At 46.3% G+C, this 57,671-nt stretch carries 40 protein-coding genes (2 of these 40 running past the window's edge); 26 read left to right on the top strand and 14 right to left on the bottom strand.

The window, feature by feature from the left end:
• Window positions 1-94, top strand: the 3' end of a protein-coding gene (locus IEY13_RS09420) for a glycoside hydrolase family 97 protein (RefSeq protein WP_188951726.1). 2,024 nt of this gene lie to the left of the window's left edge; only the last 94 of its 2,118 coding nucleotides appear in the window; its start codon lies off the left edge, out of view; the stop codon is at window positions 92-94.
• Window positions 95-182: 88 nt separating this feature from the next.
• Here the strand turns inward: IEY13_RS09420 and IEY13_RS09415 are convergent, their stop codons facing one another.
• The 3 genes from IEY13_RS09415 to IEY13_RS09405 all read right to left on the bottom strand — a co-directional run bounded on the left by IEY13_RS09415 (window position 183) and on the right by IEY13_RS09405 (window position 2,900).
• A complete protein-coding gene (locus tag IEY13_RS09415; protein ID WP_188951725.1) occupies window positions 183-824 on the bottom strand; it encodes a hypothetical protein in 642 nt (213 codons plus the stop codon).
• A 74-nt stretch (window positions 825-898) separates the two neighbouring features.
• Window positions 899-1,594, bottom strand: coding sequence for a response regulator transcription factor (locus IEY13_RS09410; RefSeq protein ID WP_188951724.1), 696 nt, complete (start codon window positions 1,592-1,594; stop codon window positions 899-901).
• Entirely contained in the window at window positions 1,581-2,900 is a 1,320-nt protein-coding gene (locus IEY13_RS09405; protein WP_188951723.1) for a sensor histidine kinase, read from the bottom strand. The genes IEY13_RS09410 and IEY13_RS09405 overlap by 14 nt, the downstream gene beginning before the upstream one ends.
• A gap of 352 nt (window positions 2,901-3,252) precedes the next feature.
• Here IEY13_RS09405 and IEY13_RS09400 point away from each other — a divergent pair, with 352 nt between their 5' ends.
• On the top strand, window positions 3,253-11,394 hold the full coding sequence (locus tag IEY13_RS09400; protein WP_188951722.1) for a T9SS type B sorting domain-containing protein: 8,142 nt from the start codon (window positions 3,253-3,255) through the stop codon (window positions 11,392-11,394).
• A gap of 58 nt (window positions 11,395-11,452) precedes the next feature.
• Window positions 11,453-14,854: a PKD domain-containing protein gene (locus tag IEY13_RS09395; protein ID WP_188951721.1), complete on the top strand. Its 3,402-nt coding sequence runs from the start codon at window positions 11,453-11,455 to the stop codon at window positions 14,852-14,854.
• A 31-nt stretch (window positions 14,855-14,885) separates the two neighbouring features.
• Here IEY13_RS09395 and IEY13_RS09390 read toward each other — a convergent pair whose 3' ends face one another.
• From IEY13_RS09390 to IEY13_RS09370, 5 genes are all read right to left on the bottom strand, one after another.
• Window positions 14,886-15,227, bottom strand: a complete 342-nt coding sequence (locus tag IEY13_RS09390; RefSeq protein WP_188951720.1) for a hypothetical protein — start codon at window positions 15,225-15,227, stop codon at window positions 14,886-14,888.
• Window positions 15,228-15,419: 192 nt separating this feature from the next.
• Window positions 15,420-16,775, bottom strand: a complete 1,356-nt coding sequence (locus IEY13_RS09385) for a DUF3943 domain-containing protein (RefSeq protein WP_188951719.1) — start codon at window positions 16,773-16,775, stop codon at window positions 15,420-15,422.
• On the bottom strand, window positions 16,775-17,821 hold the full coding sequence (locus IEY13_RS09380; protein WP_188951718.1) for a DUF4421 domain-containing protein: 1,047 nt from the start codon (window positions 17,819-17,821) through the stop codon (window positions 16,775-16,777). The genes IEY13_RS09385 and IEY13_RS09380 overlap by 1 nt, the downstream gene beginning before the upstream one ends.
• The gene (locus IEY13_RS09375) at window positions 17,803-18,213 is read right to left on the bottom strand and encodes a hypothetical protein (RefSeq protein WP_188951717.1); all 411 of its coding nucleotides are present in this window, start codon (window positions 18,211-18,213) and stop codon (window positions 17,803-17,805) included. The genes IEY13_RS09380 and IEY13_RS09375 overlap by 19 nt, the downstream gene beginning before the upstream one ends.
• 15 nt (window positions 18,214-18,228) lie before the next feature.
• The gene (locus IEY13_RS09370; RefSeq protein ID WP_188951716.1) at window positions 18,229-19,056 is read right to left on the bottom strand and encodes a hypothetical protein; all 828 of its coding nucleotides are present in this window, start codon (window positions 19,054-19,056) and stop codon (window positions 18,229-18,231) included.
• Window positions 19,057-19,225: 169 nt separating this feature from the next.
• Here IEY13_RS09370 and IEY13_RS09365 point away from each other — a divergent pair, with 169 nt between their 5' ends.
• The 9 genes from IEY13_RS09365 (at window position 19,226) to IEY13_RS09325 (ending at window position 31,075) form a co-directional block, all read left to right on the top strand.
• Window positions 19,226-21,724 carry a mechanosensitive ion channel family protein gene (locus IEY13_RS09365; RefSeq protein ID WP_188951715.1) on the top strand — a complete coding sequence of 833 codons (2,499 nt, stop codon included), beginning with the start codon at window positions 19,226-19,228 and terminating at the stop codon, window positions 21,722-21,724.
• A 125-nt stretch (window positions 21,725-21,849) separates the two neighbouring features.
• A complete protein-coding gene (locus IEY13_RS09360) occupies window positions 21,850-23,982 on the top strand; it encodes a hypothetical protein (protein WP_188951714.1) in 2,133 nt (710 codons plus the stop codon).
• Window positions 23,983-23,994: 12 nt separating this feature from the next.
• Entirely contained in the window at window positions 23,995-25,617 is a 1,623-nt protein-coding gene (locus tag IEY13_RS09355) for a tetratricopeptide repeat protein (RefSeq protein WP_188951713.1), read from the top strand.
• Window positions 25,618-25,627: 10 nt separating this feature from the next.
• Window positions 25,628-27,259, top strand: coding sequence for a tetratricopeptide repeat protein (locus IEY13_RS09350; protein WP_188951712.1), 1,632 nt, complete (start codon window positions 25,628-25,630; stop codon window positions 27,257-27,259).
• A gap of 26 nt (window positions 27,260-27,285) precedes the next feature.
• Window positions 27,286-28,932: a tetratricopeptide repeat protein gene (locus IEY13_RS09345; protein ID WP_188951711.1), complete on the top strand. Its 1,647-nt coding sequence runs from the start codon at window positions 27,286-27,288 to the stop codon at window positions 28,930-28,932.
• 131 nt (window positions 28,933-29,063) lie between these two features.
• Complete coding sequence (locus tag IEY13_RS09340) at window positions 29,064-29,291, top strand: hypothetical protein (protein ID WP_188951710.1); 228 nt, start codon at window positions 29,064-29,066, stop codon at window positions 29,289-29,291.
• Entirely contained in the window at window positions 29,276-29,665 is a 390-nt protein-coding gene (locus tag IEY13_RS09335; RefSeq protein WP_188951709.1) for a type II toxin-antitoxin system VapC family toxin, read from the top strand. The genes IEY13_RS09340 and IEY13_RS09335 overlap by 16 nt, the downstream gene beginning before the upstream one ends.
• 85 nt (window positions 29,666-29,750) lie before the next feature.
• The gene (locus tag IEY13_RS09330; RefSeq protein WP_188951708.1) at window positions 29,751-30,548 is read left to right on the top strand and encodes a lysozyme inhibitor LprI family protein; all 798 of its coding nucleotides are present in this window, start codon (window positions 29,751-29,753) and stop codon (window positions 30,546-30,548) included.
• A 26-nt stretch (window positions 30,549-30,574) separates the two neighbouring features.
• Entirely contained in the window at window positions 30,575-31,075 is a 501-nt protein-coding gene (locus IEY13_RS09325) for a cupin domain-containing protein (protein ID WP_188951707.1), read from the top strand.
• 3 nt (window positions 31,076-31,078) lie between these two features.
• Here IEY13_RS09325 and IEY13_RS09320 read toward each other — a convergent pair whose 3' ends face one another.
• Window positions 31,079-31,714, bottom strand: a complete 636-nt coding sequence (locus IEY13_RS09320) for a hypothetical protein (protein ID WP_188951706.1) — start codon at window positions 31,712-31,714, stop codon at window positions 31,079-31,081.
• A gap of 79 nt (window positions 31,715-31,793) precedes the next feature.
• On the opposite strand from IEY13_RS09320, the gene IEY13_RS09315 reads away from it, so the two are divergent.
• Window positions 31,794-32,138: a hypothetical protein gene (locus tag IEY13_RS09315; protein ID WP_188951705.1), complete on the top strand. Its 345-nt coding sequence runs from the start codon at window positions 31,794-31,796 to the stop codon at window positions 32,136-32,138.
• Between the two features lie 153 nt (window positions 32,139-32,291).
• On the opposite strand, the gene IEY13_RS09310 is transcribed toward IEY13_RS09315, so the two are convergent.
• The 3 genes from IEY13_RS09310 to IEY13_RS09300 all read right to left on the bottom strand — a co-directional run bounded on the left by IEY13_RS09310 (window position 32,292) and on the right by IEY13_RS09300 (window position 33,880).
• Window positions 32,292-32,927, bottom strand: coding sequence for a hypothetical protein (locus tag IEY13_RS09310; RefSeq protein ID WP_188951704.1), 636 nt, complete (start codon window positions 32,925-32,927; stop codon window positions 32,292-32,294).
• A gap of 187 nt (window positions 32,928-33,114) precedes the next feature.
• Entirely contained in the window at window positions 33,115-33,489 is a 375-nt protein-coding gene (locus IEY13_RS09305; protein WP_188951703.1) for a hypothetical protein, read from the bottom strand.
• A gap of 73 nt (window positions 33,490-33,562) precedes the next feature.
• Window positions 33,563-33,880: a DUF5763 domain-containing protein gene (locus tag IEY13_RS09300; protein ID WP_188951702.1), complete on the bottom strand. Its 318-nt coding sequence runs from the start codon at window positions 33,878-33,880 to the stop codon at window positions 33,563-33,565.
• A 205-nt stretch (window positions 33,881-34,085) separates the two neighbouring features.
• Here IEY13_RS09300 and IEY13_RS09295 point away from each other — a divergent pair, with 205 nt between their 5' ends.
• The 8 genes from IEY13_RS09295 (at window position 34,086) to IEY13_RS09260 (ending at window position 42,556) form a co-directional block, all read left to right on the top strand.
• The gene (locus tag IEY13_RS09295; protein WP_188951701.1) at window positions 34,086-34,595 is read left to right on the top strand and encodes a hypothetical protein; all 510 of its coding nucleotides are present in this window, start codon (window positions 34,086-34,088) and stop codon (window positions 34,593-34,595) included.
• A complete protein-coding gene (locus tag IEY13_RS09290) occupies window positions 34,592-35,827 on the top strand; it encodes a DUF4407 domain-containing protein (RefSeq protein ID WP_188951700.1) in 1,236 nt (411 codons plus the stop codon). The genes IEY13_RS09295 and IEY13_RS09290 overlap by 4 nt, the downstream gene beginning before the upstream one ends.
• Window positions 35,820-37,166 carry a DUF4407 domain-containing protein gene (locus IEY13_RS09285; RefSeq protein ID WP_188951699.1) on the top strand — a complete coding sequence of 449 codons (1,347 nt, stop codon included), beginning with the start codon at window positions 35,820-35,822 and terminating at the stop codon, window positions 37,164-37,166. The genes IEY13_RS09290 and IEY13_RS09285 overlap by 8 nt, the downstream gene beginning before the upstream one ends.
• Window positions 37,167-37,249: 83 nt before the next feature.
• On the top strand, window positions 37,250-38,959 hold the full coding sequence (locus tag IEY13_RS09280) for a hypothetical protein (protein ID WP_188951698.1): 1,710 nt from the start codon (window positions 37,250-37,252) through the stop codon (window positions 38,957-38,959).
• Between the two features lie 9 nt (window positions 38,960-38,968).
• On the top strand, window positions 38,969-39,472 hold the full coding sequence (locus tag IEY13_RS09275) for a hypothetical protein (RefSeq protein WP_188951697.1): 504 nt from the start codon (window positions 38,969-38,971) through the stop codon (window positions 39,470-39,472).
• Window positions 39,473-39,525: 53 nt separating this feature from the next.
• Window positions 39,526-40,338, top strand: coding sequence for a hypothetical protein (locus tag IEY13_RS09270; RefSeq protein WP_188951696.1), 813 nt, complete (start codon window positions 39,526-39,528; stop codon window positions 40,336-40,338).
• Complete coding sequence (locus IEY13_RS09265) at window positions 40,301-41,443, top strand: hypothetical protein (RefSeq protein WP_188951695.1); 1,143 nt, start codon at window positions 40,301-40,303, stop codon at window positions 41,441-41,443. The genes IEY13_RS09270 and IEY13_RS09265 overlap by 38 nt, the downstream gene beginning before the upstream one ends.
• A gap of 30 nt (window positions 41,444-41,473) precedes the next feature.
• On the top strand, window positions 41,474-42,556 hold the full coding sequence (locus IEY13_RS09260) for a type I restriction endonuclease (RefSeq protein WP_188951694.1): 1,083 nt from the start codon (window positions 41,474-41,476) through the stop codon (window positions 42,554-42,556).
• 52 nt (window positions 42,557-42,608) lie between these two features.
• Here IEY13_RS09260 and IEY13_RS09255 read toward each other — a convergent pair whose 3' ends face one another.
• The gene (locus IEY13_RS09255) at window positions 42,609-43,802 is read right to left on the bottom strand and encodes a hypothetical protein (protein ID WP_188951693.1); all 1,194 of its coding nucleotides are present in this window, start codon (window positions 43,800-43,802) and stop codon (window positions 42,609-42,611) included.
• Window positions 43,803-43,965: 163 nt separating this feature from the next.
• Between IEY13_RS09255 and IEY13_RS09250 the strand changes: the two genes are divergently transcribed.
• The 5 genes from IEY13_RS09250 (at window position 43,966) to IEY13_RS09230 (ending at window position 57,047) form a co-directional block, all read left to right on the top strand.
• On the top strand, window positions 43,966-46,998 hold the full coding sequence (locus tag IEY13_RS09250; RefSeq protein WP_188951692.1) for a PKD domain-containing protein: 3,033 nt from the start codon (window positions 43,966-43,968) through the stop codon (window positions 46,996-46,998).
• 103 nt (window positions 46,999-47,101) lie between these two features.
• Window positions 47,102-51,118: a T9SS type B sorting domain-containing protein gene (locus IEY13_RS09245; RefSeq protein WP_188951691.1), complete on the top strand. Its 4,017-nt coding sequence runs from the start codon at window positions 47,102-47,104 to the stop codon at window positions 51,116-51,118.
• An 18-nt stretch (window positions 51,119-51,136) separates the two neighbouring features.
• Entirely contained in the window at window positions 51,137-52,150 is a 1,014-nt protein-coding gene (locus IEY13_RS09240) for a PorP/SprF family type IX secretion system membrane protein (RefSeq protein WP_188951690.1), read from the top strand.
• A gap of 32 nt (window positions 52,151-52,182) precedes the next feature.
• Window positions 52,183-53,952, top strand: coding sequence for an OmpA family protein (locus tag IEY13_RS09235; RefSeq protein WP_188951689.1), 1,770 nt, complete (start codon window positions 52,183-52,185; stop codon window positions 53,950-53,952).
• Window positions 53,953-54,038: 86 nt separating this feature from the next.
• Complete coding sequence (locus IEY13_RS09230) at window positions 54,039-57,047, top strand: PKD domain-containing protein (protein WP_188951688.1); 3,009 nt, start codon at window positions 54,039-54,041, stop codon at window positions 57,045-57,047.
• A 10-nt stretch (window positions 57,048-57,057) separates the two neighbouring features.
• Here IEY13_RS09230 and IEY13_RS09225 read toward each other — a convergent pair whose 3' ends face one another.
• Window positions 57,058-57,671 carry the final stretch of an HlyD family secretion protein gene (locus IEY13_RS09225; RefSeq protein ID WP_188951687.1) on the bottom strand. It continues 697 nt past the right edge of the window, so 614 of the gene's 1,311 nt are visible here — the last part of the coding sequence; its start codon lies beyond the right edge, outside the window; the stop codon is at window positions 57,058-57,060.

The following is a 57,671-nucleotide window of genomic DNA, read 5'->3' as shown; positions in this document are numbered from 1 at the left end:
TCATATCCGTAAGGAGAAGGTAACGGCGCAAACACAACTGCGTATACAACTGGCAGCAGGTGGGGGAGCGGCAGTAAGCATCCGGCCTTTATAAGGGGTTTATACATTGCATTACATAAAAGGGGCTGTATCATCTGTTTCAGATACAGCCCCTTTATATATATGATTAGCGATTGGTGTTATTACTGCTCTACTGCCAGCTGTACATTGGGCAGGCGGCCATTTACCGATTTTAAACGGCCCGCTTTTTCCGGATAAAAATTATCGTAATAATCCAGCTGCACGCTACCGGTAGTTTTTAGTTTGCCGCTTTTAGCAGCGTTGAACGAATCGTAATAATCCAGGTTCAGGCTGCTGACCGATTTTAGTTTGCCTGTTTTTTCTGCCTGAAAATTATCATAGTAATCCAGCACTATACTGCCTACCGATTTTAGTTTGCCGTTCTTTTGCCCGTCGAAGTTGTCGTAATAAGTTATCTCTACGTTGCCTATCTTTTTCAGTTTACCCATCAGCGCGCCTTTAAATGCATCGTAGTACTCAATAATAATATCGTTTACAGATTTTAGTTTGCCGGCTTCCCATTCGTGAAAGCTGCCGTAATAATCCAGTTCTACAACAGCAGTGTTGCCTGCATCCAGCTGGTATTCCAGGCCACCTTTACTGTCAATAAAAAAGGTAATATCACCGGTAGTAAACGAAAAGGCGTTAAGCGTTTCACCCCGGCGGCTGAGTGCTATTTTCATACCGGTAAAGGTTTGGGCCCGGGTGGTACTGTAACAGCACATAACAAGTGCTGCCAGTAATACAGGTTTGTAGTTGATCATGATTGGTTGCTTTTTCAGCGTTTTACTGAATAAAGGCAAATATTGTGCAGCAGCTTCAAACGCTTTGTTAAACATTATATAATCAGCTTATAGCCCCTGCCTCTCACGTTTACAATAGCAATACTGCTGTCGTATTTCAGGTACTTACGCAGTTTGGTTATGTACACATCCATGGTGCGTGCATGAAAAATGTTGTCTTCACCCCATATCTGCAGCAGGGCAGTTCTGCGGTCCAGCAACTGATTCTGTTGCTGAAACAGCATCTGTAAAAGATCTGCTTCCCGTTGCGATAAGTAAAATACTTCTCCGTTATGTATCAGCTGCATGCGGGTATAATCAAACTGATAGCTACCCATAACGGTTACCTCCGCTTTTTGAAGGGCAGGTAATTCGCCGGGTGTATATACCCTGCGCAGCAGTATCTGCAGGCGCATAATCAGCTCTTCCATACTGAAGGGCTTTTTTATATAATCATCGGCTCCCGCCTTTAACCCGTTCAGTACATCTTCTGTTTGGGTTTTAGCGGTAAGAAAGATAATGGGTATGCGTGTATCAATAGCCCGTATATCTGTTACCAGCGATATGCCGTCTTTTTTAGGCAGCATTATATCTGCAATACAGGCATCCGGCTGCCATTGTTTGTACAGGCTCCAGGCCTGCACGCCGTTAGAAGCTACTGTAACGGAAAAACCGGCACCTTCCAGTGTTTCCTTCAGTATCATGGCCAGTACCTGTTCATCTTCTACCAGCAGCAGTTTAATGGTTTTCATAAAAAGGAAATTCAATAGAAAATAAAGTACCCTGCCCGGGCTTGCTGCTTACCCTTATGGTGGCTTTGGCCTGGTCTGCCAGTTGCTTAACATAGTTCAGGCCCAGCCCAAAACCCTTTACATCGTGCAGGTTGCCGGTAGGTACGCGGTAAAAACGGTCAAAAAGATAAGGAATGTATTGTTTTTCTATACCTATGCCGTTATCCTGTACCTGTAAACGCCAGCCTTTGCCTGCGGGAATAGCAGATACGGATATGTCTACAGGTTTATGGGAATATTTAATGGCATTATCTGCCAGGTTTATTAATATGGTTTCAATAGTGCTCACCGGAATGGGCAGCGTAGTCTGTTCTAAACGGTATTTCAGCGTCATATTTACTTCCGGGTTGCCCGAAAAACGGAACAGTACCTGCTCTAACAGTTTATACAGGTTTGCTTTTTCAACTGCCGGGCCAGCTTTGTTTTCCATGGAAGCTATAGTAAGCATGCGATCTATATTGGCATCCAGCTGATCCAGTACACTGCGGTTGGCCCGCAGATAACGGAGCGCTTTCTCTTTATCATCAATATGTCCAAACTCATCCAGTGCCTCGTGGGTAGAACGTAATATAGACACAGGGGTACGCAGCTCGTGTGTAATGTTACTGATGAAGTTGTTTTTCATGGCATCCAGCCGTAGCTGCCGCCGCAGGTTGTAAAACATATAATACAGGCAGCAGCCGGTTAATATGATTAATATGCCGGAGAAGATAACCGATGGCAGTATTTTTTTGAACACGTGTATGTTTTTGCCGGAAAATGTGGCAACAATCAATGGCGAGTAAGCACGATGTTCTTCAGGAGCTGTTATAGTAGAAGGCCCCAGATATTTAATAGTTTCGTCCAATTCTATCCGGGTCAGGATAAAATCCAGCCGTATGTCAGATTTTTTCAGTTCTTCTTTAAATATTTCTCGTATTACAGGCAAGTCTCTCTGAAAATTGGTGTTGGCCCTGAATAATTTTCCTCCCAGCAGCATATGGCTATCATACGTGCGTTTATCTGGTTTAATAATGTTACCGTTATCATCATACGTTAAGCTGTCAATATGTACGTATACAATATCCTTTTCCGTAAAACCTTTTGGAATGCTGGTTCTGTCTGATACATACTTATTAATAGACATGAAAAGCGCGATAGACGCATCGGAAGTAAAAGTGGATCTGGCAGAAACAAAAACGTTCCATAGCCAGTATAGCTGAAAGGCTGTAATCAGTGTAGCGGTAATCAGGGCCGAAACAAACGCCAGCCTCAGTTTTTTCCTCATAACACTCAAATATACTTCCGGCACTGCTGAAAAGCGGGTAATTAACAGTGATTAACACTGACGCCGGAGAAAAAAGCTTTTAGCACAATTATATAGTGGTAAACATTCATATTTTACTTTCTTAGCAGTTTGTGGTATTTTTTTGACCTGAAAAGTGCTTTATTTGTCTGCGGAACGAAAATTTTCCTGTGAGTTGCCGCCTGGGCAAAGATGGACAAGACTTAACTGCATAATTACATAAACATATTTTCGATTGAATAACTGTATGCCCGGTAAGGCCCATGCTTACTGCGTAATACTGTTGTATATATCTATAGGCTGATTTATACCATACAAACCTAACTGTGCCGCAATGAGGAAGATTTTTGCTTCATCTCTTTGTAAGAGAACCCTATTGTCTGTATGTACCCTGGCAATAACGCATTTTGTACATGCCCAATGTTCGGGTGTGCCTGCTGTGCATGGCACTTTTGTTATTGATAACCGTGTGCCTACCAATGTGACTACAGGTACCTTTCACAGTTTTAACGATGCGTATAACCATATAAAATGTGGTATTGACGGGCCGGTAGTGTTTAATGTGGCGGCAGGTTCGGCAGTATATACTGAACAGCTGATAATGGATGCAGTTGCCGGTACTTCTGCGGTTAATACCATCACCTTTAACGGTAATAACAATGTAATCAGTTATACGGCTACCGATGCTACGCAACGTGCGGTAATACGGTTGTACGGAACTGACTTTACGCGGTTTCATCAGCTGACGATTAAGGCCGGCGGTACGGGCGATAGTGAGTATGGCTATGCGGTGCAGCTGGGTAATGATGCGGATGATAATATATTTTCAGGTTGTAGCATGGAGGTATCGCAATCTTCACCACTGGATAGTTACACCGGTGTGCTGATTGCCGGTGGCAATGATATATGGGATATGGGCGATGCCGGTTGCGACCGCAATCAGCTGCTGAACAATACCATTACCGGCGGTAATATGGGCATTGCCATTACCAGTACAGCAACAGATGCCAATACCGCTAATATTATTAAAGGCAATACCATTCGTGATTTCTATAACTATGGTGTGTACGCGGGCACCGGTAACAATGTGCTGGTAGATAGTAACAACATCAGCCGCCCGGCCAGAACCGATGTGGCGGATGGATATGGCGTATATGTTACCGGCACACAAACGGGCAGCACTGTTTCCCGCAACCGGGTGCATCATCTGTTTGCAGGCATGGCCGCAGGTAGTGATGGGTTATCTGCCTATGGTGTTTATTACGACTTTGCAGAGCTGAATGGTGATAACCGTGTGGCCAATAACCTTTTCTACGGTTTTGACTGTGCGGGTAATGCTTACGGTGTGTATAACAACTTTACCGGTAACCTGTTAATTGCACACAACACCATTGCGCTGGATGGGGCTTCTGCCAGTGGCGGTAACCTGGCCGCGGGTATTTATCTGCTATCTGTGTTAACAGATGTTACCGTGGTAAATAACATTGTGGCAGTATCACGTTCAGGTGGAGGTAAAAAATATGCGCTTTATCAGAGTAACCGCAGCGATGGTATAGTAACGGGATATAACGATTATTATATAATGCCTGCTGCTGTAAATGCTTTTACCGGCTACTACGCCGGGGCAGATGTGGCCACGCTGGCAGATTGGAAAACAGCTTCCGGTAACGATGCACGTTCGCTGGCAGCAGATCCGCTGTTTACAGATGCGGTAGCTGGCAACTTTTTGCCGGTAAGCGCAGCGCTGGATAACAAAGGGTTCTTTTTAAAAGTAAACACAGATATTACCGGTGCGGCGCGCAGCAGTACTACGCCCGATATGGGTGCATATGAGTTTGTACCTGTTGCCTGCCCGGCTACGTTAACAGCGGGTAATACGCAGGTATATGGTGCGCCGGCCTGTGCAGGTGCTTCCATAGGTTTAAGTTTGAAGGGCTATAACCCGGGCAGTGCCATTACTTATCAGTGGCAATATGCTGCTACTGAAACAGGTACTTACGCCAATCTGGGTAATGTGCTTACCAATAGTGCAGATACGGTTATTAAAGCAGCTTCGGTATTGTATTACCGCGTGCAGCTTTCCTGTAACAGCAACACCGTATGGTCGGCCCCGGTGCTGGTAAATATTAATGCAGCACTTCCGGCAGATACCTATACTATTGATAAGAATGCAGCCCCCGGTGCCCCTAAAACCTTTCATAGTTTTAACGATGCCAGAATGGCTATGGCCTGCGGTATTGCCGGCCCGGTGGTATTTAATGTAACCGCGGGCAGTGGTGTGTATGAAGAGCAGCTGGTGCTGGATTCTGTACCCGGTGCTTCGGCGGTGAATACCATTACGTTTAAAGGCAATGGCAACACCATTCACTACAGCAGCAGCGATGCGCAGAACAAAGCAGTAATTAAACTGGTGAAGGCAGATTATATTATACTGGATAGCCTGGTGGTAGATGCAGATGGCAGCGGATCGTACGGGTACGGTATACAGCTGTATGATGGTGCAGATTACAATACGGTGAAAGGCTGTACCATTATAGCCAATACCAGCAGCATAAACGGACGTAACCGCACCAACCACGCAGGTATTGTGGTTTCTAATGATGAAACTTCTTTTAACGGCTTTGGTGAGGGCGTTCCTTCTACCGGCAACGTATTTACACGCGACAGTATTGTGGGTGGTGTGTATGGTGTAGTAATAGCTGCAGGCGATGGGCTGGCTGTTAACAATACCATCAGCAATTGTATTATGGAAGATGGCTACTCCGGCGGTATCCGCGTAAGCTACGCCACGGGCACTATTATCAGCGGTAACCGTTTATCGCGCCCACACAGCAGCAATCTGGCAGATTATGAAGGTGTTTCTGTGGATATGAACGATCATGTACAGATTACCGGCAACCTTATACGCGATGTGTACATGGGGGCTCCGGCTAATTACAGCAACGCTATAGGCATTATGGTGCAGAACAGTGCACCCAATACTTCCAATACGGCTTCGCTGGTGGCCAATAACGTTATCTATCTTACAGAAACCAGTGGTAGCATGCAGGGCATATACGCTACTTACAGCGGCAATACCAACTATTATCACAATACTATTATACTGGATAACAGCAGTACCGATGCGGGCGGCGATATGCAGGGTACCTTTTTTGAAGGCACAGAGAATATTCAGTTTAAAAACAATATTGTAAGTGTTACCAGTGCAGGCGGTAGCGCTAAAACAGCTTTTTATATCAACAGTGGTCTGGTAACAGCCGACCGCAATAACTATTACGTTAACAAAATAGCTCCGGCATCCATTGCCAACTATCTGGGTGTTTCTATGCTAACGCTGGCAGAATGGAAAGCTGCTGCCGGGCAGGATGCAGGTTCGGTAAGTTTTGATCCGGCTTTTGCCAACCCTGCTGCGGGTGATTTTACGCCGGCCAGGGGGCAGATTGATAATATAGGCACCCCGTTGGGTATTACGCATGATATTACAGGTGCGGTAAGAAGTACCACTACGCCTGATGCCGGGGCGGTGGAGTTTGCGGTAGCACCTTGTAACGGCGCGCCGGTAGCGGGTACAGTTGTATTGTCACCTGCCGGTGGTGTTTGCCTGGGCAGCACCATCAGTATGCAGTTAAATGGAAATTCCAATGGCGGTTATTACCTGTTTCAGTGGCAGAGCGCCCGTGCCGCAACAGGGGAGTGGACAACCATCAGCGATTTTATTACCCAGCCGGATTTTAGCACAGAAGTTAACTGGAATACCTGGTTCCGCTGCCGTGTAATCTGCGGTGCAGATACGGTGGCTACCACACCCGTTCAACTGCAACTGAATGCGGTAATGCCTAAAGGAATATATACCATTAACCCGGCATTGCCATCCAGCTATCCTCCCGGTCTTGGTGCCAACTTCCAATCTGTTACGGAGGCAGTTACTGCATTACAGTGTGGTATTGGCGGTGCTATTACATTTAATATAGCACCTGGCACTTATACAGAGCAGGTTACTATTCCCCGCATACCCGGTGCATCTGATACCAGCCGTGTTACTTTCCGCGGTGTGGCAGGTAATGCAGCCTCTGTAAAAATTGAATACACAGGTACTTTTGATGATAACCATGTAATAAGGCTGGATAATGCAAGCTATGTTACGTTTACAGATGTAAGCATTACTTCCCTGGCCGGGCCGTATGGGCGCGTGGTGGTGCTGGCCAATAATTCCGGTGCAGACAGCATATTAAATTCCGTACTTACCGCACCTGCTGTTACCTCGGGTAATGCCGGTGGGGTGTATGCCGAAAAGTTATCGGGCAGAGGTGATGTAATTAAGAATAATACCATTACCGGTGGCAGATATGGCGTATACCTGGAAGGTAAGGAGTATGGCGCATTTGCTTCCAGCCATGTAGTAGAAGACAACCGTATTTCCGGCTTCTATACCAATGGGGTATATGCTACTTATCCCACCCATCTGGTAGTAGGCAATAACCAGATTTTGCTGAAGGGTACTATGGCTGCTACCGCCTGTGGTATATCTACCGATGGGGCAGATTCTGCCATGCAGATTCTGCATAACACCATTACCATCGAAAATACTACGTCTACCATCAGGGGCATGCTGTTTACATACGGTTATATGGAGTCTGCCGGCTGGCACCAGATAGCGGGTAATACCATTACTGCTATTAACAACAACACAGGCAGGGTGCATGGTATTAACCTGAATGCTGTACAAACCGCACGACTCATCAATAACGTAATCAACATTAACACTACCGGTACCGAGGCTTATGGCATTAGTTTGTCTACCGGTTCGTACCAGTTGTACAATAATACCGTGCAGAACATGTCTGCCGGCACCGGTACTGCCAACGCAGTGCTGTTTGCTTCTGCTTCTATAGGTTTGGAATGCGTTACCCGCAATAACATTTTCCGCCATACCGGCGGTGGTGCGGTAATGCGTGCCTGGGAGCCTTCTTTTGTTAACAGCGATTACAATACTTTGTATACCACAGGCGCTGTACTGTTCCGCACAGGCAGCTCCGGTGCAGTTACTTATAACACCTTCCAGGCGTGGAGAGATGCTACTACCTGGGATTACAACTCGCTGTACTACCAGCCCGCGCTGGTAAGTACTACCGATCTGCATCCCAAAACAGATGCGCCGGAAGTATGGGCTATTCACGGTCGTGGGGTACAGATTGCAGGAAACAATAAGGATATCAACAATCAGCCACGCCCCGATATACTTACGGCCGGGGTGCCTGATATGGGGGCTTACGAGTTTATGCCTGCGGCATTGCCTGTGGTACTTACTGCTACACCTGCAGTGCCTGTTGCCAACAGCAACCAGTTGCTGATGCTGGGTACAGATACGGTTGCCCGTATTCGCTGGGGTGCTTCGGTGCCTGCTACAGTTACGGCCCGCCGGTATTCCGGTATAGTGCCGCCTTCTTTGCCGGCAGATGCTAAGTATATGTATTTCTATACCGACATTAATACCGGTGGTGGCAACTATGCTTATGATATAGATCATTATTATATTGACTCCTGGCAGGGCTTTGTTCCTAAGCAGAAATATATTCGCCTGGCTAAAACGGATGCTGCCGGTGCGTGGAGCCTGAGTGGCAAAGGCACGGTGAATGAAGGTGACAATATTTTATACGATAAAGATCTGACCAGTCTGCATTTGTTTACCGGTTTGTTCGATTCGGTGGCACGTGCGCAGGAACCTCCTGTAGTAGTGGCTGCTGCGGATACTACTAACCTGGGTACCCGTTTCTGGACCAGCTATCCGCTGAACGATTTTGGCAGCTATGGTACCCATGCTATGGTATTATACCTTTCCGCAGCAGATACAGATGCTGATGTAACCGTGAAGATACACGGTACCACCTGGGTACGAAACTACCATGTACCGGCAGGTACGGTAGTAATGACAGATGCAATACCGCGCAGCGGATCTGCCGATGCACGTTTGCTGGCTTCAGGTGTATACGACCGTGGTATCAGTATTGTAAGTACGCAACCCATAGCGGCCCATACCTATACCTACACCTCCTCCGGTGGTTCTATGCTGCTGCCGGTGGGCGCATATGGGTACGATTATCAGGCCCTGATATATAAGCAGGTAGGATCGCCTGGTTCGGCGCATTCCTTTGTAAACGTAATTGCAGAGTACGATAGTACCATGATTGAAATAACCCCTTCAGTACCTGCGGTAGGGCATCCGGCCAATGTTCCGTTTACGGTACTGTTACATCAGGGGCAGGTGTTTCAGCTGCTGGGTGAGTTTGTAGCTACCGGCGATGCCAGGGGGTACGATCTTTCCGGTACGCGCATCCGTTCCATTAAAAACGAGCATGGCAAATGTTACCCTTCTGCAGTATTCTCAGGCAGTTCGGGTACTTCTATCAGCTGTAAAGATGAAGCAGGCAATACGGGCAACTTTATCTACCAGCAAAACCTGCCTTATCAGGCATGGGGCAAAACGTATCTTACTGTACCCACTTACAGCGGCGAAATCAGCAGAAAGGTGAAGAATATTTACCGTATATCGGTGAAGGAGCCAGCTACCGGCGTAAAAGTAAATGGCAATCCGCTCAGCATAAGCTTGCTGGTAAACAACAGTTATTATGAGATAGAGAGCACAGAGATGAATTACATTGAGGCAGATAAACCCGTAATGGTAGCGCAATACATGCCTTCTATAGGTAATTGTGGCACCGATTGGGGATATAACGATGGTGGCCCGGAAATGATCTATCTAACCCCGGCAGATCAGGGTATTAAACAGGCCTTGTTTTTCCGCAATAACCAGGGCGATATTGTATCTAACTATGCTGTGGTGGTGGTGCCTGATGCAGGTGTGGCTTCGCTGCGTATTGATGGCCGTACCAATTTTGATGAAACTTATCCGCATAGCATGCCGGGTTATACCGTAGTGGTAAAACGCTGGGATGCAGAAAGAATACAAAGCGCTATTACCTGCGATACCACCTTTAGCGGTATTACCTACGGGGTGGGGCAGAATGAAAGCTATGGTTATAACCTGGGCATCAGCCGCATCCGCGCGTTGATTACCGGCAGTACCATTACCAAAACCCTGGGCGTACCAGGCAATACAGGTAACACTACCTGCGCCAGAGCGCCTGTACGTTTTTATGTAAGCAGCAGCCTTAAACCTGCTTCTATAGAATGGAAATTCAGTAAGGTTGAAGGGCTTAACCCGCACGCAGATAGTTTGCAAACTATTCCTGTGCCTGTGGATTCTGCGGTGGTAAATGGCAGATGGATGTACCGTTACAGTGTAAATGATGATTTCCGCTTTACCACACCGGGTACTTATTATGTGCCGGTGGTATTACGCGGTACCGATATAAGCAGTTGTGATAATGCCCTTGATTTGTTTATCAGAGTAGTAGTTACGCCGGCACCGGAAGCAACTGCTTTTACAGTCAGCTTTCCGGGCTGTGCCAAACAGGAAGCAGCGTTCTCTGCGTCTGCTACCACCAATACCGGCGAAACAGTAAAAGCCTGGAAGTGGGCCATCAGCAACGGACTGGGTTATACCACGCAGCAGTTTACCCGTGTGTTTGATACAGCAGGTACCTACACGGTACAGCTGCAGATGATTACGTCCGAAGGTTGTGTGGTGGATAGTGCCAAACAAGTTACCGTAAAACCATTGCCTGTTATAGCGCTGGCAGAAGATACGGTTATTGTATGCCCTGGTACTACCGATGTACAATTTGCTGTAACAAACCCTGTAAGCGGCACCGTATATAACTGGTATACCAGCGAAAGCGGCAGCACCCCTGCTACTACCGGCGCCACTGCCAGCTTTAGTAATGTTACTGCCAATACCATCTGGTATGCTGATGCGGTGGCAGATGGCTGTACCAGCACCCCGCGTGTAAAAGCTGTGGCACTGATAGCAGTAACGCCGGATGCACCGGTGGTAACGGTTGATTCGGCCGGATTGAATGTATTACGTTTTGCCTGGTTACCGGTAACCAATGCAGTGTATTATAAAGTATCGGTTGATAACGGTGTTACCTGGATAGATCCTTCCTCCGGCCCTGCAGGGCTTACCCATACTATTGCCGGGCTGGTACCAGGCACTTCCGTAAACATACTGGTACGTGCATTTAACCAGAACGGATGCGTATACAAAGAAGGTAGTAAGCAGGGAGCGGCCCGCAGCGGTAAGCTGTTTTTACCCAACTCGTTTACGCCTAACGGAGATGGATTGAACGATTTGTTTCATGTACAGGGTGGGGAGGGTGTAAGACAGTTCAGGCTGCTGGTATTTAACCAGTGGGGAGAGAAGGTGTTTGAAACCTCCGACCCGGGTAGTGGCTGGAACGGTATGTATAAAGGCAGGTTACAGCCCTCAGGCGTATATATATACATATGTACCGCAGTAATGGCCGATACCGGTGAAAAAACAGAGAAGAAAGGATCGCTGAACCTGATTCGTTAGGGGTGGCGGTGTTCACGGCCGGGCAGCATTGCTGCCCGGCCGTATAAATTATGCTATAATGAAGTATTCAGTAGTTACCGTGCTGTTGCTGCTAGTAATGGCAGCCGGCGCTGATGTGTGTGCGCAGCAACGTTTAAGCAACAAAGGAAAAGATTTCTGGGTAGGCTATGGTCCACACCAGTTTATGGAATCTATTTTGTCCGATACGGATGGGGCTATCGGCGCCCAGGAAATGGTGCTGTATTTAAGTGCAGAACAGGATGCAGATGTAACGGTAACTATAGATAGCTCAGGTCTTAACCACCCTTTTGGCGAAAACTGGTCAAAAACCTACCACGTAAATGCCAATCAGGTACTGATGACGGATAAGATACCCAAATCGGGTATGTACAATGCCACGCTGCATTCTGAGCCGGTAAGTGCAGGGTGCCCGGATTGTACCAACAGCGAAGGTTTGTTTACGCGCCGCGGTATTCATATTACCAGTACCACGCCCATTGTAGCGTATGCGCATATTTATGCGCAGGCCACCAGCGGGGCTACCATGCTTATGCCGGTAGAAACCTGGGGGTATACCTATACTTCCCTTAACAGTAAACAAATGCGGAGTAATAACAGCAACACCTGTTACTCCTTTATGTATGTAATAGCGCAGCACGATAACACGGTTATTGAAATTATTCCTTCCGTAGATACCCGCAATGGCCACCTGAAAGGTGTTCCTTACCGCGCCACGCTGCAAAAGGGGCATATTTATCAGGTAATAGGTGCACCGCTCAACAGTAAGCTGCCTGTAAACAGTTGGGGAGAGGAATTGACGGGTACTACGGTACGTTCCATTGCCAATGATGCAGGTGGGTGTTACCCCATTGCTGTGTTCTCAGGCAGCAGCCGTACAGAGAACCCCTGTGGCGGGCTGGAGGGCTTACGCGTATATGGTGGTGATAACGATATGCAACAGGTATTTCCCCGACAGGCATGGGGCAAGCGGTATCTTACCGCACCCACTTCCGAAGGCGCCAGTTCTAACCTGTTTATGAATAATATTTATAAAATACAGGTGCAGGATGTAAATACCGTAGTAAAAAAGAATGGTGTGGTGTTGCCGGTATCTTCTATGATAACACCAGGTAATTTCTATTATTATGAAAGTAGTACGGCAGATTATATTGAAGCAGATAAGCCGGTAATGGTAGCGCAGTATATGTCTGGCGGTTGTGTGCTGGATCAGATGGGCGATCCCGAAATGTTCTACATCAGCCCCATGGAACAGGGCATTAAACATGTAGGATTTTTCAGAAACAATCTGTTCCTGATCAAATACAATTACCTCACATTGATTATACCCGACAAGGGGGTGAGCAGCCTGAAGATTGACGGGAAAGTGGATGACTATAACTACAAATACGCGCACCCCAACAAACCCGGTTATAGCGTGGTGGTAAAACGATGGGTGGGTGGGCAGGCCCAGTGTATTGCAGAAAGTGATTCTGCTTTTACCGCTATTACGTACGGCCTGGGTGGTGCGGAAAGCTATGGTTATAATGCAGGTACTTACATTAATAACCTCAATGCCAGTGGCAGCCTGCGTAACGAAGCAAATACAACTTCTACCATAAATGAATATACCTGTGCAGGTACGCCGGTAGAACTGAGCCTGAAAGTGCATGGTACACCGGCTACACGTATTGAGTGGAAGCTGAGCAGTGTGCCGGGCATCAGCCCTGCGGCAGATGTGGTGCAAGCTGCACCCGTACCGGCTGCCACCGAAGTTACAGATGGCGAAACCTTTTATACGTATCGCCTGCCGGGCACGTATACTATCAGCCAGCCGGGTACTTATATACTACCTGTGCTGCATACCAACCCTTCCAGCGAAAGCTGTAACCAAACAGATACTATCCGTTTAGAGATAACAGTAAAACCCCGTGTTACACCGCCGGTGCAGATACAATACACCGGTTGTACGGGCGATACGCTGCATTTGAGAGCAGCAGCCACATCCGGAAACGGGTACACCTTTAACCGGTTTACGTTTACGTTTCCCGGCCCGCATGTACGCACGAACGAACAAAAAATTGATACGCTGTTACCTGCCGGTAGCTATGCCCTGCAATACCGGGGCATTACCACAGAAGGTTGTACAGCCGACAGCGCTTTTACCGTTGCTATACATGAAAAGCCCGTTGCTGCCTTTGATACCGAAAAAGACATCTGTCTGGGTGAACCTTCCACCTTTACAGATAAGTCGGCAGGTAGCGGCGTTGCATTGTCCCGATGGACCTGGTTGTTTGGGGATGGTATTACTGCGGAATATACCATGAGCAGAAATATCATCCGCAGCTACCAGCGTTTTGGTAACTACCTGCCCAAACTGGCGGTAACAGATGTAAATGGGTGTGTAAGCGATACTTTTTCTATGCCGGTGGCTGTACATGCTGTGCCGGATGCAGCTTTTACCCCACCAGCCGCTATATGTATGCCCGGTGCAGCTACCTTTACCAATCAGTCTGTTATTGAAGATAATAGCGCACTCCGTTACACATGGAATATGGGCGATGGCAGCGCATCGCTTACCACACGCGATGTAAACCATACTTATGCCGCATCCGGCAGTTATGTGGTAAAACTTACCGTTACCAGTACTGCCGGCTGTACCGATGAGGCTACCCATACTATATCCCGTTTTTATACACAGCCGGTAGCTGCGTTTACTATTGCTCCGGAACGGGTATGTCAGGGCAAAGACCAGGTATTTACCGATGCCAGCACGGCAGCCGGTAGTACCGTTACCGCCTGGAGCTGGACGTTTGGCGATGGAACCACTGCTGACACCCGCAACCCCGTAAAACGCTATACCGCTGCAGGTAACTATGCAGTAAAACTTACGGTAACCAATGCCGTAGGTTGTACTTCTGTTGCAGCCAATGGCAATGCAACAGTATATGTGCAGCCGCAAATAGATGCCGGTCCATCCTTTACCATATTAAAGGGCAATACGGTAACCCTGGCAGCTACCGCCCAAAATGTGGCAACCATGGATTTGCAATGGACACCTGCGGCATTACTTACCGGCGCCAATACATTAACCCCCTCACTGGTGGCCACAGAAACAGCCACATACACCCTTACCGCTACCGGTAAAGTGGGTGGTTGTGTTACTACAGACCAGACAGAGGTGTTGGTATATACTGCCGTAACGGTACCTAATGCCTTTACACCTAATAACGATGGCATTCATGATACCTGGGAAATACTGTACCTGGATGGTTATCCGGGTAGTATAGTACAGGTGTTTGACCGCTATGGTCGTCAGGTATTTATAGGGCAGCCCGGCCAGAATGTTGCCTGGAAAGGCACTTATAATGGTAAACCGGTGCCTACGGGAACTTATTATTACATAGTTGACCTGAAGAATGGGGCGAAGAAAATGACAGGTTCAGTAACAGTAATAAGGTAATTAATCAGGTATCACAATCACCTTGGTATGGTCACTGGTGCAGGTACTTCCGTTTTTCTGGATGCTGACGGAAGCTTTTACCGTGTAGCTGCCTGCGGTAGTGTGTATGTTGTGTGGATGTGGTAGTGCTTTCAGCTGTAGCCCCATCGCCGTAGGTCCAATTGACAGATGTAAACGTATGGGAGCCCGAATAATGTACCTCCAGATTTACAATTTTCGGGTTGTCTGCATTGGCCACTGTTTTTAAGCTTACAAAAAAGCTTTCACCAATGCAGTCAACAGCACTTTCCATGGCTTTTTTGCATCCGGATAGAGGAAAAAAGGAAACGATGAATAGGGCGATCCAGATTATTGCAGTGTTTTTCTGTTTCATGTTATTTCAGGTTTTCTGGTTATAAGGTGTTTCCGGAGTGTTCTGTAAGCTAAAATACTGCATTAAAACTAACGTAGTTGAAGTCTGAACCTTATCCGTGGACTGTAAGAAAGCAGGTGTACTATTGTGCCGGAAGTACGTTGGAAAGTTTGCAATGAAACTGCGAAAAGATGCAGTGCAATAGAGTTGCCACTAAAACCTGCACCCCACCGATAATCTCGCAAACGGATACACCTCCGATATATTGGACTTCCCTTTATAAAAACCATTCAGCGTAAACTGCCCCACACCGGCTGCCAGCAGCAGATTTTTGGTTACATAAGCCCGTACATCTGCACTAAGCGTATTTAATATATAAGAACTTTTACTGCCATTTACTGTGGCAAAGCGGCTGCCTTTGTAATTCAGTTCTGCTTCCAGCCGGTCGCGGAAATTAACTATGGTTTGGGCGGTTACGTGTATGCCGGGGCCGTAGTCGTAGTTGCGGCCTTCGCCGTAGTACAGGTATTTGTCGGGTACGGCGCCCAGCACTACTATGCCACTGCCTATTTCGGTGTATACTTTGGTGCGGCTGCGTTTGGTCCAGTTGCTCAGTACTTTCAGGGTAAAACTCTGGCCTCCGTATTCAAAGGCGTTGTTTTTAATAAAGTCATAGTTCATGGTAACGGAGTACAGGTGGGTTTGACTGCTGTCTTCCCGCAGGGGCCATGTTTTTAAGGCGCCGGTTACCTGTACGTTATTCATGTAGGTGCTGTCGTTAGCTCCGGCTTCTACGGTGGCGCTGAAATGTTGAAAGGGCGTGTTAGAGGGTTTAAACCGGTCGCCATATTGCAGGCGCAGGCGAAAATAAAGTTCGTTGTTGCCGCGGGTGTTTTCTTTTAAACTGCGTATATCAAAATGCCGTATGCCAATGTTAAGCCAGGTGGTTAAGGTGGAGCTGCTGTCTGCATAACCATAGCCGTATACCCGGCCCCACTGGCCATTGATGATTCGGTTTAACCCGTTCAGCGGGTTTACCAGTAAGCCCATTACTTCCTGAAACTGTCGTTTTGCGCCACGGGCGCGGGTGTTCACTATTTTGTTAGAGAGGCGGTAAGTCATCTCGCCCAGCGATATGCCGCCTAGTGCGGTATTGATTAAATCGTTAGGGGCGGGGTTATGTGTTTCGCCCGCTACTTCCCATAAAAAGCTGCCTGCAAAAGCGGCCGGGGCACTTTGCCAGAAGTTGTAGCCGTTGCTGCGGAAGCTGCTATAATACAGGTTGCCGTGGTAGGGGTGTGCAAACTGGTTGGTTTTAAAATTATTGTCATCCCATTCCCAGCTGGAGGGTTTCAGGTTATGGCCTATGCTCTGCAAGGTGATTTTTGAGAATTCAGCCTTACGCACAAAGTGGTTCCAGCTCCAGGGCAGCAGTTCCGTTATCAGTAACTCGCCCGAAGCACGGAGAAACCGCTTTTTGGGTACATAAGCAGAATCAGCAGTTGCCTGCGCGGTGGCAGAAAAACTGAATAGCACAAAGGGCAGTATGCGTAAAAGGGAGTAACCCATTAATGAAATATTTTATCGTAGTTTTTTCTCAGAAACTTTGGTGCCGTAAAACGTATACCGGCAAACAGCTGAAAGAATACATGGCCATCTGCTATCAGCGCACTGGATAAACCCTGTGCTGCGGTGGAAGAGGTGGCGGTGATATAAGCTCCTAAAAAATAGCGGTGGTGGTTATAACCCATGCCTATGCGTCCATCCCACTGGTAAATGGGGCCCTGCATATGATCTGTCTGTTGTTCAGACTCTATGCGGGTACGTAGTTTGGTAAATGTGTACCCGAACGATGGGGTAAAGCTGCCATTAAAGTAAAGCGCTTTCTTCACCACAAACGTGTGCTGGTAGCCTGCCCCCAGCAGCGCGTGAAAATGATTGCTTTTTTGGGAAGAAGCTGCCATAGGCGTGCGGTTATCTATTATCATGTAACGATAACTGATACGGGGAATAAAAGAACCTGCGCTTTTCAGCTGCCGTTCGGTTTGTGTGGTAGCGGCCTGTAACGAAAGGTGTGGGTTTGTATTATACCCTATCGATCCTTCCAGAGATTTAACCACCATATCCGGTATCTGCAGATAAGGATCGCCGGGTTGCCAGTTGGGCCGGTAGTCTTTGGTGTTTTGCAGATAATAACCTTTGTTGTAATTGTAATAAATGTCTGCAAACCATTGCCGGAAGTTAAGGGCGGTGCCCAGGCCTATGCCTTTGGTGCGCCCTTTCTCTTCATCGTCGTTGTTGCCTGGCAAAAAATGCGGAATATAGTTTACATAAAAAGAGATAAAGCGGTAGTTGAAATAAGCGCGGAAAAGCTCGTTAGGATTAGGTTCCAGTACGTTTTTAAAATTATCTCCTTCTGCCACCAGCGCTTCTGCGGTATTAAGGGCTGCCAGCTTTATCACAATCTGGTCGTCAAAGCGTTCTATCCAAGCGCTGTCTGGTGGGCTGGCTGCTGCAGTGCTGTCCTGTGCCTTTGCGGAGGTAAACATAAAGGCGCAGAACAGCAGCGCCGGCATCAGTATGGTTATGGTTTGTTTTATTCGGTGGTGCTGCACTTGGTATTCTGTTTGGTTTGCTTCAGTTTTACATCGGCAGAGTTTTTAGTAATCTCCTGTACAGATACATCATTGGCCCATACTACATCTACATAAGTGGTTTTGCCTTCTTCTACCTGAATGGTAAACGGTGCCGATTTTTTGCCGTTAGATAAACCGGAGCCTTTGGCAGATACGGTATGGCTACCGGCGGCTACGCTGTGGAGCGAATAGGTTTTGTTTTTGAGCTTACAGGCCAGACTGTCATCTATGTACACTTTAAAGTTTACAGCCGAACCTACATAACCGGTGGCGCGTATAAAACAAATAGTTCCTGTTTTGCTTTGTGCCCAGGTGTGGTTGCACATAAGCATGCCAACGGCCAGTAAGGCCATAAGTAAGGGCTTTTTCATAATTGACGGTTTATTTTATTTAGTGTATAAAGGACAGCGTTTAATCAGATACTCCAGCGTGTTTTTATAGGCATCTTCTGTTTGCCAGAAAGCTTTACGGTTCTGGTTATATACTATCTGTGCTTTTTCGTTATAAATTTTCAAATCCATAACGGTTTCGTAGTTCTGTTGGGTGGTAGAATAATTACTACCGTAACCGGTTTCTTTTTTATCGTCGTCTTTCTTTTTGGTGCTGTAAGTGCTGTTGCCATAAGTTGTTTGGGTGGTATGGCGCTGGGTAATGGTACCATCTATAATGTACTCCACGCCCAGCAGGTTACACAGGTCGGCCATGGTGTAGTTTAATATAGTAGAACGGTTAATGCCCGCTTTGGTAAGTTTTACGTTAATAGCGCGGGGGCTTACCACGGTGTAAGTTCCGGAGTGTTTGCTCAGCAGGTCGTAACATTGATTCTGTACACTTTCACTCACTTCCTCTGCCAGTGGCTGCCCATCTTTTACATAGCCAAACGGCAGTATGGCAATTTTATTATGCGGGTCTTCCGTGGTGGAGGCAGCAGGCTGTGCGGAGGCAGCAGGTTGTGCAGGAGTGGTGGGGGCGGCAGCGAAGGTTTCTGTACGGCCACTGGCAAAGGTAATTTTTAATATCTCCGTTTTTTTAATACTATATACCAGCTTTTCGCCGGTATAGGTAAAACGGATGGTACTGTCTGTTATTTCCAATACCTCACCCGTAAGAATGTCGCCGTTGGATTTTACCACTACATCGTGTTTGTGATCATTCTGGCTGTAAGCGGTAAATAAAGCAGTTACCAACGTAATTACACAAAGAAGTTTTTTCATAAGAATTGCGTGGTTATAATTTACAGAGGTGTCAGACTATGAAAATACATTATTTAGATGAAAGTCGATATCATATCTGCCATATCCATGTTTTAGCGTTCAGATTTGTGGAGTGAAGTGGAACATAACAGTGAAAACAGTAAATTGAAGTATCAAACCGCAACCATTCATGAAAGCCATTCCACGTTTGTTTTTGCTGTGTGTGTTGCTGGTGGCAGGCTGCCTTGCTACCGTACAGGCGCAGGATACCAGCCACCATGCGGCCGATTCTGTTTATATAACACCCGAAGGTGATACCGTTTCTTCCGCCTTTGTAAAAAGACTGTTGCGCTTTGCTGCGGTAAGCCGTAAGCGTAGTGTGGCTGACAGGCAGCGGGATAAAGCTGTTATGTTGCAGGATGATTTGTTTGAAAACTTAAAAAAGACCATGCAGCGCACACGAACCTATCTGCACAGTGGTATAGATACTGCCGGCATCAGTGCCGATCTTACCCATGTGGAAAGATGGTATACAATTGCGGGTGATGGCATTTTTGTAAACGGGGGCGTGGTGCAAACCTACCGTAATCTGGCCTCTTCTTATAACATGCTGCTGGTGTTACAAAACAGGGTACAGCAGCATAAACAGGAACTGGATAATTATCAGCGCCGCCTGTCGCAGTTCCGTTATCAGCTGGATTCTTTGTCCAGCGATCCGGTGTTGTTTGCTTTTCCTACCGATTCTGCGGTACTTAGTAAATACGTGCAAAAGCTGATGATGGTGGCGGTAGAGGTAAATCCTGTGGATAGTACCATTGAAAAGGCCATGAGTAATGTGCAGGCACTGCAGGCAAAAGTGAACATGCAGGTGTACCGCATTGAAAGCGCAAAGGATGAAATAGAAGTTTATCAGCGTACGCTTTACCGCACCAATTTTGAGAAGGAGGTAACGGCTTTGTGGGAGCCGCCTGCTGTTGACCGCCCTTTACAGGAAATTATTGCTGTTTCGTGGAAAAAAGGGTGGCTTACACTGCGTTTTTACACCGAAAACAATGCAGGGCTGGTGGCGTTGCTACTATTGCTGGTACTGCTGTCTGCCATTTATATCCGCTCGCTGAAGAAAATTTACCGGCAGAAAAACCTGCTGCGGAACGATTTTGCGGGGCAGTTGCTATTGCGTTACCCCGTACTATCTGCCCTCATCATCGTACTTAATATATTTCAGTTTTTATTTCCCCAGCCACCGTTTGTGTTCAGTGCACTGTTATGGGTAGTTAGCGCAATATCACTCACCCTGGTGTTCCGGGGTTTTATTACCCGTTACTGGATGCGCGTATGGGTTATTATGTTGTTGCTGTTTCTGCTGGCCTGTGGTAACAATACTATTTTACAGGCCTCGGGGCCGGAGCGGTGGTTTATGGCGGCACTGTCGCTGGCGGGGCTGGTAACGGGCATAGCCGTATGGGTGAAGAAGCAGCACCGGAGCGAATTGAGGGAAGGATGGATAGTGTACTTTATCGGCTTTCTGGCATTGCTGGAAGTGTTGGCCCTTGTGGGTAATTGCTTCGGGCGTTATAATATGTCTAAATCGCTGCTTACCGGCGGTTACTTCAATGTTATTATCGCTATTATGTTTTTGTGGACGGTGCGGCTGATTAACGAGGGGCTAAGCCTGGCTTTTGAAGTGTATTCCGGTCAGGATAGAAAACTCTTTTATCTCAATCCGCAGCGGGTGGGTGCCAAAGCGCCGGGTTGGTTTTATGTGTTTATGATAGTTGGCTGGTTTATTCTGTTCGGGCGTAATTTTTATGCGTTCCGGCTGGCTTCGCGTCCTGTTAAAGATTTTCTGTCGCAGGAGCATCAGGTGGGCGATTACAGTTTTACTATTAATACGCTGTTTCTGTTTATTGGCATTATGGGGGTATCGGTAATTGTGTCGCGTATTGTATCGTGGTTTGCTTCCGACAAGCATCTGGCCGGTACCGGTACCGGCGGCAGAGAAGATAAGCCTGGCCTGGGCAGCTGGCTGCTACTCATCCGCATTGCCATTATCAGCCTGGGTTTGTTTCTGGCTTTTGCAGCGGCAGGCATTCCTATGGATAAAATTGCCATTATACTGGGTGCACTGGGTGTGGGCATTGGTTTTGGGTTGCAAACACTGGTAAACAACCTGGTGAGCGGGCTTATCATTGCTTTTGAAAAACCGGTGAATGTGGGTGATGCGGTGGAAATCGACAACCAGGCCGGTACTATGAAATCTATTGGTTTCCGCAGCAGTGTTATCGCCACCGGCGACGGGGCCGATCTGGTAATGCCTAATGGCGATCTGCTGAACTCGCACCTGATTAACCGTACACTGGGTGGTAATAAACGACAGCTGACCCTGGTGGTGGGCGTGGCATACGACACCGATCTCCGGAAAGCGGAACAACTGCTGAAGGAGGTGCTGGAGGCAGACGACCGCATTCTCAGATATCCTGCTCCGCTGGTATTGTTCAGTGAGTTTAATACCAGCGCTATTGATGCAAAGCTGCTATTCTGGGTAAAGCATTCTAATGATCCGTTTCTGGTAAAAAGCGAACTGATTGTGGCTGTTCACCAGTCGTTCCAACTGAATCATATTTCCATTCCGTTTCCGCAGAGTGATGTGCATATTGCGCCGCGGCCACCGGCGCCAGGCGCAGCGTAACGGCAAAAACGCGTTGTTTCGTTCTCCGGAAACGGCGGCTTATCCCCTAAAAATACTCAGAACCAGGTATTTTCCGGTATTCAGGCAAGGGCGTTATTTGTGAGATTACCAATGCTCTGTTTGGAATGACTAAATATTTTCTGCCGATACCCCTTTTCGTATTGGTTTTCAGCACTATTGCGTGGGGCCAGCAACGCACGCTGGGTATGCTTGCTATTCCCCCATCTCTTGCCAACGGTAAAGAAGTAAGAGCGTATACCGGTGCCCGTTTTTTTACCATGGGTTATGTGCCTATGGTGGGCGATGCCACTGTGGAGCCGGGCAGCTGGGATGGGTTTGAAGATAAAATCCGCATCTGGCTAAAGCTGAGCCTCAGTTTTAACCGTTCCACCAAATTTGTGATATATAAGCAGGGGGGCAGAGAGGTGCAAAAAACCATTACAGGTGTGCCGGATGATGATGTGCAGATGAGTGCACTGAGTGTACGCATACCTGTTACTTACAAAGGCACCACCCTTAAAACGCTGGAATTTCACTTTGGATATGGTAAGCTGGGCAATTTAAAATCACAAACAGATTTGTTTATACCTGCTTCGCTGCTGAAGAGTTACGATAAGGTGGGTACGGCCACCAAAATTGCTGGTGGTGGAAAGGAAGATATTACCGCCATTTTTAACGGGCTGGGTTTTGGTAATATGACGGTTACCCATTTTGAGTATTACAATTTTGGTGAGCGGCTTAATTCAGAAACCAATGCATTAACAGAAGCAGAGGTGGCTGCCAGAAAGAAGGCGGAAGCCGATAAAAAGAAGGCTGATGATGATAAACGGAAGCTGGAAGAGGAGGAGAAAAAAAAGCAGCTGGCGGCAGATGAGGCAGCTAAGAAGAAGGCTGCCGCCGAAAAAGCGGCCAAAGATAAAAGCGGCACCGGTACTACAACTACCGCAGGCGCTGGTACCGGCACAGAGCTTACTATCAGTTCCGGCGGCAGTTCGGGTGGCGCATCTTCCGGTGGCGGCACTACAGGCGGTAAAACTTCCGGCGGCACAACAAGTGCTTCCGGTCCGGAGTTTGGCAAAGGCCCTGATGGTAATTACTACCGCAAAGGATCAGATGGTAAATACAAACAAATCAGCACAGAAGAATACCAGCAATTAAAACAACAGAAAGCGGCGGCTGCCACTGGTGGCAGTGCATCTGGCGGGCTTACCAAACAGCAGCAGGATGCGCAGCTGGTAGCTGCTACCCAGCAAAAGCTGCAGGCCATGACCGATGATTTTTATGCCAAACAGGCAGAATCGCAACGGAAGGCAGAACAGTTTTCCGCTAACCTGGCCCAGTCGTTTTATGCCGCAGAAGCCATTCGCAGTGGTAAAGCCAACCTGGCCAATGCCAGCAGTCTTACCGGTAATTACAACAGCGTGGAAGAGCTGGAAGCCGAGTTTGAACAGAAATACGCTTCTATAGCCGGTGAGGTAGAAAATATTGCCAATGCACGTAACCAGCAGCTACAGGCTACCTACAATGCGTTTTACAGCGATGCAAGTGCGCAAAGCCAGGCTATTGGGCAGGCGGCCACCCAAATAGGCAGTTACCTTAACAACATGCGTGCAGAAAAAGAAGAGCAGCGGGCCAAAGAAGAACTCCGTCGCCAGCGGGAACAGCAGCTTGCCCGCATAGAAGCCCGCAGAAAAGAAGCGCTGATTCAATTACGCAAAGGCTTTTTTAACGAGTTTCCGGATGGCGGTGTGCCTTTGTCGGGCCATAAGGTAGTTACCAACGAACTGTACTTCTTCTCCTACGTGTTTGATAAAACTAAAATAGATGCAGGCCCTGCCTCGGTAAAAGTATCCAACGTGTTTCCCATTGCCCGTTATGGCGATGGTACCTGGCCGTTTAAAACCAATGTGGTGGCCGATGTAAAAAAAGCTGCCTCCGGCGAAGGGCCCGTAACGCTGGTGGGCTATTATACTACCAGAGAGATGGCAGATAACATGCGCACCTCTTTTCTTAACCTGGCTTCCAAAAGCAAGATTACCGTGAGAGACATTGCTTATAAAGGCAAAAAGTCTTCTGGTGGTACTGCTACTGATTTCTGGGGCAACGGCGCTAAAAAGTCAACAGGTGATAGCACGGAAGCAACTGTGCCGGTAAAAAAGAAGGCAGACGATGATTTCTGGCAAACCGGTGCTGTGAAGAAGGCGGCTGCCGACACTACCAAAAAAGCGGTAAAAAAAGATGATTTCTGGAATAACTAACAAGGGGGTAATATGAAAAGGTTTTTATTAGGGTTGCTGCTTACAGTAACCATGTGTACGCAGGTACACGCGCAGGCAGCTATTGCCAAACTGAAATATGAGGAAGCGGAAGAGGCATTTGCTGCCGCCGACTATGCAACTGTTTTAACAAAGCTGGAAGAAACCGAAAAGATACTCGGTGCGCCGAATGTAAAAACGTTGTACCTGCGTATTGTAGCGCAGTCAAAGCTGCTGAAAACAGAAACCTTTGTTGATGTGGAGCAGGTGCTGGAACTGAGAAAAGCCTGCCAGAACTATCTGGTGAAATACGAAAATGTAGAAGGAATAGAAGAAAAGTATAAAGAGATTTATAAAATATCGGAACTCTATAAAGCATTTGACATACCCGAGCAGGCATTGGCCAATATAGCTAAAGGCACTGCTTCGGTGGCCGATCTGGAAGCGGTGGGCGATGCTTATTACTTTGTGGAATACTACACCCGCGCAGCGGAATATTATAAAAAGGCAGCCGCCAGAAACAGTGGACTTGGCATGGCACGCCTGGGCGATTTTTACTTATCGGGCATGGGGGTAAAAGTGGACAGCGTGCAGGGTAACACATGGCTGGATAAAGCTATTGCTGCCGGCCATCCGGATGCTTTTCATACCCGTGCTTTCAGCTACCGTTATGGGGGGCAGGGGGTACCTAAAGATTCCCTGAAAGCGCAGGAGTTTTTTAAAAAGAGTTACGAAGCTGCCATGGCGCAGCCAGAAAAAGGCAATGGCGAATATTTGTATTATGCCGGCCGCGCGCTGGTGGATGCGAAAGGGGCAGATACCCTTACCGGAGTAGAGTTGCTGCAGAGAGCAGTTAACAAAGGATATAAAGAAGCCCAATATCGCCTGGGTATCATTTATATTACCGGAACCATGGTAGATCAGGATGTAAATAAAGCAGTACAACTGCTTAACCGTTCAGTTGCCAAAGGTTATATACCTGCCATGCAACGTATGGCTAGTATTTATAACAGGGGCCTGGGCAATATTTCTCAGGACTTAAACAAAGCGCTGGATTGGTTTGAGAGGACAGCAACACAGGGGGATGATTACAGTGCGTATATGGCAGGGGTAATGTATGCAGATGGAAAAGGTGTTACCCAGGACTGTGCAAAAGGAATTGCCTGGTACGAGCTGGCCGGAAAAAGGGGATATGTGAATGGCTACAATGTTATAGGTAATACATATTACTGGGGTAGTTGTGTTACAAAGGACTATGCTAAAGCGGTAAGGTATTACGAAAAAGCAGGGGCCGAAGGCCACGCTGCTGCTATGAACAATGCGGGTAATACATATTTTGCCGGGGGCAACGGGCTTACACAAAACTATGCTAAGGCGGCTGAATGGTATTTAAAAGGTGCTGCCAAAGGCAATGCCTGGTGCATGTATAATTATGGAAACATGCTGTACGATGGCAAGGGTATGACTGCCGACCAGGCCAAAGCTGCAGAGTGGTATGAGAAATCTGCCGGTTTAAACAATACAGACGCTATGGATAAACTGTACAGTATGTATTACAACGGCATTGGCGTAAAAAAGGATAAAAAGAGAGCGGAAGACTGGCAGGCAAAATCAAGCACTTTAAAGAGCAGAGAATAGTAAAATAGCTATGATTTTTTTAAAAAGTATACGTAAAAGCATTGTTTGTTTGTTATTGCTTGTGCTGGCCTTACCGGTACAGGCGCAGGAAACCATTGCCCGTTTAAAGTATGAAGAAGCCGAGGAGGCTTTTGCTGCGGGTAAATATGAAACCACGCTCGCTAAACTGGCAGAGGTGGAAAAGATGCTGAAAAGTTCCAATTCTAAAATTCTTTATCTCCGTATTATGGCCCAGGACCAGTGGTGGAAAAGTAAGCCCACGCCTGATCTGGAACTGATAGCCCGGTTAAAAAAAGACTGCGGTATATATATGGCTAAATATGAAAATCAGGAAGGGATAGAAGATAAGTTTCGCGATGTATACCGGTTGAGTGAGGCGCTGAATATTTTCTCTGTATCGGAACAAATGATTGCTAACGCCGGTAAAGGTGTGTTACAGGATATGGAGCAGCTGGCATTGTCGTATGAACTGCTGAACAACCATGAAAAAGCAATCAGCTGGTATACCAAAGCTGCTGCTGCGGGCAGTAGTAATGCCATGGTAAAACTGGTGTGGTATCATGAAGAAAGATTGATACTGAAAGGGGATGTGGTAAAAATGCACGAACTGCTGAACCGTGCCATGGCAGCAGGCAATGCACTTGCCTACGGCGTAAAAGGCAGGTTGCTGCTTACCGGGGTAGGAAGTGATATGGATACCGTTAAAGCCAATGAGGTGTTTAAACAGGGGTATGAAATAGCGTTGCCTGGTGCGGAAAAAGGTGATGTGGAAAGTATGTATGCTACAGGCGTAATTCTTGCCAACAGCGATATACCTGCACCTGTTGGTGGGGTTACCTGGCTGGAAAGAGCAGCGGAGCAGGGCCATGCCGACGCACGTTATGCAGCAGCCTGCTTTTACAGTTCCCGCAAAAGGCAGGACAGGCTCGATTCTGCCAAAGCCATGTACTGGTTTGAACAGGCAGAGCAGCATCAGGACAAGCGGATATACACGTGGTTGGGTAATATGTATTATTACCGCGCTGGTGTGGTAAAAAATAAGGCACGGGCAGAAGCTTACTACCGTAAGGGTGACTCCTGTGGGGATGCGCGTTGCGCGCGTAATCTGGGTATCATGCACTTTAACCGCGATGTTGCGGAACGTTCCGATGAAAAATCAACCACGGCGCTGTTCAACAAGGCGGTGCAGGGAGGTTGTTATAATGCATATGTATGGTTGGGTGTTATGTATCTGCAAGGAACGCATGTAAGCATAAACTATCCGCAGGCGGCAGCTTATTTTCAGAAAGGCGTAGAAGCAGGAGATGCCAACTCAATGGTATTACTGGGCTGGATGTATCAGATAGAACGGGTAGATGGTACGGCCAATTATGATAAGGCGATTGAACTGATGCAGCAGGCCATAAATAATGGCGAAGGGCTGGGCTGGGGATATCTGGCTGATATATGGATGAACAAGCGAAAGGGTATACCGGCCGATTATAACAAGGCGCTCCTTTACTATTTAAAAGGTGCCAGCCTGGGCAGCCCTTATTGTATGGGGCGCATGGCTTATTTGTTTGAGAACGGCGATGGTTTCCGTAAAAACAAGCAGGCTGCCGCGGAGTGGACGCAGAAATATAACCGGCTTAAAGAAAACTAACAACAACTCCTCAAAAATTACACAGGATGAATATGAAATGGCTGCTGGTACCGGCCCTGCTAGTAACGCTGCAGGCGTCTGGCCAGGCTACGCTGGCGAAATTAAAGTATGAAGAGGCAGAAGAAGCCTTTCAGGCAAACGACTATGCTTCGGCTTTAAAAAAGCTGGAAGAAACAGAAAAGCTGCTGGGCAGCAGCAATGCAAAAATTTTATACCTGCGTATCTGCGCGCAGGCCGGGCAGTTGAAAACAGATGTGTATCTGAACCTGGAGCAGGTTGCCAGGCTGCGGAAAAACACCACGGAGTACCTTACCAAAAATGATGGGGTGGAGGGCGTGGAGGATAAATATAAAGACGTATATAAAATTTCTGAGCGTTATAAAATGGTGGCATTGCCTGAACAGGCTTTTGCTAATATAGCCAAAGGCAATGTGGCCGATATGGAGGCAATTGCCCTGGCCAATGAAGACTATAGCAACTTTCCAAAGGCTTATGAATGGTATAGCAAGGCAGCCGCCCGGAATAGTGCTATGGCGTGCGCCCGGCTGGCCTATATGTGTATGGATGGATATGGTACAACAGCCGATGCAGACAAAGCACGGGAATGGATGGATAAGGCCATTGCAGCCAACCACCCCAGTGCTTATTATACCCTTTACCAATGGCTCAGCACAGGAAATAGCGGGTATGCAAAAGATTCGGTAAAGGCCATGGAATACCTGCGCAAAAGTTATGAAGCGGCGCTTCCGGGCGCGCAGAAAGGAAATGTTCATATGTTATTTTACGCCGGAAGGGCTTTGCTGGAAGGGCCGGAAGCTGAACGCCGGAAAGGATGGGAGCTGCTGGAAAAAGCAGTTGAAAAAGGCGATTACGATGCGGCGGAACTGCTGGGTATAAGAGCGGCTGATGGTTTGTATGTTACAAAAGATGAAGCCAAAGCGGCAGAGTATTATACACTGGCTGCGGAAAAAGGATCTTCCAGTGCAGAGTACCGCCTGGGCGAACTGTATTACGTGGGTATGGGTGGGGCACCCGATTTTGAAAAGGCCAGAGAATGGTTTGAGTTGTCCTGCGACCATGGCCAGATGGCTGCTGCCTATATGCTGGGCGTTCTGTATTACAAAGGTATGGGCGTAACGGCCGATAGGGCACGGGGGATACAGTATCTGGAACTGGCTGGCAAAAGAGGTTATCCGTCTGCCTGGGTAACCATAGGTCAGTTATACTACCAGGGAGCAGGCATTGCAAAAGATTACGCCAAAACCGCATACTATCTGCAGCAGGCTGCCGAAGCGGGCGATGCAGAGGGTATAATGCAGCTGGCGCATGTATACAGCGAGGGGGGGAACGGCCTTACACAGGATTTTTCCAAAGCTGCATTGTGGTATAAAAAGCTGGCTGACAAGGATAGTACAGAGGCCATGTATTTATATGCCAGGCTTATGTATGAAGGCCATACGGGTAAAACTTCTGAATCCATACCCTGGTTTACCAAAGCGGCTGATAAAGGGCATAAGGAGTCTATACAATATATGGTTGAAATGTACAGCAATGGCAAAGGGGATGTGAAGAAAGATAAAAAGCTGGCTAAAGAATGGCAGCTGCGTTTAATGGGCAAAGACCCCAAAGAAAGAGCACAAAAATTGACCGGCCTGTTACAGGGGATCATGTAAACTGAAACAAAAGTCTGATTAAAAATAACGCTGATCGCAAGGGGGAGAATACACCAGCCACCTGTCTTTAACAAGAGGGTGGCTTTTTTATTTAAATGTAATGATTGTCCTGTTTTTTGTAAATTTGAGATATGCAGTTACAAGTAGAAATAGGATTTGATCAGTTGGTACAGCTGGCAAAACGGCTTCCAAAAACACAGTGGAAGAAACTGAAGGAGGAAGTAGAAAAGGAAAATGTGGCAACATCTGGTGTCTCAGAGCTGGAGGAGTTGTTACTATCTGCTCCTACTTTTACTAAAAAACAACTGGAGGATATTGAAAAAAACAGGAAAGCTATTAACCAATGGCGAACAAGATAATTCTGGCAGACACTTCTGTTCTCATTGATCTATTCCGGAAAACCAACAAAGAAAACTCCCTATTAGTATCCCTTGTCCGATTGGGCTATAGTTATTCAATTTCTGCTATAACCGAATATGAAATATACGTAGGTGCCGGATTGGGCCAACTGGACTATTGGAATACATTTCTTCAAAAAACATCTGTACTTGCTTTTGATAGCGAGGTGGCAAAAGTGGCTAGTGAGCTCAACAAACAATTGAAGAAAAAACGGAAGTTAATTGATGCAGCAGATCTTTTTATTGCTTCCACGGCTATTAAATACAGACTACCACTGGCTACGTTAAACAGAAGACATTTTGAGCGGATAGATGGCTTAATCATTTTTGACTGATCTGCGAAAATATTGTTATTTCCACTTTGGAGATTGTTGCCCTAAAGCTCTCACAGTACATTTACCCGACCTATAGCAGATAACTATGAAGTTGTACAATAAACCTTTGACAAACCTTTGCGCTATACTACTTATAACCTGTGCCTCGGTTAGCGCACAAACTCCTGTTGAAACGCTACAGGCACAATACAACGGCTGTATAAAAGCCGGCCGCAATAAAACAGAATGTGCCAAACGCTGGTACCAGCAAACAGATAGCCTGCTGCAACTTACGTATCAGCAATTATGGAACCGCTGCGATAGCGCGCAGCGCTCCAATCTGGAAGATGAGCGCGAGGAATGGATGGAGCGGCGCAATGCGTTTTTTGAAGTTACCATGGCCAGATTCAGAAGAAGCAGCCCTGATGACCCTGCTGAGATGTTTGCTTCCAATATCGGTTTCATTAACAAACATATTGCTGAACTGCAATTATCTGAACCAAAGCATTATTCTCCGGAACTTTTTCAGGTAGGCATTAACGGTAAATATGAGCTGCCGGATGATCCGGGGCGGGAGGAGGATGATGACTACGTACGCAGGCTTACGGTAAGGGTGGAAGATGATGGGAATGTATTTTTTAAACTATTTATGCGTTCTGATTATGGCGGAGGAAGCAGGGCCATACTTTCTGATGTGCTTCCGCTGAAAGGAAATACCGGCGTGTATAATTACGACGCAGTAGGCGGCACCTGCAGCATTCGTTTTATCTTTAAAAGAAGGGGCGTGGTTGTTCAGTTAAATACGCCGGAGCCGGGTGTTAACTGCGTGTATGGGAGTAATATGCCCATTGATGGCTTTTACCGGCGCATATCTGCCAAACGCCCTGGTTACAGTGCTCTCTAATTTTAACTTACACCTAAATCATTGCTATGTCTTATATACAGGAACTGATTACTGCCTACGATTTGTTACCGCATCCGGAAGGAGGGTATTACAAAGAAACTTACCGCAGCGTGGAAACCATTGCAGGTATGGGGCTACCGTTCCGCTTTACCAGTCCGCGGCCTTTCAGCACCGCTATTTATTTTCTGCTGGATAAAGGTAATTTCTCTGCCTTCCACCGCATCAAAAGCGATGAGTGCTGGCATTTTTATGCAGGCCAGACCCTGCTGGTGCATGTAATTCACTTTAACGGCACTTTGGAAACCGTAAAACTGGGCAGCCGGATAGAAGAGGGCGAAGTATTTCAATACGTGGTACCCGCCCGTTGCTGGTTTGCCAGCGAACCCGCACCCGGTACGGAGTATGCTTTTACCGGATGCACCGTGGCGCCGGGTTTTGACTTTGCCGATTTTGAACTGGCCGCCGCAGAGCCGCTGGCGGCACAGTTTCCGCAGCATGAGGTATTGATAAGGCGGTTATGCCGGTAATAGTCAGCCGCCGTATACTACGCTGGCAACAAGGCTACGATGCCCTATATTTTCCTTGCAATTGTTATACATAATCGAATATTCCCGTCGCTCGGGCTGCAGTGGTACAGCCAATGGCCTTTCGTCTATAAATGGAGAGGTAACTCCGTAACCAATATGTATAAACTCCTCACCCGGCTGCCGGCAATATACAGCTACAGTATAATGGTGGTTCTTATTGAAATAGATGTATACTTTGCTGTCTGCTACTTCTACTTTTATATTGGGGCGTAGTGCTGATACATCAACAGCATACCCCTTGCACTTAATGCCCAGTTTGGCTATGGTGCCCACATCTTTACTGCCCTGACGTTTTATAATGGTGGCAACATCCCGTATTCTCTTTATAGTGCTTTTTTCAAGTGTCTCCTTATGGCTGGTAGCAGCTTTGGAGTCAATTTTTTTCTGTTCTGCGTCAACAATAGCGTTTATGTATTCCATTACCTCCTGTTCGTGAGCGGTAATGGCGGCGGGGCCCAGGCTTGTGCCTGTTTTCAGAGCAGCTTCCCGTATGTTTTCCACATAGTTTTGAAGCCATAGCAGCCTCTCCACATCAGATTTTGGAATAAAATCCTGGTATTTTTTCATGTTTCTTGCCATATAGATAACTGTTATGTTTGTTGAGTGAACTTCCCCGGTCATCGGGGAAGTTCTACGGTTTACGCAAAACACTTCCGCGATGACTGAGGAAGTGTTTCCAGCCGTAAAAAACACTTCCCCGGTAAGGGAGGAAGTATTTTCTGTCACCGGAAAAACTTCCCCGATAATGGAGGAAGCTTTTCAGGCCACCCGAAAAACTTCCCCGGTAATAGCGGAAGTGTTTTCTGCCACCGGAAACACTGCCCCAATGATGGAGGAAGTTCTTCAGGCCATAAAAAACACTTCCCCGGTTGACGGGGAAGATTTTCGGGTAATAGCATATACTTCCCCGAAAATGGAGGAAGTGTTACCAGTGTGCCGGCTTGTTCTTTTTCTCAACGGAATACTGTACCCACGCAAGCCTGCAGTATCTGCAAAGAGCTGATGGTTACTTCAGTGGATATATAGAGGATTTTAAAATGGCCGTAGTAATGTCTGCGGCTTTGGAAGTTTACTGCTATAAATGTATACAGGAATACAGACAGGTAAAAGAGAACTATTGATAAAAAGATGTTAATGTCTGCTGTTATGGAGCATGTCACGGCATACACAGCAGGTACCAGGTAGCATCCAGCAGGCTGCGAAAATGAGCAAATACCACCATCAGGCGGGTGTACTCTTCACTTTCTTCATCAGCATATTGTTCCCGTTCTTCCTCTGTATCCCATTCCAGTTCTCTTATTTTACTTTGAAACTGTATCTGGTATTCTGTGCCGGTAACAGTTACCAGTGCGTCGTATAAAACATTTACTGCATGTTTAAGGGTGATGCTTTTGAGCAGGTCTTTCAGATTCCGGTGGGGTATCTGGCCCGCAAAGTTCCAGTTCACTGCTTTTTGTTCATGCATATCCCTGCCAAACAACAACCAGCATTGATCAAAAAAGTACAGCAAAAAGCCGAAAAGTGCGGCATGTTGCTGCGCCTGTTCTTTTTCATTCCGGGGTGGGGTTTCTTCATCTCCCATCAGCCAGTGCCTGGTGGTGCGCATGGTTTCCGGTAGTTTGTTAAACTCCAGAATTACATTTTCAGGCATCAGCTGCAGCCAGCCTATCGTCTGATCTTTAAAATCCTCTACAGATTGTAATTGAAACAGGTGGGTTAATACCAGTTGGGCCTGCTGTTTGTTTTGCGTAATACCAGCCCAGGCTTCGCCTGTAGTCTGTTCGTGTTTCATTTTCTTAGTTAAAAAGGTACGGAAATCCGGCTTGCAATATACTGATGCCTTCAACGGATACAGTATCGGAAATACCTGTGGATTACCGGGTATTTCATTGTAAATAGCCGAACGCTCTGGTAAGATAGTAAAAAAAATATTCAATTATGGGTGTTTGAATATTTTAAGCTTCGTTAAACCCATTCTGCTAAAACGCTTCAAAAAACGCCTGAACCAGCATTGCCAGCCAGTTTCCCACGGTGGCGCGCCGCCGGAGGGGTACATCCCGGAAATGTGTTAGCGTTATTTCAGGTAATAATTCGTGTAGTTGTTTGCCAATACTGGTGCCTTCAGGGCCAATCAGACTATTCCAGTCGCCTTCCGGTGCAAACCATTTTTTCATTGCCGGAACGTCGCTGGTGTCGCGGAATTTTAATTTCAACAAGCCCGTGTGTATGGCTTTGGTAAGGGCTTCAGCAGAAGCAAAATGAGAAGAACTGCCGCCGCTATAGCCGGAGGCTATTGTTTCTGCTGCTTCCAGTAATGGCAGCACGCGTTGGTAAGGGGTGGCAGATGATGACATTTGTTTTATTATAAATATAGTATGTTTCCATTTTGGTCAATGATAAGGTTTTGTAAAAGCGATGTATCGTTTGTTAATTGCCGTGCTGCCAGCAGTATCCCGTAGCGGTTGCTTTGCGCGAGCATCTTGTACGTTTTTTGGTAATAGCCTTGCACTGTGTAAAATCAGTATCTTCTTTGCCGGCCGGTTTACCCATTGTTTCCCGTGGTTTTGACCGGGCAGGGGCACATACGCCGCAGGTGCCTCCCGCATTACAGTATTTACAACCGGAGCAGTTTTTACAGGCTGTACAGGAGGCAGCACCTGTACACCTGCCTGCATGGTGTTTGTTGCGGCTTTCCGGTGTGCAGAATAAGCTGAATGAAAGAAGAACAGTAATAAGGGTTTTCATATGAATGTGGTTAATGATTACAGTTAATGTGTATAGAATAACTCAGGGAGGTGCCCTGAGAATGAAGGTATTTTATTTGTAGATTATTCTGAAGTATCGGGCCCCCGATTGTGCGGATTGTAAATAAGTTTTCGTTTACGGTTTCCCGTAAGAAAAACCGTTTGGTGCTGTATAGTTTTGATATATCATAAAGATAAGATACTGTATGCGTTTTTTTTTACTGAACCCTGTATTGACTGGTAAAGTGTTACTGCGTGTTTGCCGGTTGCTTTTCAAAAGAAAGAATCGCTTGCAGGTGCTTTATGTCAGGTATACGTACCGGTATCTTTTTCAGCAGAGTTACCTGGTTATTCAATGCCGGTGTAGCAATTCGCTCTGGTTATCTGTTGCAGGATACGGTGTTTTTGCCGGTGAGTATATTGTTTTAAACCTGAGTAAACTGGCGCATAGTCAGTTGCAGCTTACGGTACAGGGGTTCTTTACTAAGCGGAAGTATTATCTGGAGGTAGAGCCCCAGTGGCACTTGCAAACCCAAACATTTAAAACTGAAATGGCTGACTGGGCGATACCCGTTGCTTTTAGTACAGATATGAAACTGACGTATATGCCTATAAAAGTATGTTCCGGAAAGATAACAGGTGTGCCTGCTATAGCCATGAAAGTGCCACCAGTTGCTTATGTACCCGCCTTATTTAACCAAGCTGATTATATATGAAAAGAGACTACAGCAAAACTGAGAAAACCAATTTTGTAGTTCGTTTTTTGTGGAGGGCTGCCGGTGGTGACCGGTACTTGTTGGAACAGGCTACTTATAGCGACAGAGTAAAATATGTATGCCTGGGTGGAATTGTATTTGCAACAGGTGCTATGGCTGGTTTAGCCGGTGGATATGCCTTTTATACCATTTTTGAACCCAGAGGTTCTGCTATAGATGATGCGGTTAGCTTGCCTACCGTAATGCTTTCCCTGGTGTTTGGGGTTGTATGGGGACTCATGATTTTTAATATAGACCGATTTATTGTTACCAGTACCGGAAAAGGCGACGGAACGGAAGCTATTACCTGGGATGAGTTGAAGGGAGCATTACCACGGATTATTATGGGCGCTATTATAGCACTTACCATTTCGAAGCCTGTAGAGATAAGAATGTTTAAAACAGAAATTGACATTAAGCTGCGCGAGAAACAACTGGAGCAGCAGACTGCCTACCAGTCGAAGGTTGATTCGGTGTATATAGACAGGGAACGTAAGCTGGAGGGAGATTTTAAAGGAATTGAAGAGCAGAGGGCTGATTTGTTGGCGCGGATAAAGACTCTTGAAAATACACGTATAATAGAAACTTCAGAAGGACATGGAGGTAGGCCAGAGGGAGAAGGGCCTGTAGCCAGAGCTTTAAAAAGAGAGCAGGAAAAACTGGAGAATGAGTTGCAGCGGTTTGACGAATTGCATGCTGCGGAACTGGCCGATTTGAATAAACGCAAACAGGAACTGAGAACTGCTAAAGAAAAAGAACGTAACAATAACGAAAAAATTGCGAATGGGCTGGATGGATTACTGGAACGTATAAAGCTTGCACATGAAATAGCCGGCGCTGTTATTACCACTTTTATTACCCTGTTATTTATGGCTATTGAACTTACTCCGGTATTTTTTAAACTGATGCTTACCAAAACTCCCTACGACTATCTGGTTGAAAATCGTGATGAGCTGATTAAAGCAGAAAATGGCATAGAGGTAAGATATGATTATTATAAAGACAAACAGGGACTGGAAAGGCATCTGATTATTAATCATGAGGCGGAGCGTGTTGTACACGAAAAAATAATGGTTACTGATATACAGAAAGAGCTTACTGCTTATGCTGTGCGGCGGTATAAGGAAAGGGAAATGGAGAAAATTGATGCAAACCTGGATTCTTATATTCAAAGTATACAAGTAGATGCGTAAACTGAAACGTATTTATCTCACGTTGGCGGGAGAAGATAACCAACTGATACAGCGGTGCAACGGGAATGCGAAGCGGACTTTTGCAGCTATACGCATACTGGTACTTACTATTTTTCTGGGTTGTTGTATCAGTGCCGGCAGTTTTATGTTTTACCTTTTTCAGGGTAATAAATGGATGGTAGTGCCAGTTGGCGTTGTGTGGGCTTTACTGGTAACCAACATGTACCTGCTACTGCTGCATACGGTAACCCCAACGCTGCTGCCGGTAAAAAACAAACTGCTGGCCCGGGCCCGGTCTTTTTTTTCCGCTGCTATGTTGTTCCGGCTTCTTTTTATGTCTTTACTGGCCATTATTATAGCGCAGCCTATTAACGTATTGTGCCTGTCGCCCTTTGTGCAAAAGAGTCTGAATAAATATAAAACTGAATACAAGGGTGAAATGACCATTGCAGCAGATAGCGCGTTGGTGGCGGGGGAGTGCAGGTGTGGGCGGGACTTACACAGGGCTGACGCGGCAACGATAACAATGGAAACACGCGGGTTGATTGAGGCGAAACATGCCTGGCTATACCGTAAAATAGCAGAAGACTCGGCCCGCTTGTTTGCTATGCAGCGTATGCTGGATAGTCTTAAACATTGGCATGGTCGCTTTTCAGATCACTGGAAACATATCTCCGACAGCGTACGGCTGCAGCTGGAAGTAGCATTGATAAAGGAACAGCAGAGTCACGCAGCGTTTTTATTGCAGTTGCAGGGGATTGATTTGGTTGATGGGGGAGAGCAGGCTGATATGTCATATACCCGATCTGCTTTGCAGAACCTGATAGTTGCCAGAATGAATAACGACAAACGTTTAAGGGTGCTGATGGAACACAGTAACTTTTACATTAAGAGAAATCAGATTATCCTTAATGAGAACCCTGTTTCCTGGATAATTACCCTGGTGGTGATTGGGGTGTTTTTACTACCTATTTATCTAAAGTATTCCATACGGAATAAAGGCATTTTTTATGATGAGAAGGAAAGGTTGGAGCGTGATATGGTGCTGGAGTATTATCGGGATTTTAAAAGTGATTACCTGCTTGCGTTCAGGCATTGTATTATGCAATACAATACCCGCAGCCGGGAAAAAATGCTGCCCTGGCTGGAGAAGGTAAGAGATATACGCCCGGATGTTTATAGTAAATTGTTGCAGCAGCTGGAAGAGACGTTGAAGGATGATGTGGAGAAGTACGAGTATTGGGCAGATCATCCTTTCAGAACTGTGCGTAAATACGATGCCTTTCCTTTATCTGAGCAATCTGATTTATTAACCCTTATTTATCCTGCTGCACTGTGACGCTGTTAGTAATACTTATTGCGGCCTTGCTTACAGGACTTCTGCTATGGTATACCCGGAAAAAGGCGTCAACAGCTGTTACCGTGACGGATGCGGTATCTGTATCTGCGCCGCATCCGGACGTAAGATTTACCCGTTTGTCTGAAACAGAAGTAGAAACTGATCCGGAGACTGGCAGGAGGTTTAAACGGGTAATGATGGAAAAAGCTACCCCCAGGTACACCTGGTTACTGGGCAGGTTGAAAGGGAAATACTGGGCGGAAGCAGAGAACGGTTCCGGAGAAAGAGATGTGTTTGTAAAACATTATCAGTTTCATATTTATGAAGTTACTTTTTGGGTAAATGAAAAAGAAGGTGTCTCCAGGGGAAAGCCGTTTGCTTTTGAAGCAGATACCGGTTTTCCAATGCATAAACTACCTGCTACCATTCCCTGCCATGTAGTTTTTGAAGGTAATGCCAGACAATTTGGTGTAGTGCTTCATCAGCCTCAGTTTTCGGGTGTGCGTTTTGTGCGTAAGCTGCAACAGGAGGAAGGAGAGGAACTGTTTGGCACCATAGAAACAGAGGCTACCGGTTATATATGGGATGATGTAACAGAGGTAAACGAAATTATTGAGTTTTTGCCTGATATAGAACCCGTAACAGTGCAGGTAGATGACATTGCAGCAGCTGGCAGCGAAAGCCATGTGCGGGTGGAGAAGCAGGGGTGGCATAGGGGTAACGGTTACAAATGGCCTGCTTTGAATACCTATAGAAGACGGGGAGCAACGGATGACTTTTTTACCCTGCTGTTCAATGGTATAGGCTGGCTGCTGTTATGCCTGTTTGTGATTGCCTTATTGCCAAGGTTATTGTTTTTGCTGCCGTTGATTGGGGCGGTAGTGTTATTCCGCATTATTCCCGCTGTGTTTTGGGAATGGCTGTTGAAAATTGTTTTTGGCGTGCTGCTATTGGGGTGGATTGGCGTGCTGTTATTTGCTGGTCGTAGCAGCACAGGTGGCAAGTCTACTGTTCCTGCTGTGGCAGACTATGATAGTGTGGTTGCTGTTCCGGATCGGCAACAGGCTTTAGAAGACGCTGCTCCCGAAGGCAGACCTATAGATACGCTTATCTGGCATTATCGTAAATGGTATGATTATAAAGGAAAGTTGTACAAGGGGCGTTATTTTATCGCTGCGAGCGACTATCGGAGTGCGCGTGCGTGGAAAAATAAGATTGCTGTAACCGGATCGGAATGCAGGGCTTATGATTATATGTTATCGTTGCTCAGGCAGCACGATGAGAAAAGGTTAACGGGGTTGTATCAGATGTTTGATAGCATTAAAGCTGCTGGTAACCTGGATTCTTTAGCCTTTGCGGAGATGATGGTCACCTGCATACAACAGATACCCTACTGCCTGGTGCTGGATAAAGATTGTAATCCTGCTCTTTATTCCGATCCCTTTATCCGCAATTATCTACGGTCTGAAAATGCTCGCTGCGACAGTTACGAACGTTTTGGCATTAACACGCCGGTAGAATTTATGGCAACAGGCAAAGGAGACTGTGATTCGCGCACTTTATTATTATATACGGTATTCAGACATTATGGTTATCAGGTGGCGGTGTTGAGCAGCGAATATTACAGTCATTCATTGTTGGGTATTCATTTGCCATTACAGGGACAGGCATACTATTATAACAATCAGCCCTATTACTGTTGGGAAACCACGGCAGCAGGTGTTCCTGCCGGTGTGTTGCCCAAAGAGGTAGCAAACCTGAAATATTGGCGTTTGTCTCTTATTTCTCAATAAATAAAAACTATGAGCAGGATAATACTATTGTTTGTGTGTGGAATAGCTGCTGTTATAGCGCTTTTGCTGGCGGTTAGATGGTTAACAGGTAAGACAAGAAAAAAGATGGGGGCTGAAGAGGTAGTGGAACTGCCGCTGGCTATATGGATAGCGTGCATTGCCGGTACGGGTTCCGTTATTATGTACCGGGTGCTGGGGGCTGTTTCGGAAGCAATTGATATATGGATGAAACTAAAGCCCGGCGAATTTTTGAAAAGTATAGCCACCAGCTGCTGCTTAATGATTGGGATAGGAATGGGATGGCTGTTGCTGCTGGCTGGTATGGCAACGGGGTTGGTTTCGCTTGTGCTGGTTACAGGTACTAAAAAAGTGAGAAAGGCAGAGGCCGATCAACTGGCGTATGCTGTTATAAAGGGAATGCTGTTGCTGGTGGTTGGTGTGATACTGCTGCCGGTGATAGATGGGCTGTTGCAGATGTGTATGCCTTCTTTTAACCTTACTTATTTTCATTAACTTTTTTTGTGCAGCCGATTACTGCTGCCGGTGTTGTAAACTGTATGTGATTTATGAGATACGTAGCTGGTTTAATTCCTGCAAAAGCAAGGGTGTTGCCTGATTATTTTAAAGGAGATCATAAGAGAAAAGAAGTCCGGAAGCCTTTGAGGAGTGGCTTGTTATGGATGATTGGACTTGTTTTTCTGATAATAGCACTGGCGGTGTTGTATCATCCTTTGCTTTCGTTGCTGTTTGCGATAACAGGATTTGTTTTAATACCACCCGGCGCCCGTTTTTTAGAAGAGAAGCTGCGTTGCAGGCTTACCGCCGCGGTAAAAGCAGTTGTTGCTGTTCTGTTGCTTGCGGTGAGTATTCCTTTGATGGGCTATTACGTAACAGCAGATAATGTAGAAGCTCATACTCAGGAATTGTTGAAGAAAAAGGAAGCAATGGAAAAGGCTGTAGCCATGCAGAAAGAGCAGCAGAGAAAGGATAGTTTACATAAGGTGCACGAAATGCAGATGGCAGATGCTTCTTCGCTTTTTACATCCGGTAAATACGCTGATGCGCTTGTGAAAATAAATGCGTTATTAAAAGATTCCAGCAATGATGAGCTGTTATACAACAGGGCGGTTTGTTACAGTAAAACAGGGAAGGTACGGGAAGCGGTAGATGATCTTAAACAGCTTTTGGGAACAGGTAATAAGAAAGCGACTGCCTTATACAATAAGGTAAATCCGGTTCGCCGGAAAATTATTGGGTATTGCACGCGCTGTTGGGATGGCTCAACTTCTGGTGCCAGTGGCAGAGGAGCATGCTCGCACCATGGTGGTGTAAAAAACTGGAATGAACCTATTTATCAGGAATACAGACAATACGAGTAATATGAATGGACACGTATATCAGGTAAGGCCTTTATATGCAGTAAGTTTTTTTCAGAAGTTATTGAGGCAGCTGCCGGAGGAGAATGCGGTAGTGGAATTAAATAACCTGCTGGCATCTACACCTGTACAGGATATTTCCCGGCAGGATATTAAAAGTATTGAGGATCGATACCGGCTTTCTTTAAAAAAAGAGTTTGCGCTGAATCTGGAGGAGTTTTATTCGGTTTATCTGAATTACTGCCTGCGGAACAGTGATTTGAATAAAACGGAGCGGGATGAGTTGTATCACCTGGCAGAAATTTTAAAGCTGGAGGAACATACTTTACAATATCTGCATACAAGAATAGGGGAGCTTGTGTATAGAAATGCATTTGCAAAAGTTATAGCCGATGGCCGTTTAAGTAACGGGGATATGGAGCTTCTGAACAGGTTGCAGCATACGTTGCAGCTTTCTAAAGCGCTTACAGAGAAAATTGCTACAGAAATGAGAGCTGCGTTTGTGCAGGAGTATGTTTCCGGAGTGATTGCCCGTATGCGTTTTTCGCCAGCTGAAGAGCGTGAACTACATGACATTTCATCCAGCTTGCATGTAGTTATTCAGTTGAGCGAACAAACTAAAAGCAGGCTTCACAAGCTGAAGTGCTATTGGGCTATAGAAAATGAGCAGCTGCCTGTAGTACATACAACCGCTGTGCTTCAAAAAGACGAAGAATGTTATTTCACCTCTTCAGGTGTACGTTGGTATGAATGGAGGGGGACCAGAAATATCCCCGGTAGTTCTGACGTGTCAATGAATTTCAGAGAGATAAAAGCATGCTACTTTAATAAAACAGGCAACGGGCGTTTCAGCTATGGTGCAGATGTTATGAAGCTGGTTGATGAAGGCACTTTGTATGTAACCAGCAAGCGGATTATTTTGGCAGGCGGCGTAAAAAACTCCGTTATAAGGCTTGACGGCATATCGGGACTTATTGCTTCCCACGAAGGAGTTGAGATAAGAAAGTCGACCGGGAAAAATGCGATTTTACGACTGGGAGAGCAGGCTGATATGTTTTGTATGCTGCTGCAACGGGTGTTGAATGATGTGAATGGAATCATCCGGTAAAAAACATATTCTAAAATAAATACTGACTATATGGATTTTAAAGACACAATTAAGCAACTGGGCGATCGTATATTAAAGCACAGAGAACTGGTGCATACCGAAGAAGCTACCAAGCATTCATTTGTGATGCCCTTTTTACAGGCATTGGGGTATGATGTATTTAACCCGCTGGAAGTAGTTCCTGAGTTTGTGGCAGACCTGGGAATTAAGAAAGGGGAGAAGGTAGATTATGCTATTATGAAGGATGGCCATCCGATTATTTTAGTGGAATGCAAACACTGGTCAGCTAATCTGGATCCGCATAACTCGCAGCTGTTTCGCTACTTTCATACCACTAAAGCCAAATTTTCTATTCTCACCAATGGTTTTGAATCGCGCTTTTATACCGATCTGGACGAACAGAACAAGATGGACGAAAAGCCGTTTTTTGTTTTTGATCTGAACGATATCCGCGACAATCATCTGGAAGAGCTCAAGAAGTTTCACAAAGCTTATTTTGACTCAGAAACCATTGTTTCTACCGCTAGCGAACTGAAATATGTAGGTCAGCTGAAGGCGCTGATGCAGGGTGAGTTTAATAACCCCACGCCCGATTTTGTCAGGCATTTTGCCAAACAGGTGTATAATGCCGGTATACTTACCCAACGCGTGCTGGATCAGTTTACCCAACTGACAAAAAAGTCTTTTCAGTTTTATATCAATGATCTGATAACCGAGCGCTTAAAATCGGCCCTGCAAAAAGAAGAAGTGGATCAGGCTTCCATTGCTGCACTGGAGAACCCTGTTGTGGAAGATGACGAAAATAAAATTGTAACAACAGAGGAAGAGCTGGAAGCATTCAGAATTGTGCGGTCTATTCTCCGCCAGCATGTGCCCGTACAAAAGGTTACTTATCGCGATGCACTTTCTTACTTCGCTATCCTGTTTGATGATAACAACCGGAAGCCTGTCTGCCGCATGTATTTTAATACCAGTAGAAAGTATATCGGGTTATTTGATGCGGAGAAGAATGAAACGAAGAAAGAGCTGAACTCGCTGGATGATATTTTCTCACATGCCGATGCGCTGGTGCAGGTAGTGTTGAACTATGCGCCGAAGGGTGGGGAGGCTTAGGGGATAAATCTACCGGTTAATAATGTTTAACCGGTAGATTGCTATTATTGTGTTATTGCATGAGAGATAGCAGTTCTGATTTTTGTAAACCAACAAAGGTATCCAGGTCAACAGTAATATCATCCAGAATGCCTGTTATATGGTTATTTATAGATTGATCTCTATATAAGCTTATTACGCTGGTAGCTGAAGATTTAAGGGGTTCGGTTAAAATAACTTCATCATCGGGCTCATCAATAAATTTGTTTCGTACTACATAACCTTCCGTTGCCAGATCATACAAAGTTTCAAAATTTTCGGGTTTGGCTATATTGAAGCAGGCTGTAAAATAAGAAAGCTCGTTATAGTAATAAGTATATTTAAGGCCTGTTGTTGTTTCTGCCAGAATTTCGTCCCGGAAAGATCGTCCTGAAGTTAAATTAAACGGTGTGAACGGAAGATTTGTTTGAAGCAGGTGCTCATTCACCTGGGTCAGGTAACAAGGGCCGGCTGCACTGCAGAATAATTGTCCATAAGAGTCAGTATCACACCCGCCCTCTGATATTCCACAGCCAACACATCTGGCTGAAGATTTTACTAAATTGTGCATAGGGTATTTGTCCGGACTTTGATATAAAAGCCTTCCCAGATAATGATGTTCTTTGTCTGTATCTCCAACTGTTGAATTTTCTTCGCTTTTAAGCCATATAATAGAAGGGGAGAAGGTAAAGTCATTTGAGTAATAACCCAATCCTCTGAGGTCAGCATAGGTTATTTTCTGGCATAAACCGTTAACGTCTGCTTCTTCAGTAGAGCTGCCTGCGGTTACTTTAAAATAGCGGTGAAGAAAATGGCTGTCATTCTCGAAAAACATGCTGATACCTTTAATACTGCCGTATTCTGTTTGGGTAGTCTCCGAATCCATATACAGGGTTATTGAGTAGGGGGCTGCCTCAATCTCCTGTATATCGCCTCCCACATTGGCCTTTAAATCGCTCAGGAGTGTTTCTATTTCATAGGAGGGCATGTTATAATAAGTAAATAGTTCCTCAGTGGATGAGGTTGGGTACAATTGAGACGTTGTTTTGGCTGCTTTATCATCAGCAGGCGCTTTCAGGTAATGGGCTGTAGAAAATGTTCGTCCTTTGCCCAGCAGTAAAAAACTTTGATAATCGTTCTTTGCGTCGTTTTTCCCGTTTTTGTTACAAGATAGGGACAAAATAAGTGATCCCAGGAGGATAAGCAGGTTTAGGTGAGTCTTTTTCATAAATATTGTTTTTTTCAATATACGAAGGCTATAGCAGATTTCAGCTATAAATACGTCTGAGTTCTTTACAAATAGCCCCAGGCTTCTGGTGGTTTTCCACTATTTTGTTGTTAGGGTGGTTTTTATGAGTGTTTTTACTCATGCAGGAAATAATTTTACCCTGATGCGAAATGTGCGAGGCGTATACCAGTTAACTGCTTTATTTTTCTGTTTTTTCTTAAATTTTGAAGGTAAGGCTCAGAATTTTTCCAATACGGGAAAAGAATTCTGGGTGGGCTACGGTACCAACTCGTTTTTTTATACGCAGGACGCTAATTTAAACAAACAGGAAATGGTGCTTTACCTGAGTACGGGAGATAAACCGGCGAAGGTAACGGTGAGTGTACCGGGCACCAGCTGGAGCAAGGCTTATACAGTACCTGCACATTCTGCCATTTCTACCGATCCTATGCCCAAAAACAGCGCAGCTGATAACGGGGCCGATGCACGTTTGACCGGTGAGGGGCTTTTTCAAAAAAACATTCATATTGTAAGTGATGTGCCTATAGGGGTGTTTGTACACACCTATGGTAACTTTTCTTCCGGTGGTACTACCTTGTTACCGGTTGAAACTTATGGCTATACTTACTTCTCATTAAATACCTCGCAGGACTATACAAACAGCTACTCCTACTTTTATGTAATTGCCAGTGAAGACAATACCGTTGTGCGTATTACCCCCTCACTTGCTACCAAAGGCGGCAGGGCGCGCAATGTGCCTTTTGATGTTACGCTGAAAAAAGGAGAGAGCTACAATGTGCTGGGGGCTCAGCAGGCGGGCACCATAGGCAATGATATGTCGGGCAGCAAAATACAGTCTGTACCTGGTACAGATGGCAGGTGCCACCCGGTTGCTGTTTTTTCCGGCAGTAGCCGTACCGGTATTTGTATGCTTGTTTTTAATGACAACAGTGGTGGAGACTTTATTATGCAGCAGGTGTTTCCGGCCAATGCCTGGGGTACGCAGTATCTTACCGCGCCCACTTCTACCACGCTAAGTACGGGGTTGCTGAATAAAAACAGGTTTCGTGTGTTTATAAAGCAGCTGGGCACAAGGGTGTTCAGAAATGGCGTTGCATTGTCAGGGCTTCAGAATAACAGTTATTACGAGTTTGAGTCGATGGTGGGAGAGAATATTACTGCTACAGGCCCTATTATGGTAGCGCAGCTGATTTTATCAGGTTTAGGCTGTGGATCGCTGGGGGCCGGAGACCCGGAAATGATTTTTCTCAGCCCAATAGAGCAGGCTATTAATAGTGTTGCCTTTTACAGTACCAGCAAAGAGGCGATTGATAAAAACTATCTTACGTTAGTGATTCCCGATAATGGGCTTGCTTCTCTGCGTATTGATGGAGGTACGGCATATGATTCTGTATATGCACATCCGGGGCTGGCTGGTTATAAGGTGGTGATAAAAGCACTTCCGCTTACACCTATGCAGCATACGGTTGCCAGCGATTCAGGTTTTACCGGCATTACGTACGGACTGGGACGCGCAGAGAGTTATGGTTATAATATCGGGTCGTACGTAAACAACCTGGCCGCAATACCAGAAATTAAGCCGGATAACAGCAACGAAACATACAGTTATGTATGTACCAAAACACCGTTTCATTTATCGGTTAAAACCATTTACCAGGCTACTGCCATTACCCTGCATTTTAGCCGGGTAACAGATATTGTACCTGCTACAGATGTTACAATTACCAATCCCGTTCCATCGGGTACTGCCGTTATAAAAGGTAAAACGTATTATATATACGACTTGCCGGATAGTTACACGTTTACCAGAGGGGGAGAGCATGTGGTGCCCTTATCGGTTACTGCGCCATCTATTGATAATTGCAGCCAGAGTGAAATACTGAATATTACTATACCGGTACATCAGGGGCCGGGCGCTGATTTTACAGCGCCATCTGTTTGCGAGGGTGAGGAGGTTACTTTTAATTATGTACCCAAAAGCCCGGACGCTGGTTTTTCGCAATGGCTTTTTGGAGATGGTACCAGCAGCAAGGTATTAACGCCGGTGAAGAAATATGATGATGGCGGTACTTACCAGGTAACGGTGCAGGTAGTGCGGGATTATGATGGCTGCTGGGGCGATACTACCAAACCACTGGTGATAAAACCGGCACCCGATGTGGCTTTTCAATTGCCTGCACGTATTTGTATGCCGGGTGGCGAAGCCACTTTTACCAATAGTACTACTGTACCGGGCAATGCCAATGCGGCTATTAGTTGGCGCTGGCAGTTTGGAGATGATGGTATGGCTACTACTAAGCAGCCTGTTTACCGGTATGCTGCGGCGCGTGATTATACGGTAAAGTTATACGCGGCTTCTGCCGGCTGTGCAGATTCTCTGTCGCTGCCGCTTCCGGCATCTGTATTTGCCAATACACCTGTGCCGGATTTTATGTTGGCTGATACAGCGTTTTGTTCCAACGGAGCCGCCGGCTTTACAGATAACAGTACTTACGATAAAACCCTGCCAGCCACCTGGGCCTGGCAACTGGGCGATGGTACTACAGGCACCGGCAGCAATGTTACTAAAAACTATACCCAGGCTGGTACCTACAATGTATCTATGGTAATAACTGCAGGCGGCTGTACAGCCGAAGCGGTGCGTAAACCGGTTAGGGTTTATAACCCGCCGCGTGTAGATGCGGGTGCTGAAGTGATTATTTCGGCAGGGGAGAAGGCTTTGTTAAAAGCAGTAGTAAATGAGGCGGATGCAAAAATAGCATGGTCGCCAGCAGACCAGCTTACCGGGGGCAATACTTTGCAGCCCGTGGCAACGCCCATGCTGGATCAGTTGTATTATGTTACTGCTACCGGTAAAGCAGGGTGCAGCAGTAAGGATAGTGTATGGGTAAGAGTATACAATGATATAAGGGTTCCGAATGTGTTTACCCCTAACGGAGATGGTATCAACGATTTCTGGGAGATAAAGGGGATGCAATCATACAGCAGGGCCACACTGGATGTGTACAACCGGTATGGGCAGCTGGTATATCGTAAAACAGGCGGCTATGGTACGCCGTGGAACGGAACCGGTACAGGAGGCAATTTGTTGCCTGCCGGTACTTATTATTATGTGCTGCAGCCGAATGCTAATGGCTACGGTAAAATTACCGGCCCGGTTACCATTATCCGCTAGCAGGCTAGCGGTTTTCCACTATTTTCTAATCAGGCTGGTTATCAGGATATGGCCGGGGCTATGTTAAGATAATTTTATGTTTTTAACCAATTTAATAACTGCTATGCGAAAACTTTTACAGGTATTTCTGCTTTTAGTGCTTATCGTTTCTTACGATAGTGCGCGTGCCCAGATCAGTCCTTTGACAGGGGCGTACACTATTAACGCCGGCCAGGCAACCGGCGCCAAAAACTACCAGAGTTTTGAAGAAGCAGTACAGAGCCTTGCTTTAAACGGCGTTAGCGGCCCCGTTGTTTTTAATGTGGCACCCAACAGCGGCCCTTACAACGAGCAAATTAACCTTAATCCTATCAACGGCACTTCAGCAATAAACACCGTAACCTTTTTTGGCAACGGTAACCTTGTAAACTTTATTTCTACTAACGCCTCCAATAAAGGCACTGTAAAGCTGGATGGCGCAAAGCATATTATATTCGACAGCCTGAAAGTGGCTTTTACCGTTACCACTGAATTTGAGTTTGGTACCGGCTTTCACCTGTTAAGAGATGCGGACAGCAATATCATTCGTAAATGTGAAGTAGAGGCAGGTATGCTGCCAACAGTGGGTTACGTACAAAACTATTATGGTATTGTAATTGACGGTTCTGACGATCATTCCGTTGGCCTGGGTAACTGCGATTACAATATTATTTCCGGTAATAAAGTTACCGGTGGTTACTATGGCATATGGGTAAGTAACTGGGATCAGAATATGGAGGTTATTACCACTGCCAACAACAACCAGATTATAAATAATACAGTGATAAGCCCGCGTAATGCCGGTATTTATCTGATGCGTACCGATAACACGCTGGTTCAGGGTAATACTATTACCGGTTCACTTACCGACTGGAGTTTTAGCGCTATTAATGCGAATGAAGGTTGTTTTGCTACGCATATACTGGAAAACCGCATTCATGGTTTTAAGAATGCAGATCCTACTGCTTCGTATAATTTTAATGGCATTAGCTTTTTTGGTTGTAAGGCGGCACCGGGAAAAGAGAATGTGGTAGCCAATAACCTTATTTATGATGTTGATGCCAACAACAATTTTCGTGGCATTGAAGCCAATTACCTTATAACAGGCCTGAACGTATATAACAACACGTTTTATGTAAATACAGCCGCTGATAAAACAGTTACAGGCTTTTACTCAGATGCTACTGTTGAAGTAAACGGCAGCAATATTCAGATAAAAAATAATATTTTTTCGCTGTCTAACAGCGGAACTGCGCGTGCATATGGAGCGTATTTTGAAAATGCGCTTACTATGTGCGATATAGACAGGAACGATTACTATCTGGTAACGGCCACTGCCAACAGAGCCACTCCCGGATATTACAAAGCAAACTATAATACGCTGGAAACCTGGCGTACTGCTACCGGCTTTGACTTGTTAACACGTTCTATTGACCCTGTGTTTACAGATGCAGCGGCGTTTAATTTTAAGCCCACCGCAGCAGAACTGGATAACCGCGGCGTATACGTAGGCGTGGCAAAAGATATTGCGGGTGTAAACCGGAATACCAGCTTTCCTGATCCCGGTGCCTATGAGTTTGGAAGCAGCCCCTGTACTACTCCGGTGGTTGCCGGTTCTACCGGTATTTTTCCCGGAACTACGGTTTGTGAAGGCTCAATTGTAGCGCTGGATCTGACGGGTAACTCAGCAGGCGATGGCCAATCGTACCAATGGGTAAGCAGTGCTACTGAAAACGGTGAATATACCAATCTGGACGGTGCGTTGCAATCCAGTGCACATACTTTTACAGCAGCCACTCCGGTTTATATTAAGGCCAGGGTAACCTGCGGTACCGATACCAAACTTTCCGATGCGGTACTGTTGAATGTAAATCCATTACTGTCTGCCGGTATTTATACCATTAATAACCAGGTACCTACCGGTAACCGTAATTATAACAGCTTTGCAGATGCTATACGTTCTATGGACTGCGGGATTGCGGGCCCTATACAGTTTGAGGTGGCGGCAGGTAGCGGCCCTTACACAGAACAGATAACCATTCCTAAAATTAAAGGTGCTTCTGCTATTAATACAGTAACCTTTAACGGTAATGACGCTACCCTTACCTACGGTGCTTCTGTAAGTGCACGTAAGGCTACGCTGGTGTTAAGCAATGCTTCGCACACAATTATCAGAAACCTGAACATAGCAACTACTGCTGCTACTAACGCCATTGCTATTAATATTACCAATAACTCTGACAGTAACGTTATACGCAAGTGTACTATCAGCGCTCCATCGCTGAATGCATCCAGTATAGCTTGTATTGTGTTCAACGGCGGCCCTTCGGGTTCTATAAGCAGCGGTGCTTCCAACAGCGATTATAACGTAATTGACAGCAATATTATTAAGGGTGGTTATTACGGTATTTCTATGAACGGATCTGATTTTGCTGGTGGTGCGGCATGTGCTGTTAACAACTCCTTTACCGGTAACACCATTCAGGATTTCTTTTATTATGGTTTTTATATGACGTACAACACCAACACCCTGCTGGAAGGCAACGATTTTAGTCGCCCTAACGCAACTGCGGGTGGTACGGTGTACGCGGTATGGTACGGGCCTACGCTGGTGGGTGCCAATGTAAACCGGAACAAGATACACGACCTGTTTGCTAACTTCCTTACTTCTACCGGTACTGCTTACGGTATTCGTGTGGCTGGCGCCAATGCACCGGTTGATAAGCCTAACATGATTACCAATAACCTGGTGTACAACTTCCACGGAACGCCTACCCAGTACGGTATTTATGTACAAAGCAACAGTGAGAATACGAAAATTTATCACAACACCGTATCTATTGATGATACCAGTGCTACGTTTACAAGAGGAGGGGCCTGTTTTTATCTGAACAACGATGCCCCTGGCATAGAATTGAAGAATAACCTGTTTACCATGCGCAGAAAGGTATCTGCCAGAACCTATGCCATGTATATAAACAGAGCCACGTATCAGATTGTTTCTGATAACAACAACGCGTTTATTGATCAGAGTTCCAGCTTCCTGTATACCGGTTATCTGGGTGGTACTTTATATAAAACCATGGATGACTGGAAAGGTGCCGGTTTTGATGCCAACTCATGGGGGCTTAACCCGGGTTATGCCGATCCTGCCAATGGCAACTTTAAACCTACCGTAATGGCTTTGGCTAATAAAGGTGCTGCTTTAGGTGTGGTAAGAGATATACTGGGTACGCGCCGTAACACCAATACACCCGATGTAGGTGCTTATGAGTTTGCGTGTGAATACCCTGCCAAAGGTGTTGCTAAAGCAGATTCCATAGCAGTGTGTGAGGGTACAGCGGCTACTTTTGAGGTGAATGCCCCGGCAACAGGTGCCAATTACCTGTGGTACGATCAGGCTTATTACCCAGGCTTTACCGAAGGGCAGCAGGTGGGTGCGGGTAACACCTTTACCACGCCGGTTATTCCCAGAGATTCTGTAATCTACTATCTGGAAACAGTTGCTGTGAATGGTTGTGGCGATGCACAGCGCCATCGTGTAAAAGCAGTGGCCCTGCCTAAATTAGCCCAGGCGCCTGTGGTACATACCGCAGCTGTTACCGGCGAAACAGCCACTTTTGCATGGGATGCAGTACCGGGTGCCAAAGGGTACGAAGTATCCAGAAACTACATTGATTTTACCTTGCCCAGCTCCGGCGCACAGGGCCGTACACACGTAGTAACCGGCCTTAATGGTGGTGATACACTGAGCCTGGTGGTAAAAGCAACTGCAGACCTTACCTGTCAGGCTATTGTTTCTGACACTGCTTTTGCACGTACACTTACTTATAACTTCTTTGTTCCAAACATGTTCTCGCCTAACGGAGATGGTAAGAATGATGAGTTCAGAGTATATGGCAATACCATTGCTTCGTTAAAGCTGATGGTGTTTAACCAGTGGGGAGAGAAAGTATTTGAAACTGCTGACAAATTCCAGGGCTGGAATGGTACGTACAGTGGTAATCCGTTACCGGTAGGTGTATATGTGTATGTAGCACAAATGACATTTACCAACGGCTCTGCCCAAACCAGCAAAGGAACCGTAAGCCTGATTCGTTAATCGCCAAAACTATTTGTTATGAAAAGGAAACCGAATTATCTGATACTGCTGCTGGCTGCCTGTATAGGCGGCACAGCGGTGAAAGCACAAACCGATCCGCATTTTTCTCAGTATTATACATACCCCCTTTGGCTGAACCCCGGCCTTACAGGAGCTATTGATGGCGATTACCGCGTTACCGGTATTTACCGTAACCAGTGGAACAATATCAACAATGGTTTTTCAACGCCGGGTGTTTCTGCTGATATGGTTACGTCTAAAAACATTAACCTGGGTGTAAACCTGATGAACCAGACCGCAGCAGGCGGCGCTTATAACTACCTGAATGGGTACCTGAGCGTAGCCTATACCGGTTTCCGTTTTGGCAAAGAGGGCAACCAGCGCATCAGCATTGGTATTACCGGTGGTGTATTAAACCGCCGTTTTAACCCCTCTAAGTTCCAGACCGGCGCGCAGTGGGATGATGTAACCAACAGCCTGAACCTGAATATTCCTATGACGGATATTCTGGCAAAGAATGCTGCCATGGCGTTTGATGCCGGTGCCGGTGTAATGTATTTTGATGCAGCCCCTGGAAAAAAGGTAAACCTGTTTGCAGGCTTCTCTGCGTATCACCTTACACAACCGGATGATCCGTTTATTTCGGGTGGCGTGGGCCAGAAACTGCCGGTACGTTATACACTGCATGGTGGTGCTAAAATCAACCTTTCTGAAGTGGTAAGCGTTACGCCCAACCTGTTGTATATGAAACAGGGTAAAGCGGAAGAGAAAATGCTGGGTGCTTACGGACAGATAAGGGCTTCTGAAACCACCGATTTTTTACTGGGTGCCAACGTACGTCTGAAAGATGCGCTTTCGCCTTATGTAGGTGTATATCATAAAAACATGGTATTGGGTGTAAGTTATGATGTGAATACTTCTGATTTGTCTAAAGTGGCCGGTAGCGCCAACAGCTTTGAAATTTCATTAACCTTTACGGGAAGAAGAGGTGTGAAAACAGATGCCGTTCCGTTTGTATGTCCGAGACTGTAAGCATTCAATCACTTAACACTAAACTAATTTCAATGAGCAGTAATTATTCCTCCAGATATTTTATACTGGCTGCGGTGTGTTGCGGTGTACTGAGTGTATCGCAGGCGCAGTTTGTAAACAACTACAAAAAGGCGGCAGACGATTATTATGCAAAGGGCGATTTTAACTCCGCCGCTAAGTATTACGAAAAATATATAGGGCTGGCACCGTCTGCCAAAGGTGGTTATGATCCGTATCATATTCAGAAGCAGGGCAAGGCATCCGGCCAGGGCAATGCAGATGCGTTGTACCGCCTGGGCGAAAGCTATCGCCATCTTACCTACTATTCCAATGCAGAGGCAGCTTATAAGCAGGTTGCAGAAACCAATGCGGCCAGATACCCGCTGGCGCAGTACTGGTATGCAGTATGCCTGCGTGCCGGTGGCAAATATGCCGGAGCACAGCAGCAGCTGGAAGCGTTTCTGGCTAAGTATACTGCCAATGACGAATATAAAAAGCAGGCTACCCAGGAACTGGAAAACCTGCGTTTTATACAACAGCAACTGGCAGCCGGTGCGTCTGCCACTAAGCTGAGTAAGTTTGACAGCGGTATTAACCAGGAAGGGGCTAGCTATGCGGCTGCCTGGTTAAACGATGGTGGTATTGCTTTTACCTCTACCCGGGGTACTTATAATAATAGCCTGTATACCGCACCTGCAGTATCTGGTGCTGCTACTCCGTTAGCTATACCTGCTGCTGATAAAAAGCAACAAGGCGTAGCTTCTTTTACGGCAGATGGTAACCGTGTATTTTTTACTGCCTGGGATGCCAAAGCAGATGGCAGCAGAAGCTCGGCCATTTACACCAGCGAGAAAAAGAATAATGTGTGGGGGCAACCCGTGCAATTGGGCAATACCGTAAACGAACCCGGTTTTAACGCCAGGCAGCCACAGGTTACCGCAGATGGTAAATACCTGTTGTTTGCTTCTGATAAGCCAGGTGGGGCGGGCAAGTTTGATATATGGTATGCGCCCTTACAGCCCGGCGGTAAAGCAGGCAAGGCAGTAAATGCCGGTACTGTTATTAACACGGCAGGCAATGAGGAAGCGCCTTTTTACCACCAGGCATCTGGTAAACTTGTTTTTGCCAGCGATGGTAAAACCGGTATGGGTGGGTTTGACCTGTTTGAAGCCAAAGGCGCACCTGAGGCTGCCTGGGAAGCCCCGGTAAACATGGGCTATCCGGTAAACTCAGTAAAAGATGATATCTACTTTGTAAGCCGCCAGGATAAAGACCTGCTTACGGATGCTATCATCAGCAGTGATCGTTCTTCGGCCTGTTGCCTGGAACTGTTTGCAGTAAACAGGCCGCAGGAAGTAAAGGCCCCTGTGAAGGAAGAACCACCGGTAGTGGTTACACCAACACCAGTGCCTGAAGAAGCACCTAAGCCGGAAGTGGTGGTGGAAAACAATAAAGCCTTACTGCAACACGTATTGTTTGAGTTGGATAAAGCAGAACCTGATGAAGCAGGCTACAACCAGTTGAGGGCGGTAGCTGCTTACTTACAGCAACATGCAGACGTAAAGGTGGAGATTGGTGCCCACACCGATGGTACCGGTACCAGAGCGCATAACCTGAAACTGTCGCAGGCCAGAGCAGAAGTGTGTGTGAAATTCCTGGTAAGCGAAGGTATTGACAAGGCAAGACTGGTAGCGAAAGGTTATGGAGACTGCTGCCCGCTGGAAAAAGAAACCACGGCTGATGGCAAAGACAATGAAGCAGCAAGAGCCAAGAACAGACGTGTGGAAATGAAAGTGTTGTAGTTTTTTCTGAAAAACTGATTGTTGTTATATGTCCTTTGCTGTTGTACCACAATGGCAAAGGACATTTTAAATACGGGGTATATACAATGAGGCGTTCTGTAACATCTATCATAAGTGTACTATTGTTATGGCTTACTGCCGGTGTGCTAACGGCCAAAGGTCAGCTGGCCAGCAGCCGGGAAATGGATTTTGTGGTGGTTTATCCTTTTACCAATACAAATCAGGCCTCTATATACATATGTACCCGTGATGAGCCTGCTACAGTAACCCTTAATATACGTACAGATGCGGGTATTACTCCGCGTGTGTATCAGGTTGCTGCACGAACGGCGATGGAGGTGCAACTGACCAACCTGAGTACGATAATACTTTTTGCCGGAGTGGGCGTTTCGCATGAAAGGGTGTTTAACAGGTGTGTGGAAGTGCATTCCACCGCGCCCATTTCGTTGTACAGCCATTTTTATTCTCCTGATTATGCGGGCGGTACTCAGGTGCTTCCGGTAGATGCCTGGGGATTTACTTACCAGACAATGGATGCGCCTTACGATAACAATGGATATGTATGTGTGGCTGCCGCATTTGATGATACGCGGGTGGAGATTACTCCGCCTATTGACACGGAAGGAGGAAGACCTGCTGGTGTGCCTTTTACTGTTGATTTGAAAAAAGGACAGGTATATCAGATGTTAAGTTCCGCTGTTACGCGTACCGATAAAGGCGAACTTACCGGAACCCGTGTACGTTCTGTGCCGGGTGCTTCCGGGCGTTGCCAGCCTGTGGCAGTGTATGCAGGCGCTTCTTCTATGTATATACATACTGAGTATCCTTCTTTTGATGGCTCTTCCGATTTTGAAATAAAACAGATGACGCCCCTCACCAGCTTGGGCAAACGTTTTCTTACGGCTCCTTACTCGGCTTCCGGCAATAGCAAAACGTTTAATTATTCTATTATCCGCATTATGGTTACTAACCCTGCTACCGTGGTAAAAGTAAATGGGGTAGTGCAAACAGGGTTAATTAACAATACTTATTACCAGCTGATTACTAAAACGGCCAGTTATATAGAGGCAGACCAGCCAATAGCCGTGGCGCAATGTATGCTTTCGCGTTCGGAACCCAACTACCCGGTTTCCGGAGAGGGCGATGGTGAAATGGTAATGATTAGTCCGCTGGAGAATGCGGGCAAGGCTGCGGAGTTTATTAATACCTACCGGTTTGAAGTATTATATAATTATGTAACGCTTGTTATTCCTACAGAAGGGTTAAAATCGTTAACCATTGATGGTAGTAATACTTTTGATCATACCTACCCCCATCCTAACGCACCTGGTTATACAGTAGTAATAAAAAGATGGATATCGGAAGGCAGGTATTGTGCGGTAAAAAGCGATTCTGCTTTTACTGCTTTAGCTTATGGTATGGTTGGCTATGAAAGTTATGTGTTTGATGTAACCCGCATACATGTGCCCAAAACGGAGGTGTGGATGGGTGGGGAGGTAGGTGGCGGTATCACCAAAGCCTCTTGTATTAAAGATTCTTTTGGTTTTGTATTAAAAACGGAATATAAACCGGAGCGTATTGAATGGGCGCTGAAAGGCATTGCCGGCCTGGTGCCCAATGCAGCAGACGTTGTGCAGGTTAACCCGGTACCGGATAGTGTAGTAATAAGGGATGGATGGCCACTCTATTACTATACGGCACCCGGCAGTTTTCACTTTACAGCAGCAGGCAGTTATGCCATACCTGTAACGCTTACTATTCCTGTGCCGGGTGGCTGTTCTATTATTAAACACCTGGTAGATACCGTAAAGGGAAAGGCGCTGCCGGTGGCTGACTTTACAACGCAATATCAGGGCTGCCTGCCTTTTACCGCTACGTTTACAGCCGGTGCTGCGGGCGATACCAGCACGCTGGTGCAATGGAACTGGCGTTTTGGGGCAGATAAAGCCACTACGCCTGTTACCACTTACGGGTATAATACCACCGGTAAAAAAACGGTGGCGCTGGAAGTAACCAGCGCCAATGGCTGTAAGGCCGATACGGTAAAAGAGTTTACCCTTACACAGGGTGTGCCACCGGTGGCTGCATTTACAGTGCCGGCAACAGTTTGCCTGCCTTATGGTGCGGCTGTATTTACCAACCAGAGCACTTATGGCGGAAATATAAACGACCTGCAGTTTACCTGGCAATTTGGTGAAGGGGGCGTGGCTACAGGAAAAACACCTGAATACCATTATCAGTCTGCCGGTTCCTATAACGTAACGTTGATTGCTACAGCGGCGGATGGTTGTGCAGATACCGTATCGCATCCTTTTGCTGCATTTGCTTATCGCCCTAAGGCCGGGTTAAACGTATCGGCAACTGCCATCTGTATTAACAACAGTATTTCGTTTACAGATGCTTCTGCACCTGCTTCGGGTAGCAGCATACGGGCCTATAGCTGGCAGCTGGGTGATGGAGCTGTTTCTACACAGGCCTCGCCCGTAAAGGTGTACAATACGCCGGGCACTTTCACTATTATGCACCATGTAACCAGCAGCGATGGTTGTGTAAGTGATACGGCATCGGCTACCGTTACGGTATATGATACACCTAAAGTAGATGCCGGGCCGGATCAATCTATTATACAAGGCAGTGGGGCAGTGCTGCGGGGCAACGTGGTTGTAAACGGTGCATATACTTTTGAATGGTCGCCGGTTGCCACCTTAGTGTCTTCCAATACACTTAATCCTGCCGCCAGCCCTCCTGAAACACAGCGGTATTACCTGCAGGCCACCACTGGCAATATGTGTACGGCTAAAGACAGTGTGCTGGTTACGGTATTGCTATCTATTTTACCACCCAATACATTTACACCTAACGGTGATGGTATACATGATACCTGGGTAATAGAAGGGCTGCAAACCTACCGCAGTGCTACTGTACAGGTATTCAGCAGGTGGGGGGCTAAGGTGTTTGAATCGAAAGGGTATGCGGTACCCTGGAATGGAATGCAGAATGGCAACCCGCTGCCTGCCGGTACCTACTATTACATTATTAACCCCGGTACACCGGATAAACCACGGCAAACCGGAACAGTTACTATTATACGCTAAGGGCCGCAGGCTAGCGGTGTAAAGTGTATTTCAGGTTGTCGAACAAACGTTCTGCTAGCTTGCGGTCTTTAGTAATAATTTCACCGGTGCCTTTAATCTGAAACTTAAAATCCAGTTGCGAACCATAGTTTGTTGTAAGCTGGTGAGGAAGGGTAATATTTACCAGGTAAGTTTCTATATCACCACTGGCGGTTTTTACGGGGTTGGTAGTTAATGATATGGAAGATACTTTACCGGTAATACTGCCATACTCGGCAAAGGGGTAGTTTTCCAGTTTTACTATAACATTCTGGCCGGTTTTTACCTTGCCTGCTCCGGCAGAAGGCAGAATCATCTGCCCTATAATTTTGTCCTGAAGCGGTACGATAGTAAAAATGGCATCTCCGGATTGAATAAACTCATCATTGGTGAGGAACTTCAGAAACTCCACCTTGCCATTCATGGGCGATTTAAAAACATATTTTTGTTCCCATTGTCTGATATTGCCCATAAGATCGGTATAAGTAGAAATAAGCTCCAGCTTTACTTCCCGCTCTTTTTCTTCTTTTTGTATACTAACCTGTTGCAGTTGATTAATAGATTGCTGCAGTTGCTCACGCAGGTTGATAATGTTGCTGAGTGTTG

The organism is Filimonas zeae (genome assembly GCF_014641615.1).
Classification (GTDB): domain Bacteria; phylum Bacteroidota; class Bacteroidia; order Chitinophagales; family Chitinophagaceae; genus Filimonas; species Filimonas zeae.
The sequence above is the reverse complement of the archived record's forward strand: the minus strand, read 5'-3'. Positions and strand labels throughout refer to the sequence as shown.

Bases quoted from the DNA above. Each gene is read 5' to 3' on its own strand.
- IEY13_RS09415 (WP_188951725.1), bottom strand. From the start codon at position 824: ATGATCAACTACAAACCTGTATTACTGGCAGCACTTGTTATGTGCTGT.
- IEY13_RS09410 (WP_188951724.1), bottom strand. From the start codon at position 1,594: ATGAAAACCATTAAACTGCTGCTGGTAGAAGATGAACAGGTACTGGCC.
- IEY13_RS09405 (WP_188951723.1), bottom strand. From the start codon at position 2,900: ATGAGGAAAAAACTGAGGCTGGCGTTTGTTTCGGCCCTGATTACCGCT.
- IEY13_RS09400 (WP_188951722.1), top strand. From the start codon at position 3,253: ATGAGGAAGATTTTTGCTTCATCTCTTTGTAAGAGAACCCTATTGTCT.
- IEY13_RS09395 (WP_188951721.1), top strand. From the start codon at position 11,453: ATGAAGTATTCAGTAGTTACCGTGCTGTTGCTGCTAGTAATGGCAGCC.
- IEY13_RS09390 (WP_188951720.1), bottom strand. From the start codon at position 15,227: ATGAAACAGAAAAACACTGCAATAATCTGGATCGCCCTATTCATCGTT.
- IEY13_RS09385 (WP_188951719.1), bottom strand. From the start codon at position 16,775: ATGGGTTACTCCCTTTTACGCATACTGCCCTTTGTGCTATTCAGTTTT.
- IEY13_RS09375 (WP_188951717.1), bottom strand. From the start codon at position 18,213: ATGAAAAAGCCCTTACTTATGGCCTTACTGGCCGTTGGCATGCTTATG.
- IEY13_RS09370 (WP_188951716.1), bottom strand. From the start codon at position 19,056: ATGAAAAAACTTCTTTGTGTAATTACGTTGGTAACTGCTTTATTTACC.
- IEY13_RS09365 (WP_188951715.1), top strand. From the start codon at position 19,226: ATGAAAGCCATTCCACGTTTGTTTTTGCTGTGTGTGTTGCTGGTGGCA.
- IEY13_RS09360 (WP_188951714.1), top strand. From the start codon at position 21,850: ATGACTAAATATTTTCTGCCGATACCCCTTTTCGTATTGGTTTTCAGC.
- IEY13_RS09355 (WP_188951713.1), top strand. From the start codon at position 23,995: ATGAAAAGGTTTTTATTAGGGTTGCTGCTTACAGTAACCATGTGTACG.
- IEY13_RS09350 (WP_188951712.1), top strand. From the start codon at position 25,628: ATGATTTTTTTAAAAAGTATACGTAAAAGCATTGTTTGTTTGTTATTG.
- IEY13_RS09345 (WP_188951711.1), top strand. From the start codon at position 27,286: ATGAATATGAAATGGCTGCTGGTACCGGCCCTGCTAGTAACGCTGCAG.
- IEY13_RS09340 (WP_188951710.1), top strand. From the start codon at position 29,064: ATGCAGTTACAAGTAGAAATAGGATTTGATCAGTTGGTACAGCTGGCA.
- IEY13_RS09335 (WP_188951709.1), top strand. From the start codon at position 29,276: ATGGCGAACAAGATAATTCTGGCAGACACTTCTGTTCTCATTGATCTA.
- IEY13_RS09330 (WP_188951708.1), top strand. From the start codon at position 29,751: ATGAAGTTGTACAATAAACCTTTGACAAACCTTTGCGCTATACTACTT.
- IEY13_RS09325 (WP_188951707.1), top strand. From the start codon at position 30,575: ATGTCTTATATACAGGAACTGATTACTGCCTACGATTTGTTACCGCAT.
- IEY13_RS09320 (WP_188951706.1), bottom strand. From the start codon at position 31,714: ATGGCAAGAAACATGAAAAAATACCAGGATTTTATTCCAAAATCTGAT.
- IEY13_RS09315 (WP_188951705.1), top strand. From the start codon at position 31,794: ATGACTGAGGAAGTGTTTCCAGCCGTAAAAAACACTTCCCCGGTAAGG.
- IEY13_RS09310 (WP_188951704.1), bottom strand. From the start codon at position 32,927: ATGAAACACGAACAGACTACAGGCGAAGCCTGGGCTGGTATTACGCAA.
- IEY13_RS09305 (WP_188951703.1), bottom strand. From the start codon at position 33,489: ATGTCATCATCTGCCACCCCTTACCAACGCGTGCTGCCATTACTGGAA.
- IEY13_RS09300 (WP_188951702.1), bottom strand. From the start codon at position 33,880: ATGAAAACCCTTATTACTGTTCTTCTTTCATTCAGCTTATTCTGCACA.
- IEY13_RS09295 (WP_188951701.1), top strand. From the start codon at position 34,086: ATGCGTTTTTTTTTACTGAACCCTGTATTGACTGGTAAAGTGTTACTG.
- IEY13_RS09290 (WP_188951700.1), top strand. From the start codon at position 34,592: ATGAAAAGAGACTACAGCAAAACTGAGAAAACCAATTTTGTAGTTCGT.
- IEY13_RS09285 (WP_188951699.1), top strand. From the start codon at position 35,820: ATGCGTAAACTGAAACGTATTTATCTCACGTTGGCGGGAGAAGATAAC.
- IEY13_RS09275 (WP_188951697.1), top strand. From the start codon at position 38,969: ATGAGCAGGATAATACTATTGTTTGTGTGTGGAATAGCTGCTGTTATA.
- IEY13_RS09270 (WP_188951696.1), top strand. From the start codon at position 39,526: ATGAGATACGTAGCTGGTTTAATTCCTGCAAAAGCAAGGGTGTTGCCT.
- IEY13_RS09265 (WP_188951695.1), top strand. From the start codon at position 40,301: ATGAACCTATTTATCAGGAATACAGACAATACGAGTAATATGAATGGA.
- IEY13_RS09260 (WP_188951694.1), top strand. From the start codon at position 41,474: ATGGATTTTAAAGACACAATTAAGCAACTGGGCGATCGTATATTAAAG.
- IEY13_RS09255 (WP_188951693.1), bottom strand. From the start codon at position 43,802: ATGAAAAAGACTCACCTAAACCTGCTTATCCTCCTGGGATCACTTATT.
- IEY13_RS09250 (WP_188951692.1), top strand. From the start codon at position 43,966: ATGCGAAATGTGCGAGGCGTATACCAGTTAACTGCTTTATTTTTCTGT.
- IEY13_RS09245 (WP_188951691.1), top strand. From the start codon at position 47,102: ATGCGAAAACTTTTACAGGTATTTCTGCTTTTAGTGCTTATCGTTTCT.
- IEY13_RS09240 (WP_188951690.1), top strand. From the start codon at position 51,137: ATGAAAAGGAAACCGAATTATCTGATACTGCTGCTGGCTGCCTGTATA.
- IEY13_RS09235 (WP_188951689.1), top strand. From the start codon at position 52,183: ATGAGCAGTAATTATTCCTCCAGATATTTTATACTGGCTGCGGTGTGT.
- IEY13_RS09230 (WP_188951688.1), top strand. From the start codon at position 54,039: ATGAGGCGTTCTGTAACATCTATCATAAGTGTACTATTGTTATGGCTT.